At 62.3% G+C, this 51015-nt stretch carries 52 protein-coding genes (1 of these 52 cut by a window edge); 19 read left to right on the top strand and 33 right to left on the bottom strand.

From position 1 onward, the window contains the following. From era to IGW04_RS14340, 19 genes are all read right to left on the bottom strand, one after another. On the bottom strand, positions 1–808 hold the 5' portion of the coding sequence (era, locus tag IGW04_RS14250; RefSeq protein ID WP_194713741.1) for a GTPase Era. Its footprint begins 95 nt before the window's first position; only the first 808 of its 903 coding nucleotides appear in the window; it begins with the start codon at positions 806–808; its stop codon lies off the left edge, out of view. Next, positions 805–1695 carry a ribonuclease III gene (rnc, locus tag IGW04_RS14255; protein ID WP_228527103.1) on the bottom strand — a complete coding sequence of 297 codons (891 nt, stop codon included), beginning with the start codon at positions 1693–1695 and terminating at the stop codon, positions 805–807. Before rnc ends, era begins: the two co-directional genes overlap by 4 nt. Before the next feature lie 21 nt (positions 1696–1716). Next, the gene (locus tag IGW04_RS14260; protein WP_194713742.1) at positions 1717–2091 is read right to left on the bottom strand and encodes a DUF4845 domain-containing protein; all 375 of its coding nucleotides are present in this window, start codon (positions 2089–2091) and stop codon (positions 1717–1719) included. A 19-nt stretch (positions 2092–2110) separates the two neighbouring features. After that, positions 2111–3022, bottom strand: coding sequence for a signal peptidase I (gene lepB, locus IGW04_RS14265; protein WP_194713743.1), 912 nt, complete (start codon positions 3020–3022; stop codon positions 2111–2113). Further along, positions 3019–4812 (bottom strand): translation elongation factor 4, encoded by a 1794-nt coding sequence (lepA, locus tag IGW04_RS14270; protein WP_194713744.1) that lies wholly within the window; start codon positions 4810–4812, stop codon positions 3019–3021. The genes lepB and lepA overlap by 4 nt, the downstream gene beginning before the upstream one ends. Positions 4813–4944: 132 nt before the next feature. Beyond that, positions 4945–5196 carry a glutaredoxin family protein gene (locus IGW04_RS14275; protein WP_194713745.1) on the bottom strand — a complete coding sequence of 84 codons (252 nt, stop codon included), beginning with the start codon at positions 5194–5196 and terminating at the stop codon, positions 4945–4947. 98 nt (positions 5197–5294) lie between these two features. Then, entirely contained in the window at positions 5295–6758 is a 1464-nt protein-coding gene (locus tag IGW04_RS14280) for a DegQ family serine endoprotease (protein WP_228527097.1), read from the bottom strand. 43 nt (positions 6759–6801) lie between these two features. Further along, positions 6802–7809 (bottom strand): MucB/RseB C-terminal domain-containing protein, encoded by a 1008-nt coding sequence (locus IGW04_RS14285; RefSeq protein ID WP_194713747.1) that lies wholly within the window; start codon positions 7807–7809, stop codon positions 6802–6804. Between the two features lie 5 nt (positions 7810–7814). Continuing rightward, positions 7815–8384: a sigma-E factor negative regulatory protein gene (locus tag IGW04_RS14290; RefSeq protein ID WP_194713748.1), complete on the bottom strand. Its 570-nt coding sequence runs from the start codon at positions 8382–8384 to the stop codon at positions 7815–7817. Between the two features lie 61 nt (positions 8385–8445). Then, a complete protein-coding gene (gene rpoE / locus IGW04_RS14295; RefSeq protein ID WP_194713749.1) occupies positions 8446–9048 on the bottom strand; it encodes an RNA polymerase sigma factor RpoE in 603 nt (200 codons plus the stop codon). A gap of 84 nt (positions 9049–9132) precedes the next feature. Continuing rightward, a complete protein-coding gene (locus IGW04_RS14300) occupies positions 9133–9636 on the bottom strand; it encodes a hypothetical protein (protein ID WP_194713750.1) in 504 nt (167 codons plus the stop codon). Positions 9637–9681: 45 nt separating this feature from the next. After that, positions 9682–10929 (bottom strand): beta-ketoacyl-ACP synthase II, encoded by a 1248-nt coding sequence (gene fabF / locus IGW04_RS14305; protein WP_194713751.1) that lies wholly within the window; start codon positions 10927–10929, stop codon positions 9682–9684. Positions 10930–10962: 33 nt separating this feature from the next. After that, positions 10963–11202, bottom strand: a complete 240-nt coding sequence (gene acpP / locus IGW04_RS14310) for an acyl carrier protein (RefSeq protein ID WP_194713752.1) — start codon at positions 11200–11202, stop codon at positions 10963–10965. A 149-nt stretch (positions 11203–11351) separates the two neighbouring features. Then, complete coding sequence (gene fabG, locus IGW04_RS14315) at positions 11352–12110, bottom strand: 3-oxoacyl-ACP reductase FabG (RefSeq protein WP_194713753.1); 759 nt, start codon at positions 12108–12110, stop codon at positions 11352–11354. Then, the gene (fabD, locus tag IGW04_RS14320) at positions 12107–13039 is read right to left on the bottom strand and encodes an ACP S-malonyltransferase (RefSeq protein ID WP_194713754.1); all 933 of its coding nucleotides are present in this window, start codon (positions 13037–13039) and stop codon (positions 12107–12109) included. The genes fabG and fabD overlap by 4 nt, the downstream gene beginning before the upstream one ends. A gap of 25 nt (positions 13040–13064) precedes the next feature. Beyond that, positions 13065–14051 (bottom strand): beta-ketoacyl-ACP synthase III, encoded by a 987-nt coding sequence (locus tag IGW04_RS14325; protein ID WP_194713755.1) that lies wholly within the window; start codon positions 14049–14051, stop codon positions 13065–13067. Continuing rightward, complete coding sequence (plsX, locus tag IGW04_RS14330; protein WP_194713756.1) at positions 14048–15139, bottom strand: phosphate acyltransferase PlsX; 1092 nt, start codon at positions 15137–15139, stop codon at positions 14048–14050. The genes IGW04_RS14325 and plsX overlap by 4 nt, the downstream gene beginning before the upstream one ends. Before the next feature lie 144 nt (positions 15140–15283). Further along, positions 15284–15466, bottom strand: a complete 183-nt coding sequence (gene rpmF, locus IGW04_RS14335; RefSeq protein ID WP_194713757.1) for a 50S ribosomal protein L32 — start codon at positions 15464–15466, stop codon at positions 15284–15286. A gap of 133 nt (positions 15467–15599) precedes the next feature. Next, complete coding sequence (locus IGW04_RS14340) at positions 15600–16094, bottom strand: YceD family protein (RefSeq protein ID WP_194713758.1); 495 nt, start codon at positions 16092–16094, stop codon at positions 15600–15602. A gap of 104 nt (positions 16095–16198) precedes the next feature. On the opposite strand from IGW04_RS14340, the gene IGW04_RS14345 reads away from it, so the two are divergent. Both IGW04_RS14345 and IGW04_RS14350 read left to right on the top strand, forming a co-directional pair. After that, positions 16199–16813 (top strand): Maf-like protein, encoded by a 615-nt coding sequence (locus tag IGW04_RS14345; RefSeq protein ID WP_194713759.1) that lies wholly within the window; start codon positions 16199–16201, stop codon positions 16811–16813. A gap of 13 nt (positions 16814–16826) precedes the next feature. After that, a complete protein-coding gene (locus tag IGW04_RS14350) occupies positions 16827–17579 on the top strand; it encodes an SAM-dependent methyltransferase (protein WP_194713760.1) in 753 nt (250 codons plus the stop codon). Between the two features lie 25 nt (positions 17580–17604). Here IGW04_RS14350 and IGW04_RS14355 read toward each other — a convergent pair whose 3' ends face one another. The 4 genes from IGW04_RS14355 to IGW04_RS14370 all read right to left on the bottom strand — a co-directional run bounded on the left by IGW04_RS14355 (position 17605) and on the right by IGW04_RS14370 (position 20753). Further along, positions 17605–18606 carry a S49 family peptidase gene (locus tag IGW04_RS14355; RefSeq protein ID WP_194713761.1) on the bottom strand — a complete coding sequence of 334 codons (1002 nt, stop codon included), beginning with the start codon at positions 18604–18606 and terminating at the stop codon, positions 17605–17607. Positions 18607–18641: 35 nt separating this feature from the next. Further along, on the bottom strand, positions 18642–19019 hold the full coding sequence (locus IGW04_RS14360) for a Rieske (2Fe-2S) protein (RefSeq protein WP_194713762.1): 378 nt from the start codon (positions 19017–19019) through the stop codon (positions 18642–18644). Next, complete coding sequence (locus IGW04_RS14365; RefSeq protein WP_194713763.1) at positions 19019–19678, bottom strand: HAD-IA family hydrolase; 660 nt, start codon at positions 19676–19678, stop codon at positions 19019–19021. Before IGW04_RS14365 ends, IGW04_RS14360 begins: the two co-directional genes overlap by 1 nt. Before the next feature lie 64 nt (positions 19679–19742). After that, complete coding sequence (locus tag IGW04_RS14370) at positions 19743–20753, bottom strand: RluA family pseudouridine synthase (RefSeq protein ID WP_194713764.1); 1011 nt, start codon at positions 20751–20753, stop codon at positions 19743–19745. Between the two features lie 740 nt (positions 20754–21493). Here IGW04_RS14370 and IGW04_RS14375 point away from each other — a divergent pair. The 5 genes from IGW04_RS14375 (at position 21494) to IGW04_RS14395 (ending at position 29064) form a co-directional block, all read left to right on the top strand. Further along, positions 21494–24628, top strand: coding sequence for an Rne/Rng family ribonuclease (locus IGW04_RS14375; RefSeq protein ID WP_194713765.1), 3135 nt, complete (start codon positions 21494–21496; stop codon positions 24626–24628). 179 nt (positions 24629–24807) lie between these two features. Next, positions 24808–26145: a chromate efflux transporter gene (gene chrA, locus IGW04_RS14380; protein WP_194713766.1), complete on the top strand. Its 1338-nt coding sequence runs from the start codon at positions 24808–24810 to the stop codon at positions 26143–26145. Positions 26146–26213: 68 nt separating this feature from the next. Continuing rightward, on the top strand, positions 26214–27332 hold the full coding sequence (gene moaA / locus IGW04_RS14385) for a GTP 3',8-cyclase MoaA (RefSeq protein WP_194713767.1): 1119 nt from the start codon (positions 26214–26216) through the stop codon (positions 27330–27332). 3 nt (positions 27333–27335) lie between these two features. Continuing rightward, positions 27336–28655 (top strand): molybdopterin molybdotransferase MoeA, encoded by a 1320-nt coding sequence (moeA, locus tag IGW04_RS14390; protein ID WP_323744860.1) that lies wholly within the window; start codon positions 27336–27338, stop codon positions 28653–28655. A gap of 43 nt (positions 28656–28698) precedes the next feature. Continuing rightward, on the top strand, positions 28699–29064 hold the full coding sequence (locus IGW04_RS14395) for a hypothetical protein (protein ID WP_194713768.1): 366 nt from the start codon (positions 28699–28701) through the stop codon (positions 29062–29064). Positions 29065–29290: 226 nt separating this feature from the next. Here IGW04_RS14395 and IGW04_RS14400 read toward each other — a convergent pair whose 3' ends face one another. Both IGW04_RS14400 and IGW04_RS26130 read right to left on the bottom strand, forming a co-directional pair. After that, complete coding sequence (locus IGW04_RS14400; protein WP_194713769.1) at positions 29291–29839, bottom strand: DUF3455 domain-containing protein; 549 nt, start codon at positions 29837–29839, stop codon at positions 29291–29293. A gap of 89 nt (positions 29840–29928) precedes the next feature. Continuing rightward, positions 29929–31326 (bottom strand): methyl-accepting chemotaxis protein, encoded by a 1398-nt coding sequence (locus IGW04_RS26130; protein WP_323744861.1) that lies wholly within the window; start codon positions 31324–31326, stop codon positions 29929–29931. A 158-nt stretch (positions 31327–31484) separates the two neighbouring features. On the opposite strand from IGW04_RS26130, the gene IGW04_RS14410 reads away from it, so the two are divergent. Both IGW04_RS14410 and phaZ read left to right on the top strand, forming a co-directional pair. Further along, complete coding sequence (locus IGW04_RS14410) at positions 31485–32327, top strand: AraC family transcriptional regulator (protein WP_194713771.1); 843 nt, start codon at positions 31485–31487, stop codon at positions 32325–32327. Positions 32328–32397: 70 nt separating this feature from the next. Next, on the top strand, positions 32398–33588 hold the full coding sequence (phaZ, locus tag IGW04_RS14415; RefSeq protein WP_194713772.1) for a polyhydroxyalkanoate depolymerase: 1191 nt from the start codon (positions 32398–32400) through the stop codon (positions 33586–33588). A gap of 18 nt (positions 33589–33606) precedes the next feature. Here the strand turns inward: phaZ and IGW04_RS14420 are convergent, their stop codons facing one another. From IGW04_RS14420 to surE, 3 genes are all read right to left on the bottom strand, one after another. Continuing rightward, entirely contained in the window at positions 33607–35040 is a 1434-nt protein-coding gene (locus IGW04_RS14420; RefSeq protein WP_194713773.1) for an MATE family efflux transporter, read from the bottom strand. A 143-nt stretch (positions 35041–35183) separates the two neighbouring features. Beyond that, a complete protein-coding gene (locus tag IGW04_RS14425) occupies positions 35184–35894 on the bottom strand; it encodes a TVP38/TMEM64 family protein (RefSeq protein WP_194713774.1) in 711 nt (236 codons plus the stop codon). A 161-nt stretch (positions 35895–36055) separates the two neighbouring features. Continuing rightward, complete coding sequence (gene surE / locus IGW04_RS14430; RefSeq protein WP_228527098.1) at positions 36056–36874, bottom strand: 5'/3'-nucleotidase SurE; 819 nt, start codon at positions 36872–36874, stop codon at positions 36056–36058. A gap of 180 nt (positions 36875–37054) precedes the next feature. Here surE and IGW04_RS14435 point away from each other — a divergent pair, with 180 nt between their 5' ends. Next, the gene (locus IGW04_RS14435) at positions 37055–37432 is read left to right on the top strand and encodes a VanZ family protein (protein WP_194713776.1); all 378 of its coding nucleotides are present in this window, start codon (positions 37055–37057) and stop codon (positions 37430–37432) included. A 57-nt stretch (positions 37433–37489) separates the two neighbouring features. Here IGW04_RS14435 and IGW04_RS14440 read toward each other — a convergent pair whose 3' ends face one another. Together IGW04_RS14440 and IGW04_RS14445 are read right to left on the bottom strand one after the other, a co-directional pair. Further along, the gene (locus IGW04_RS14440) at positions 37490–37711 is read right to left on the bottom strand and encodes a hypothetical protein (protein ID WP_194713777.1); all 222 of its coding nucleotides are present in this window, start codon (positions 37709–37711) and stop codon (positions 37490–37492) included. Positions 37712–37794: 83 nt separating this feature from the next. Continuing rightward, positions 37795–38046, bottom strand: coding sequence for a dsRNA-binding motif domain-containing protein (locus IGW04_RS14445; RefSeq protein ID WP_194713778.1), 252 nt, complete (start codon positions 38044–38046; stop codon positions 37795–37797). 210 nt (positions 38047–38256) lie between these two features. Here IGW04_RS14445 and IGW04_RS14450 point away from each other — a divergent pair, with 210 nt between their 5' ends. After that, entirely contained in the window at positions 38257–39114 is an 858-nt protein-coding gene (locus IGW04_RS14450; protein ID WP_194713779.1) for an alpha/beta hydrolase, read from the top strand. Positions 39115–39150: 36 nt separating this feature from the next. On the opposite strand, the gene IGW04_RS14455 is transcribed toward IGW04_RS14450, so the two are convergent. The 3 genes from IGW04_RS14455 to IGW04_RS14465 all read right to left on the bottom strand — a co-directional run bounded on the left by IGW04_RS14455 (position 39151) and on the right by IGW04_RS14465 (position 42397). Beyond that, positions 39151–40287, bottom strand: a complete 1137-nt coding sequence (locus IGW04_RS14455; protein ID WP_407672123.1) for an ABC transporter substrate-binding protein — start codon at positions 40285–40287, stop codon at positions 39151–39153. Between the two features lie 67 nt (positions 40288–40354). Beyond that, the gene (locus IGW04_RS14460; protein WP_194713781.1) at positions 40355–41353 is read right to left on the bottom strand and encodes a fumarylacetoacetate hydrolase family protein; all 999 of its coding nucleotides are present in this window, start codon (positions 41351–41353) and stop codon (positions 40355–40357) included. A 102-nt stretch (positions 41354–41455) separates the two neighbouring features. Next, a complete protein-coding gene (locus IGW04_RS14465; RefSeq protein ID WP_194713782.1) occupies positions 41456–42397 on the bottom strand; it encodes a CysB family HTH-type transcriptional regulator in 942 nt (313 codons plus the stop codon). A gap of 126 nt (positions 42398–42523) precedes the next feature. On the opposite strand from IGW04_RS14465, the gene IGW04_RS14470 reads away from it, so the two are divergent. From IGW04_RS14470 to IGW04_RS14505, 8 genes are all read left to right on the top strand, one after another. Beyond that, a complete protein-coding gene (locus tag IGW04_RS14470; RefSeq protein ID WP_194713783.1) occupies positions 42524–43297 on the top strand; it encodes a sulfite exporter TauE/SafE family protein in 774 nt (257 codons plus the stop codon). Positions 43298–43322: 25 nt separating this feature from the next. Next, positions 43323–45017 (top strand): nitrite/sulfite reductase, encoded by a 1695-nt coding sequence (locus IGW04_RS14475; RefSeq protein WP_194713784.1) that lies wholly within the window; start codon positions 43323–43325, stop codon positions 45015–45017. After that, on the top strand, positions 45010–45537 hold the full coding sequence (locus tag IGW04_RS14480) for a DUF934 domain-containing protein (protein ID WP_194713785.1): 528 nt from the start codon (positions 45010–45012) through the stop codon (positions 45535–45537). The genes IGW04_RS14475 and IGW04_RS14480 overlap by 8 nt, the downstream gene beginning before the upstream one ends. Then, on the top strand, positions 45534–46253 hold the full coding sequence (locus IGW04_RS14485) for a phosphoadenylyl-sulfate reductase (RefSeq protein WP_194713786.1): 720 nt from the start codon (positions 45534–45536) through the stop codon (positions 46251–46253). The genes IGW04_RS14480 and IGW04_RS14485 overlap by 4 nt, the downstream gene beginning before the upstream one ends. Positions 46254–46289: 36 nt before the next feature. Then, positions 46290–47225, top strand: coding sequence for a sulfate adenylyltransferase subunit CysD (gene cysD, locus IGW04_RS14490; RefSeq protein WP_194713787.1), 936 nt, complete (start codon positions 46290–46292; stop codon positions 47223–47225). Beyond that, positions 47225–48568, top strand: a complete 1344-nt coding sequence (locus tag IGW04_RS14495; RefSeq protein ID WP_194713788.1) for a sulfate adenylyltransferase subunit 1 — start codon at positions 47225–47227, stop codon at positions 48566–48568. The genes cysD and IGW04_RS14495 overlap by 1 nt, the downstream gene beginning before the upstream one ends. 14 nt (positions 48569–48582) lie before the next feature. Further along, the gene (gene cobA / locus IGW04_RS14500) at positions 48583–49290 is read left to right on the top strand and encodes a uroporphyrinogen-III C-methyltransferase (RefSeq protein ID WP_194713789.1); all 708 of its coding nucleotides are present in this window, start codon (positions 48583–48585) and stop codon (positions 49288–49290) included. Between the two features lie 209 nt (positions 49291–49499). Continuing rightward, complete coding sequence (locus tag IGW04_RS14505) at positions 49500–50924, top strand: hypothetical protein (RefSeq protein WP_194713790.1); 1425 nt, start codon at positions 49500–49502, stop codon at positions 50922–50924. The last annotated feature ends 91 nt before the right edge of the window (positions 50925–51015 follow it).

The following is a 51015-nucleotide window of genomic DNA, read 5'->3' on the forward strand; positions in this document are numbered from 1 at the left end:
GTTTTTCCATATCGAGCCGGGACTGGGTGGAGATTTCCTTCAGCCTGGCGCCCTTCTGGCCGATCAGCATGGCCTTGTGGCTGTCGCGCTCGACCAGGATGGCGGCGAACACACGGCGCAGATTGCCTTCCTGCTCGAACTTCTCGATCAGCACCGTGCTGGTATAAGGCAGCTCCTCGCCGACGAAGCGGAACACCTTTTCCCGCACGATCTCCGCGGCCAGGAATTTCTCGCTGCGATCGGTGATGTCATCGGCATCGAAAATCGGCTCATTCTCGGGCAGGCGCTGCTCGATTTCATCCTGCAGGTATTGCAGCTGAAAACGCTGCTTGGCGGAGACCGGCACCACGGCGGCGAAGGCATGCAGGCTGGCCACTTTCTGGGCAAACGGCATCAGCGCCTTCTTGTCTTTCACATAATCCGACTTGTTGATCACCAGAATGCAGGGCACATTGGCCGGGATCAGGTCCAGCACCTGCTGGTCGGGCTGCCCCCAGGTGCCAGCCTCCACGACGAACAGGATCACATCCGACGCAGTCAGGGTATCGCTTACCGTGCGATTGAGTTTCTTGTTCAGCGCATTGGCATGCCGGGTCTGGAAACCGGGCGTATCGACATAGATGAACTGCGCCCGCTCGGATGTCTGGATCCCGGTGATGCGGTGGCGCGTGGTCTGCGCCTTGCGCGAGGTAATGCTGACCTTGGCGCCAATCAGCGCATTCATCAGGGTGGATTTGCCGACATTCGGCCGGCCCACGATGGCGATGTAACCGCAGCGAAACGCGGGTGTTGCAACAGATTCTGTCATGCGGTCTTGGTATGGGTAGGGGCCAATGGCTGGCCGGGTGCGCCTTCGTCGGTCGGCTGTGCAGCTTGCTTCTGGCCGACTTCGGCCCGAGATGGCGCTGTCTTTTCCGGCACGGCCTCGTCTATCGGCAATTCGGCTTGCACCGTGGCAATGCCGGCCAGCTTCAACTGGGAGGCGCGCGGCCTGCTCTTGCGCGCGCCGGCGGGAGATTTCGTCAGGGCCTTCTGTACGGCTTCCAGCGCCAGCTTGGCGGCAGCCTGCTCGCCAGCGCGCCGGCTTCCGCCAGTGCCGAATACCTGGATGTCCAGCTTGGGCACCAGGCATTCGATTTCGAACTCCTGGCTGTGCGCCGCGCCGTGCGTCGCCACCACGTTGTATTGCGGCAGCGCGATCTTTTTCCCCTGGAGAAATTCCTGCAACAGTGTCTTAGCATCCTTGCCCAGCGTCTTCGGGTCGACGGTATCGAGGATCGAGATATACAGCGTGCGTATCACCTTGCGCGCCGCTTCAAAGCCGGCGTCGAGGAACACGGCGCCAAACAGGGCTTCCAGCGTGTCGGCCAGGATGGACGGCCGCCGGAAGCCGCCGGACTTCAGTTCTCCCTCGCCCAGGCGCAGAAAATGCGACAGCTCGAGCTTTTGCGCGATTTCGTACAGGGATTGCTGCTTGACGAGATTGGCGCGCAGCCGGGAAAGGTCGCCTTCGTCGATTTTCGTGTACCGCTCGAAAAGCAGAGAAGCAACCACGCAGTTCAGTATCGAATCACCAAGAAACTCAAGCCGCTCATTATGCAGACTGCTATGGCTGCGATGCGTCAGTGCCTGCTGCAATAGCGCGGCGTCCTTGAACGTGTGGCCCAGCCTGTTCTGCAGTAATGTCAAATCCATCATGTTGGTGTGAGGTGCCTGCTATTCGGCCTTCCTGGACGCCGGATTGGATGAAGTGCTTCCTTCATAGTCCAGCACCAGGCTCGCCGGACCGGCCAGATGTATTACTTTCTGATAAGAGAAACTGACGTCGTTTTCCTTGCTGATGTCCAGGTCTTTGCCGCTGATGGAACGGATGTAAGCAATCTCGGCATGACGATCGAACGCCGACCGGATTTCCTGAGGCGTCGTTCCGGCCACTCTGGCTGCGGAGATAGCCTTCTTGACCGCCATGTATTCCGTCACCGATGGCACGATGCGCAAAGCCAGAACGCCAATAAAGCCGAGCACCGCGAGCAAAAAAATCAGGCCGGTCAGCGAGATGCCGTACTGGTTTTTCTTTGACCACACTTTCATTGATTCGCTCCCGCCGTGCCTAATGAAAACTGCCTATCCGCTTCAGATTGCCAAGGTTCATCCAGACAAAAAATGCCTTGCCCACGATGTATTCGTCCGGTACGAATCCCCAGTATCGACTATCCAGACTATTATCTCGATTATCGCCCATCATAAAATAATGTCCAGCAGGCACTGTGCACACGAATCCTTCCGAGTTGTAGCTGCACAGTTCCTTGCGCGGAAAGGCATCCGGATTCGGCACATAAGCGGGCGCCCTGTCGTCGTTCAGAATGCGGTGCGCCACCCCGGTCAGGTTTTCCTCGAACTGTTTCGAATACGTCAGGTGCTCTTCATCCAGATAATCAGGAAGCTGCTTGTAGGAAACGTCTTTGCCGTTGATGATGAGCTTTTTATTCCGGTACTCGACCCGGTCGCCGGGCACACCCACCACCCGCTTGATGTAATCGAGGGATATGTCTTTCGGATACTTAAAGACCATCACGTCGCCGCGCTGCGGCGTATTGATGTCGATGATCTTCTTGTTTACCACCGGCAGCCGGATGCCGTAAGTGAATTTATTCACAAGTATCAGATCGCCGATCTGCAGCGTCGGCACCATCGAACTCGAAGGAATCTTGAATGGCTCGAAAAGAAAGGAGCGCAAGATAAAAACGAGAGCAATGACCGGAAAAAAGCTGCCGGAATATTCCACCCAGGTCGGTTGCTTCAGCAAACGCTCGGCGATGGCGCTACGCCCATGCGTTTCCTGAGGCATGCCGTCGGCGGCAAGCCGTGCATTGCGGGCATCGAATTCGGCCAGGGCAGCGTCAGCACGCGCCCGGCGCTGCCTGGACAGATAAAACACATCCAGAAACCAGACGATGCCGGTCGCTACCGTCAGCACAAACAGAATCAGCGCAAAGTTTCCCAACAATGCTTGCAATGTCATTTCTCGTCCACTTGTAAAATTGCCAGGAAAGCTTCTTGCGGAATTTCGACGGATCCCACTTGCTTCATGCGTTTCTTGCCGGCTTTCTGCTTTTCGAGCAGCTTGCGCTTGCGGCTGATGTCGCCGCCATAGCATTTGGCCAGAACGTTCTTGCGCAAGGCCTTGACGTTTTCACGGGAAATAATGTTGGAGCCGATGGCTGCCTGAATTGCCACGTCAAACATCTGGCGCGGGATCAGCTCGCGCATTTTGGCTGCCACTGCGCGGCCACGATACTGACTGTTTGCACGGTGCACGATAATTGCCAGCGCATCCACCTTTTCGCTGTTGATCAGCATGTCGACCTTCACCACATCCGACGCGCGGTATTCCTTGAATTCGTAATCCATCGAGGCGTAGCCGCGGGAGGTCGATTTCAATCGGTCAAAGAAGTCCAGCACTATCTCCGCCATCGGCATTTCATAGGTCAGCTGCACCTGCTTGCCGTGGTAGCTCATATTGGTCTGCACGCCCCGCTTCTGCGTACAGAGGGTAATGACCGAACCTACATACTCCTGCGGCATGTATAGGTTCACGGTGACGATAGGTTCCCGGATTTCCTCGATCTTGGACGGTTCCGGCATCTTGGACGGATTGTCCACCATCAGCGTGGAGCCATCGCGCAGGATAACCTCATAGACCACCGTGGGCGCCGTGGTAATCAGGTCCATGCCAAACTCGCGTTCCAGGCGCTCCTGCACGATCTCCATGTGCAGCAGTCCGAGGAAGCCGCAGCGGAAACCGAAACCCAGTGCCTGCGACACTTCCGGCTCATACATCAGCGCGGCATCGTTGAGCTTGAGTTTCTCGAGCGAGTCGCGCAGCGCGTCGTACTGGTTTGCCTCGACCGGGAACAGGCCGGCAAACACCTGCGGCTGGACTTCCTTGAAACCAGGCAGCGGCGCCGGCGCCGGCTTGGTCGCCAGGGTCACGGTGTCACCGACCTTGGCCGCTTTCAATTCCTTGATGCCGGCGATGATGAAGCCTACCTGACCAGCCGACAGGGTTTCCCGTGCAACCGATTTGGGCGTGAAGACGCCGACGCTTTCCACCAGATGCTGGGCCCCGGTCGCCATCAGCAGGATCTTGTCCTTGGGACGCAGGGTGCCATTCATCACCCTGACCAGCATTACCACGCCGACATAGTTGTCGAACCAGGAGTCGACAATCAGCGCCTGAAGCGGCGCATCCGGGTCGCCCTTGGGCGGCGGCACTTTCGCAATCAATGATTCCAGCACATCCTCGACGCCCAGACCGCTCTTGGCGGAGCACAGCACGGCGTCGCTTGCATCAATCCCGATCACCTCTTCGATTTCGCCCTTGGCATTATCCGGATCGGCGGATGGCAGATCGATCTTGTTAAGAACCGGCACCACTTCCACACCGAGATCCAAAGCCGTATAACAATTTGCCACCGTCTGCGCTTCCACGCCCTGGGATGCATCCACGACCAGCAATGCGCCCTCACAGGCGGACAGGGAACGGCTGACTTCATAACTGAAGTCAACGTGGCCTGGCGTGTCGATCAGGTTGAGGTTGTAGATCTGGCCATCGCGCGCCTTGTACGACAGCGCCGCCGTCTGCGCCTTGATGGTGATGCCCCGCTCGCGCTCGAGATCCATCGAATCAAGGACTTGCGCTTCCATTTCACGGTCCGACAAGCCGCCGCAGAGCTGAATGATGCGGTCGGCCAGCGTGGATTTTCCGTGGTCGATATGCGCGATGATCGAGAAATTGCGTATGTTATTCATTAACAAGATGCCAATTACAAAAAAGGCGCTCTGAGGGGGAAGCTCTCCCCAGGCGAGCGCCTTGCTACAGTATGGTTATTCAGCGCCGCATTTTACCGGATTTCACACAGTGACGATGCGGAAACTTGGCGTTCAGGGAGAAAGGAGAGCGTTCAGCGCTTCCTGATCGAGGAAATAGTGGCAGATCCTGACCTCGGAACCATCAGGCTTTATGCCAATTAACACTGGCACCAGCTCATCGTACTGACGTACGAGATCGTCGTCCTCATCAACATCCATTACTCTGACATGAAACTGGCTTGCCTGCGGATGGGCACGTAGCGCCGCAAGCATGTCGTCGCATAGATGGCAATAGGACCGTGAATAGAGAATGAAATCGTTCAAGTGCGGTTGTGATCGAGGGCTGGATATGACGTTAGGAAGTAAGTGTTTCGCAAGAAAGCAGCAGGCTGCACCCGGTGTGCGGCCTGCTGTGCCGAAGCTTATTGCCCGTTTGGTTTGATGGTCACGAACTGGGAGGCTTCGCCGCGCCTGACGAGCAGGAGCACCGTCTTCTTGGGCTCGAGCTTGGAAACCAGCGCGTTGAACTGCTTTCCATCCTTGACGTCGGTGTTGTTGATCCGCAGAACGATGTCACCGGGACGCAAGCCTGCACGCGCCGCGGCACCTTCCGCGTTTTCGATCACTGCGCCGCCATCGATCTTCAACTCCCGCTTCTGCGCTTCGGTCAGGTCCGTCACCGCCAGTCCGAGGGTATTGACTGCCTGTTCAGGTTTGGGCTTTCTTGCCTCTTCCTTGGCTACCCTGTTATCCGGTTCCATCTCGCCGATATTGATGGTCAAGTCGCGCGCAGCACCCTTGCGCCAGACAGTCACGGTGGAGCGCGCACCAGGCTTGGTGTTGCCCACCATACGCGGGAGATCGCTGGATTTCTCGATGGCCGCGCCATTGAATTTGACGATGATATCGCCCGCCTCGATACCACCCTTCTCCGCCGGTCCGCCCTGCTCGACCCGCTGCACCAGCGCGCCATTCGCCTTGGGCAAGCCCAGTGAATCAGCCACATCCTTGGTGACTTCGCCAATCTGCACGCCTATGCGGCCACGCGTCACGCGTCCCGTGGTCTTGAGTTGCTCGGAAACGCGGATGGCTTCGTCGATCGGCACCGCGAATGAGATGCCCATATAACCGCCCGAGCGGCTGTAAATCTGCGAATTTATGCCAATGACTTCGCCCCGCATATTGATCAGCGGGCCTCCGGAGTTGCCAGGATTGACTGCAACGTCGGTCTGAATCAGCGGCAGATAATCGCCGGTATCCCTTGCCTTGGCGGAGATGATGCCGGCAGTGACGGTGTTGTCCAGCCCAAACGGCGAACCGATCGCGATTACCCACTCACCGACTCGCAGCTTGTTGGAGTCGCCAAAGTTCAGCCTGGGCAGATTGCTGCCTTCAATCTTGACCAGGGCGACATCGGTACGCTTGTCCGAACCGATGATTTTTGCCTTGTACTCGCGCTTGTCAGTCAGCGTCACATAGACCTCATCTGCCCCTTCGACCACATGCGCATTCGTCAGCACATAGCCGTCCGGCGAGATGATGAACCCGGAACCGACACCGCGCGGCACTTCCTCCTCCTGTTGCTGCTGTTGAGGCCCCTGGCGGCGGCCGCGTGGCGTCTCTGGCTGCTGCCGCGGGATGGGAACACCGAAAAAGCGGCGAAAGAACTCCTGCATTTCTGGATCGTCCATTCCCGGGGGAAGACCGCCATTTCCCTGGGCGCCCATCTTGGTCCGTTCCGTAGTCCGGATATTGACCACGGCTGGTCCGACTTTGTCGACCAGATCCGTAAAGTCAGGCAATGCCGCCGACGGCGTTGCAACTGCAGGCTGTGCAAAAACGGGAGACACGGGCGCGCTGAACGCGCCCACGGCGCCTAATATCATTACGGATAGAAGGCGCCTTATGGGATACGCTGATTTCATTTGGCTACTTGCTCGGTTTATATTCAATGGAATTCGCTACCTGCCGGATCGCGTTCGATGGCACTTCGCCAACAATGGTAAGCCAAAATTCGCCTTGCCGCTTGCCAAGAATATTCATCGCCCCTTGCTGAAGGGAGCCTTCAGTACGGCTTTGCGTTCCGGGCTCGATGAATACCGAAATGGCGGCAAGTCCATCAGAGAAAACGATCTGTGAAACCTCGCGCTGGCTGGGAGGCATCCCTGGCTGTACCGGGATATCGGACACCATGCGTCTGAGTTCGCGCGTCCTCAGGAAGCCAGGGGGCAGCCGCTTCACTGTCCAGTTAGACAGATCAACCTGGCTCATGACTGCATTCTCCACGCGCCAGCCCCGGGTATTGATAAAGCTCGGCTTTACCCGATTCCGATCGACATTGCCGATTGCCAATTGGGTGAAGGATATCTGTTCCACGACCGCGCCAGCGTCGTTGATCGTCTGCGCCCGCAACAGCAGCCCAGTAGACTTTTCAGCCCACAGCTTGTAACCATAGCGGAGATCATCCTTGGGTTCGAGGATCACGGACTGGCAGTCAAAACCGGCCACCCTGCCGGACTCGCCTTTGCGCACCGTGTAATGTTCGGCAAGCGTATCGGCATTGGCCGCAAGCAAGGCTGGAAATACATCGGGCGCAACGCGTTTCTCGACCAGCAGGGTTTTAGCATCGGGAACGTAGCAAATGATTTCATCATTGCTGCGTATGTACTCCCGGGGTTGCCCATCCAGGACCTCGAGTTTCTCGATCTCGTTCTTGCCCTCTACCAAGTGGGTAATACGGGAAGTGCGGACCTGGCTACCTTGCTGGTACACAAAGGTGCCGGAGTAATTCAGTTTTTGTGCTGCCGACTGTATGGTGCGCAATAAAGCCTGCGCGTCGCGGGATTCACCCGTCGGCGCAGGCTCTGCGTGCGAACTGAAGGCGATAAAACTGGAGACAGCTAGAACAAATTTAAACAGGGCCAGTGTTCGCCGCATAAAGATTATTTACCAGATTCGTTTGCGAACGTAGCCGAACGCGCATATTGAGCGGAACTGTACACAGAAGGAGAAAACCGCTGGTGCGCCATCAGATATTCATCAATTCCCTGTTCGCGGAGTACCTGGCCAGAGCGCGCTCCGGCGGTCAGTGCAGTACGTTCAACACCGCCATCCGCAACGACAGCCAGTGCAGGCGCTGCTGCAGGTTGCCCTTGAAAGGCGACAATGAGCTGTGGTGTGCCAACGAACGCCACTGCGGCGGCAGCCGCGGCAAGGACACCGGGCAGTGCGAAACGACGTGCCCCTGTCCTGCCAGGCTTGGTGGTACGTTTGGGCGCGAGCAAGGCGGGCTCGGCCGCGAGGCTGGCCGCCATTCGCGCAGAAAATCCCGCGCTCATCGGGACATCCATTTCATCTGAACGCAGGATGTCACCTATCCGGTGGTAGATATCCCAGGTTTCCTTCGCATCATGCTGATGCAGGTCTGCCAGCGCGATTTCCAGCTGTTCATCGCTGGTTTCGCCATCTGCGAAAACCGAAATCCGTTCCTGCGCCAAGCTTTTCGTATCCATAATTAACCTCGCCAAAACTGACAACCAATCCCTTGTAAACAACTCATTGTTCTGTTTATTCTTACCAGCGTTTATCCAGTGCGGTACCAAGCAGAGGTCGCAGCTTTTCGGCAATTGCTTCCCTGGCGCGAAAAATCCGACTTCTTACGGTGCCGATTGGGCATCCCATTGCTTCGGCGATTTCGTCGTAGCTCAATCCTTCGATCTCGCGCAAAGTAATCGCCATGCGCAATTCCTCAGGCAAGGCATCCATTGCAACGTTCACCGTTTCGGCGATTTGCTTGGTGGCCAGCATTGACTCAGGAGTATTGATGTCTCTTAGGTGCTCTCCATCGTCAAAAGTTTCGGCTTCTTCTGCATCAGCTTCCGTTGACGTCGGGGCGCGCCTGCCCTGAGTAACAAGATAATTCTTCGCGGTATTGATTCCAATTCGATACAACCAAGTATAAAACGCGGAATCGCCACGGAACTGCGGCAATGCACGATAGGCTTTAATAAAAGCTTCCTGAACAACATCTTCCGCTTCAGCCTGGTCGCGCACCAGCCTCGACACCAGCCGCATGAGCTTGCGTTGATATTTGGAGACCAATAGCTCGAACGCTCTTTTGTCGCCGCGCTGCACGCGCTCAACTAGCAGTTGATCAATGTCGCGTTCGGTTGTCAATCCGCAAATCCTTGATATTGTGCAGCATGTATGCGGCGATATGTTGACTCAGTGAAATTAAACAAGTTCAATTTTCTACCCGGGTTAATCATTTATTTTACGAAGGGCCGGCTGAGCAGCAATCCATTTGCACGAGACCAGCAACTGCGCAAAATCCGAGGCGGCCGGACTGTAGTTCATGACAGGAATTGAAAAAAGCCTGCCTTGAGCAGTCTTGAGACGCAACAACATCAGATGCGGCCAGAGAATAGAATCCGGACTCAGTTGAACCAGTTGGCCGGATGAACCGTCTAACGACATGCCTGTATTTTTGTATGGTATGGACACCCCGCTATATTGCGTCAACCGGATTTGTCCGATGCCGGAAATATCAATATGGAACGTTTTTCCGGGACGCCGCAGTAGAAATATCGCGCTTCCCAGCAAGATGGAGGCAACAAGCGAAATTTGAAAGCGGAAAATCGCGTTTAAATTCGAGTTGACGGAAAGAGTCAGAAAGAGTGCCACGGCGGCCAGCAAGACCATGCTGCGAACTGCAATGGTGAGCAGGCGGGAGGGAGAAACCATGACCGAGACCGCAATGGTCATGGTTGTTGGTAGAACCGCCTGGCTGGATAGCGGCGGTTCTGAATATCAGATCTTGCCGAAAACAAGTGTTCCGTTTGTGCCGCCGAAACCAAACGAATTTTTAACCGCAACATTGATCGGCATTTCCCGAGCGACATTGGCACAGTAATCGAGATCGCATGCGGGATCCTGATTAAAGATGTTGATTGTCGGCGGCGAAAGCTGCTTGTGCACGGCGAGCACGGTAAAGACCGATTCAAGCCCGCCGGCGCCGCCAAGCAAATGGCCCGTCATGGACTTGGTCGAGTTGACGACGACGCTTTTCGCATGATCACCCAGTGCACGCTTGATAGCGATTGTCTCGGCGACATCTCCCAGCGGCGTCGACGTGCCGTGCGCATTTACATAGTTGACCTGGTCCGCGTTGACACCCGCGTTTTTCATCGCAGCCAGCATGCAACGACGCGCACCATCGCCATCTTCCAGCGGCGCGGTCATGTGATGTGCATCGGCACTCATGCCAAAACCGAGTAATTCGGCATAGATGTGTGCACCACGGGCCTTGGCATGCTCATACTCTTCGAGCACCATCACGCCAGCGCCTTCGCCAAGCACGAATCCATCACGATCCTTGTCCCAGGGACGGGAGGCGGTCAATGGGTCGTCGTTCCGGGCCGACAAGGCTCTTGCAGAAGCGAAGCCACCCAGGCCCAACGGGGAAATCGTGGATTCGGCGCCGCCTGCAATCATCACGTCCGCATCGCCGTACTCGATAAGCCGGCCTGCGGCGCCGATGCAGTGCAAGCCTGTGGTACAGGCTGTAACGATCGCCAGATTCGGACCTTTCAAACCATACTTGATGGAGAGGTGGCCGGAAATCATGTTGATAATCGACGCTGGCACAAAGAACGGGCTGATGCGACGTGGCCCGCGGCTGGTCAATTCAGCATGGGTTTCCTCGATCATCGGCAAGCCACCTATGCCAGAGCCGACAATGACCCCGATGCGATCCGCGTTCGCCTCGGTCACCTCAAGGCCGCTGTCCTGCATGGCCTGCATGCCGGCGGCCATGCCATAGTGGATGAAGGTATCCATGTGACGCGCTTCCTTGGCAGGAATGTAGTCGTCAATCTTGAATCCCTTTACCTCGCCGGCAAAGCGTGTGCTGAAGGATGATGCATCGAAGCGCGTGATGGTTGCGATGCCTGAAGTGCCGGCAGTCAGGGCGCTCCACGCATCGTCGATCGAATTGCCGACGGGCGAAATGCATCCCAGACCAGTAATAACGACGCGGCGCTGTTGTGAGCGGCTCAAACGTATCTCCTGGAGTCTTTCAAACTGGTTCGATCAGGCCTTGACGTTCGCCTTGGCGTAGTCGATAGCTTGCTGGACCGTGGTGATTTTCTCGGCTTGCTCGTCAGGAATTTCCATTTCAAATTCGTCTTCCAGAGCCATGACCAGCTCAACGGTATCGAGCGAATCAGCGCCAAGGTCGTCAACGAAAGAAGATTCGGTCTTGATGTCTGCCTCGGCTACGCCAAGTTGTTCAGCGACGATCTTCTTGACGCGTGTTTCGATATCGGACATGTTGTGCCTCCAAAGGGTGGGGTTGCAGAAAGTGCGCGCATTTTATCAGGTTTGCGCGCGAAAAATTGATTTTCGGACTGCGATTCGGCGGTACCGGACGCGGCATGCAAAACGGCTTGCCATTGCGTGGCCGTCAGGCTGAATCGGATTCAGTTCATGTACATGCCGCCGTTGACATGCAACGTGGTGCCAGTGATATAGCCAGCTTGCGGAGAGGCCAGAAAAGCCACGGCAGCCGCGATGTCCGACGGCTGACCGAGCCGGGCCAGCGGGATCTGCTGAAGCAGCGAGGAAACCTGCTGCTCATCCAGTGCGCGCGTCATGTCTGTATCGATGAACCCGGGGGCCACGCAGTTGACCGTGATGTTGCGACTGCCGATTTCCCGTGCAAGGGCACGACTCATGCCGGCCACGCCAGCCTTGGCTGCCGCATAGTTCATCTGCCCTGGATTGCCGGCCGATCCGACCACCGAAGTGATGTTGATGATGCGGCCATGTTTGGCCTTCATCATCCCGCGCAGCACGGCCCGTGACAGCCGGGCCACCGAGGTGAGGTTGGTTGCGATGACGGCATCCCATTCCTCGTCCTTCATTCGCATGGCCAGCTGGTCCTGCGTGATGCCGGCGTTATTGACGAGAATTGACAGGCCGCCGTATTCCTTCTGGATGTCGGCGACAAGCGCAGTGCAGCGCTCGGCATCGTTTACATCCAGCACCATGCCACGACCACGGCCTTCGCCGAGCTCGTTCATATATTGGGAGATGGCGGCGCTACCGGCCTCTGAAGTCGCAGTGCCGATCACCTTTGCGCCCTGCCTTGCCAGTTCGAGCGCGATTGCGCGCCCGATACCGCGCGAAGCGCCCGTCACCAGAGCGATTTGGCCTTCCAGTTGTGCAGGATTGGTCATTGCTTAACGAGCTCCAGTATTCTTTCGAGGGATGCCTGGTCGACGATCGCGTCGCCTGTCAGGTCGCCGTTGATCCGCTTTGTGAGGCCCGACAGCACTTTGCCCGGGCCGCACTCGATCACATGGGTTACGCCTTGCGCCGCAAACTTCTGCACGGTCTCAACCCAGCGCACCGGGCTGGCAGCCTGGCGAACCAGCGCGTCCTTGATGGAGGCCGGATCGTTGACGATGGCGACATCGACGTTGTTGATCAGCGGCAGGGCCGGGGCGGCGAAGGCCAGCCCTGCGATATAGTCGCGCAGCCTGATGGAGGCGGGTTGCAGCAGCGACGAATGGAACGGGGCCGAGACCGGCAGAACCAGGGCGCGCTTGGCGCCGCGTGCCTTGGCAGCGTCACAGGCGCGCTCGACTGCGCCCTTGTGGCCGGCAATGACGACCTGCGCTGGCGCATTGAAGTTAACCGGTTCGACAACTTCGCCCTGTGCTGCATCGGTGCAGGCAGCGCGAACGTCCTCGTCTGACAGACCGAGAATGGCAGCCATGCCGCCCTGCCCGACCGGCACCGCTTCCTGCATGGCCTGCGCACGAAAACGTACCAGAGGCACGGCGTCGGCAAACCGGATCACGCCGGCTGCAACCAGCGCGGAATATTCGCCCAGGCTATGACCGGCTACCAGTGCCGGCATTGGGCCGCCAGCGGCGAGCCAGGCGCGCCAGGTTGCCACCGCGGCAGCCAGCATCACCGGCTGGGTATTGGTGGTGAGATCCAGTTCTTCCTTCGGGCCTTCGGCGATCAGCTTGGCAAGGTCCACCTTGATGGTTTCGGATGCCTCGGACACGGTGTCCTTGACAACCGGGTTATCGCCGAAACCATTGAGCATGCCGATGGCTTGCGATCCCTGCCCTGGAAATACAAATGCGAATTTCATCGTATCTTCTTGTCTTTTTCGTCTGTCACATGCGGACCAGCGCCGCACCCCAGGTAAAGCCGCCGCCGACGCCTTCCATCAGCACGGTCTGGCCCGGCTTGATCCGGCCATCGCGCATGGCCTGGTCGAGCGCCAGCGGGATCGATGCGGCCGAGGTGTTGCCGTGCTGATCGACGGTCACCACCATTTTTTCCATGGGCAGGCCCAACTTCTTGGCCGTGCCCTGCATGATGCGAATATTTGCCTGATGGGGAATGAGCCAGTCGACCTCGGAAGCCGATACGCCAGCGGCGTCCATCGCCTCGTGCGCGACCTTCTCCAGCACCGACACCGCGAGCTTGAAGACCGCCTGGCCATCCATGTGGAGGAAGGCGCTGCCGGCGATCGCGCCAGCGTTGACGTTGCCGGGGACGCACAGTATGCCGGCCTGGCTGCCGTCGGCATGCAGGCGGGTAGCCAGTATGCCGGGCTCATTGGAGGCGGACATCAGCACTGCGCCGGCACCATCGCCGAACAGTACGCAAGTGGTGCGGTCCTTGAAATCCAGAATGCGGGAAAACACTTCGGTACCGATCACCAGCACTTTTTTGTGCATGCCGGTCCGGATGAAGCTGTCGGCCATCGATAATGCGTAGACAAAGCCGCTGCACACTGCCTGAATATCCACTGCGGCACAGTGGTTGGTGATGCCGAGCTTGTTCTGCACCACGCATGCGGTGCTGGGAAAACCGCCGAAATAATCCGGGGTCGAAGTCGCAAGCAGTATCAGGTCGACTTCGTTGGCGCTGCAGCCTGCCATGTCGAGCGCCTTCTGCGCGGCGTTCACTGCCAGATCGCTGGACTTCATGTCGGCATCCGCATAATGACGGGCCGAGATGCCGCTGCGCGATACGATCCACTCGTCGGAGGTCTCGATGCCCTGCTCCGCCAGTTGTGCGGACAGTTCATGGTTGCTTACCCGACGTGGCGGCAGGTAGCTACCCGTACCGATGATTTTGCTGTAAAGGGTCATGCGGTTTTATCTTCGGTGAGTCGCGGAGCAGGCTGGGCGTCTTCGGTCTGTGCCGACTGACCTGCCTGAGGCATCAGTTCCGCGATGGCTTTGGAAATCCGGGCAAGTACATCATGGTGCACCGCCTCGTACGCGCGTTTGATTGCAAATTCATAGCCGTAGGCGTTTTCACCGCCATGGCTCTTGAATACCAGGCCGCGCAAGCCCAGCAGACTGGCGCCATTGTAACGGGACGGATTCATGCGGCGTGAAAAAGCGCGAATCGCCCCGCTGGCGATCAGCGCGCCGAGCATGTTCAGCGGATTGCGCTTGAACTCGGCAGTCAGCGCGTTCTTGACGAAACGTCCAACGCCCTCCGATGCCTTCAGCACCACGTTGCCGACAAAGCCGTCGCAGACGACGATATCGGTCGTACCCTCGAAAATGTCATTGCCTTCGACGTTGCCGTGGAAATTCAGGATGCCGCGGGCATGGTCTTCGCGCAGCAGCTGCGCTGTCCGCTTCACAAGATCGTTGCCCTTGATATCCTCTTCACCGATATTGAGCAGACCGACCGTAGGCTTGGGCTTGCCTTCCATGGCCGACACCAGGGCCGAGCCCATCAGAGCAAACTGGTGCAGGTGCTGGGGCTCGCAGTCGACGTTCGCGCCCAGATCCAGCATGTAGGTCGGGCCGTCCTTCTGGTTAGGGAGAATGGTGCAGATCGCTGGCCTGTCAACGCCGGGCAGGGTCTTGAGCAGGTAACGGGAAACCGCCATCAGCGCGCCCGTGTTGCCGGCCGAGACGCAAGCCTGGGCGCGACCTTCCTTGACCAGGCTGATCGCAACCCGCATCGAGGAGTCTTTCTTGCGGCGCATCGCAACTTCCAGCGTATCGTCCATCGTGACCACTTCGGTGGCATTGACGATCGTGATACGGGGATGGTTTGCCGCCTTGTGCTTTTTCAGCTCGGCTTCGATGACATCGGTTTTGCCAACCAATATCAGCGCAGCGCCGGACTCTGCGGCGAGAAAGGATACTGCAGCGGGAACAGTGACCGACGGACCGTGGTCGCCACCCATGCAGTCTATGGAAAGTGTAATTGTCATTATTGTTTCAGTGCCTGGCCCAACCGCATTATCGGCCAGAATCGGCATGAGTCAAAATGACAGAAAATGTTGCTTGAGCATATAAAAAGCGGCGCCAAGTCGTATAACTCGTTACGCCGCGTTCAGCTTGGCACAATGGTGTGATTACTCGTCGTTCTTGGTCTTCAGCACTTTGCGGCCACGGTAGAAACCGTTCGGGCTGATGTGGTGACGACGATGGGTTTCGCCGGTGGTCGGCTCTACCGCGATCGGAGGCGCAACCAGGAAATCATGCGCGCGATGCATGCCACGCTTGGACGGGGACTTCTTATTTTGTTGAACTGCCATGATAACTCCTAAAACTGAGATCTGAAATTTTAACACATCCGACTGATGATTCGACTGCCGGAACCGGGAACATCCCTGCCAGCACGAGACCGGCAGTATTTGAAACACCCTGCATCCAGCCAGGGTCGAATCACTACTTCAAATTCTTGAGCACCGCGAACGGCGATTCCGCCTTCTTGCTGCTGACCGCTGCGAAATCCGCCGGGTCCGGGCAGACATCATGCTTCGGAGACAAGGGCAGCGCCAGCAAGGCCTCATCCTCGATCATTGCCGCCATGTCCATGGTCCGGGAGCCGGCAACGACGTCGATGCTGTCGTCATCCAACTGCTCTTCGAGCGCATCAGCACTGGCTTCGTCCTGGGCGAGAATCAGCACCGAGGATGAATCGATCGCAAATTCGAAAGGCTGCAGGCAACGCTGGCAACGCAGATGCACCGGCCCGGAAACCTGCAAGATCAGCCTGGGATGCCCCTTCCCGTCCGAGCCGCCCTGCACCTTCCAGTGAAGACTGCCCTGCGCATCGGTCAGTTCGGCTGTCAGCCGGGGCATGTCCGCAAGCGCCGTCTCGCCGGCGCGCTCAAGTTTTTGACGACAAAAATCAAAGGCGTCGATGACGAAGGCGTCCATAGGTTTAGGCATAGCCGGAAAACCTGCGATAATAACAGGCTTTTCCTTTAATCGTCAAAGCCTTAGACGAGTTTTTGATCAATTCAACGCTATATCAACGCGCCATGCCAGAAAACCCCGCTCCCCGACTGATACTCGGATCCAGTTCTCCGTATCGGAAGGAACTGCTGCAGCGCCTGCACATTCCGTTTGAAGTGATATCGCCGGACATTGATGAGACGCCGGAGCCTGGCGAATCACCGGAAGCGACCGCGATGCGGTTGTGCCAGCAGAAGGCCGTGGCGATCGCGGCGCAAGCGCCGGGATGCCTGGTCATAGGCTGCGACCAGGTCGCCACGCTGGATGGGATTCAGATAGGCAAGCCAGGAACACATGAGAACGCCCTGGCGCAATTGCGGCTGATGCGCGGCCGGGAGGTGGTATTTCATACCGCACTGTGCCTGCTGGATGGCCGGCCTGCCGCGCGGACGCCGCTCCAGATTGAAAATGTGCAGACCTTCGTCGCTTTTCGCGACCTGCCGGATGCGGAACTGGATGCTTACCTGCGCATCGAGCAGCCTTATGACTGCGCCGGCAGCGCCCGCAACGAAGGGCTGGGCATTGCGCTGCTTGAAAGCGTGCGCGGCGTCGACCCCACCGCCCTCACCGGCCTGCCGCTGATTGCCCTGACGTCCATGCTGCGCCGCGCAGGCATTGCCTTCTTCACCGCCCACACCTGATCACACCCATTCCATGACCGGCACTCTCTACCTGCTACCCAATATGCTCGGCCCGGCGGACGTCGCATCCGGCTGCGCGCTTTCCGATGTGATTCCCGAGGAAGTGCAGGCCATCACGGCAAGGCTGGACTACTTCATCGCCGAGAATGCGAAAACCACCCGGGCATTCCTGAGGACCGTGGCGCAAGCCTACCCGCTTGCCAGGCCGATGCAGGAAATCCGCATCAGCGAACTCAATGTCAACACCCAGACAGCGGCGCTTCCAGGCTTGCTGCAGCCATTGCTGGATGGCCAGGATGCCGGCCTGATTTCCGAAGCGGGCGTGCCGGCGGTAGCTGATCCGGGCGCCAACCTGGTGCGGCTTGCACATGAAAGGAATATCCGCGTCAGGCCGCTGGTCGGGCCTTCGTCGCTGCTGCTGGCGGTGATGGCCGGCGGTCTGAACGGGCAGAGTTTTGCCTTCAATGGCTACCTGCCGACCGATGCCGCGCAGCGCCAGAAGCGAGTGCGCGAACTGGAAGACCGGTCCCGGCGCGAGCGACAGACTCAGTTATTCATTGAAACGCCTTACCGCAATGCCGCGCTGCTGGAAGCCCTGGCGGCGGCATGCCAACCCGGCACACTGATTTCCGTCGCCACCGACCTCACGCTGGTGACGGAAAGCATCCGGACGCAGTCGGCTGCGCGCTGGAAACGGGATGTGGACGCCGGGAAGCTGCCCGATTTCCATAAGAAACCGACTGTTTTTTCCCTGCTGGCCCAATAATGACGATGCCGTCGGACGGCGTCCTCTAGCGCAGCGCTGGCCGGGCGCCTGCATTGCCAACCAGGGAAGCGCCGGCGCCGGCGCCCACCGCGGCGCCGAATTTCTTCAGCACCCGCTCGGGCAGTCCTTCATGCTTGGTGTAATCGACGATATCGTCCGTTTTCAATTCATTGCGGGCCACCGTATTGACGGTGCCGAAACCGTCGGCAAGGCCCAGTTCCACCGCGCGCGCGCCGCTCCAGAACAGCCCGGTAAACATTTCCGGCGTTTCTTTGAGGCGCTTGCCGCGGCCCTGGCGGACGACGTCGATGAACTGCTGGTGGATTTCATTGACCATGCCGCGGGCATATTCGACCTGCTTGGGCTGCACCGGGCTGAACGGGTCCATGAAACCCTTGTTCTCGCCCGCCGTCAGCAGCCGGCGCTCGATTCCCAGCTTGTCCATCAGGCCGGTAAAGCCGAAGCCATCCATCAATACGCCGATGGAGCCGACGATGCTGGCCTTGTTGACATAGATGCGGTCGGCCGCTGCGGCAATGTAGTAGCCGCCGGAGGCGCACATTTCGTCCACCACGACATACAGCGGTTTTTGCGGGTAGGCCTTGCGCAGGCGCTGAATCTCATCGTTGATGATGCCCGCCTGAACGGGGCTGCCGCCGGGGCTGTTGATGCGCAGGATCACGCCGACTGCAGCCTCGTCGGAAAAGGCGCGGTTCAGAGCAGGCACCACGGAATCGGCCGAGCCGCTTCCGCCACCGCTTTCGATGGTGCCGTCGATTTCGATCAGGGCACTGTGCTTGCCCACGGCCTCCATGTCGGCGCCGGTATAGTCGAATGCCAGCGCCAGGCCTAGCAGGATCAGGCCAGCGAACAGGAAGCGGAAAAAAATATTCCAGCGGCGCCGGGCGCGCTGCTCGGCCAATGTCGCAAAGGCCAGCTTTTCCAGGGTTTCACGTTCCCAGGCGACGCTGCGCAGCGGCGCTTCGGCCGGCGTGGAGGAGGCAATCGAATTATTCTGGTTATCCATGCTCAATGTTATCGCTCGTTGCTTGGTTGCTTGCCTCAGGCCCGGGCCGGACGGATGTAGTCATCCGGCTGCCAGTAGATCTTTCCGTCGCGTTCGACGACGCAGATCGGGCGAAGACTGCCGCCGCGGCAAGGGCCGCCCGCGCAGCGCCCGGTTTCAGGGTCGTAGAGTGCGCCGTGGGTGGAGCACATCAGATACAGGCCGCTCGACTCAAAGAACTGGCCTTCGTTCCAGTCGAGCTCGATCGGCACATGTGCGCAGCGGTTCAGGAAGCCGCGCACGCTGCCGCCGTAGCGCACCACAAACCCGGTGCGATCCTCGAAGCCAGCGGTCACCGGAAAGCGCATACCCTTGCCACCTTCTTCAAGATCCGCCGCTTCGCAAATGAAGATGTCAGTGTCGGCGTCGCTCATCAGGCGTGCTCGTTGAGCCAGGCATGCAGATGCCGCACGGAATCCGCGGTGAAGAGCGGATTGAGGGGCATGAGCTCTTCGGGCGTATGGGCGCCATAGTGCACACCGATGCCGCCTGCGCCGGCGTTGATGGCCATCTGCAGGTCATGGGTGGTATCGCCGATCATGACCGTGCGCCTGAGGTCCTGGCCGAGTTCGCGGGTCAGTTCCTGCAGCATGGCCGGATGCGGCTTGGAGAAGGTTTCATCTGCGCAGCGGGTGGCATCGAACACCGACAGGAGCTTGGCGGTATTGAGCGCGCGGTTCAGCCCCACCCTGCTCTTGCCGGTGGCCACGGCCAGGAAATAGCCTTGCTGGGACAAGTCGGCAAGCATTTCCGGAACGCCGTCGAACAGCGTCAGCTCCTGGTCCTGGGCAAGGTAATGGTAGCGATAGCGCTCCACCATGCGCGGGTAGTATTTTGGATCGAGATCCGGCAGCACCGCTTCCATCGCGTCCTGCAGGCCGAGGCCTATCACGTAGGACGCCGCGCGATGGTCCGGCACCGGCAGACCGAGGTCGCGCGCGGCGGCCTGGATGCACTTGACGATGGTGCCGGTGCTGTCCATCAAAGTGCCGTCCCAGTCAAATACGATCAGATCAAATTGTTTTCTTGGCATGATGTGGCCGTCCAGGCCCTTTCGCTTTCTGATAACGATATTCTAGATAGTTGCAGATTGTGCGTCATCCCGCGGCTTGCTGCTCCAGCGCCTTGAGCAGGCGCTGGCATTCCGGCGGCAATCCCGCCTTCAGAGTGACCGGCTTGCCACTGTCGGGATGGACGAAGGTCAGCTGGTGCGCGTGCAGGAACATGCGCTTGAAGGCCGCCCTCTGGCCTTCCGACCGCTGCATTTCGCGATTCAGCGCGAAGTCGCCGTATTTGTCATCGCCGACGATCGGAAATCCACTGGATGCCAGATGCACCCTGATCTGGTGGGTACGGCCGGTTTTCAGTTCCGCCTCGAGCAAGGCGTAAGGTCCATATTTTTTCACAAGGTTGAAAATCGTGTGCGACGCCATGCCGTCCGATTGCACCCTGACCCGCCGCTCGCCGTCCGGCGTGCTGTACTTGTGCAGCGCCAGCCGGATGTGCTGGCGCGGATTGGTCCAGTCGCCCTTCACCAGCGTGAAGTAGCGCTTGTCGAGGCTGCCTTCCCGGATCTGCTCGTGCAGATTGGTCAGCGCGGAGCGCTTCTTGGCCAGCATCAGGATGCCCGATGTGTCGCGGTCCAGCCGGTGCACCAGTTCGAGGAACTTGGCATCCGGACGGGAGGAACGCAATTGCTCGATCACGCCATAACTGACGCCCGAGCCCCCATGAACCGCCACTCCCGCCGGCTTGTCGATGACCAGCAGGTGGCTGTCTTCCAGCAGTATGGTGAACTCGGCGCCCGGCGCGCCGGACGGCGCGCGTTCGCTGGTGCGCACCGGCGGCAGGCGCAGCACATCGCCCTCGCATAGCCGGTAGGTCTGGTCGACGCGGCCCTTGTTGACGCGCACCTCGCCCGAGCGCAGCACCCGGTAGACATGGCTTTTTGGCACGCCCTTGAAGATGCGCAGCAGAAAATTGTCGATACGCTGACCGGCTTCTTCTTCCGAAATCGTGACCAGTTGGACTTGGCTGAGGACTTGTGGTTGCGCTGTTGCGGCCGGGATTCTTTCGCTGTTCCCTGAAAAGCTCGCTAAGTCCTTCATTTTGAATATATAATCGACCGGCCGTAGCCAGGAGGCTGCGGCGTAAGTGTAAGAATAAAAAGCACATTCTACACAGGGGCGTCTCCATCGGCCTCGCCTTATTGCAAATTCGATGGAAAAGATGTGTATGCAGCATTTGTTGCGCGAGCCAGGGTTGCCACCGTTGTTGCAATCGGGCGGCGCGCGGGAATGTTGGATCGGATGTCTGGATGTTCAGGATTTTTCCGGCGAGAGCGCCTGTTGTGCGGGCTCGCTGGTGGATGTGGTAGTACCCGGGTTGCCGAAACTGTTGAACCATGACGTTCCGTTTGGCTTGACCGAGCTGTCTCGTATCGATGTTGCCGTGTTTCGCGCGCCTGCCCCCTGCATGTGCGTCCGGCATGCTTTCAGTACGCACTCGGCACCCGGATAAAACCGCGTCAGCGCCCGTACGGCTTCAGCGCATGCGCTGCGACGCCGCACATCAAGGCAATTCCCTTCGGACACTCCGCCCTGCAGCGTGTTTGGATTGAATGGACTCAACGAGGCCGAGGTCGATTTCCCTCGGACCAAGGCGTGCCAACGCGCCGTACCGGAAGTACGGCGAGGATGCATGATGCAGTGCCGACGGCAATGCAGCCGGCTTCGTGAGGCCAGTCAGACCAGAGACGCTCCAGCATGCGCCCCATAAATGCCAGCCGCATACGGCGACACGGGTTGCCAGCGGCATTGAAGATGACCTGAAGGTCACGGAGTGAATCATGAAACGCATGCTATTTAACGCCACGCAGCAGGAAGAACTGCGCGTGGCGATTGTCGATGGGCAAAAGCTCATCGACATCGACATCGAAACCAGCGGACGCGAGCAACGCAAGTCCAACATCTACAAAGGCGTCATCACCCGCATCGAACCCTCCCTCGAAGCCTGTTTCGTCAACTACGGCGAAGAGCGTCATGGCTTCCTTCCCTTCAAGGAAGTTGCCCGCAGTTATTTCAAGGAAGGCGTGGACGTGCGCACCGCCAGCATTCGCGATGCCTTGCGCGAGGGCCAGGAAATCGTGGTGCAGGTGGAAAAGGAAGAGCGCGGCAACAAGGGCGCGGCGCTGACCTCCTTCATTTCGCTGGCTGGCCGCTATCTGGTGCTGATGCCCAACAATCCGCGCGGCGGCGGCGTGTCGCGCCGGGTGGAAGGCGAAGACCGCCAGGAACTGCGCGAGACCATGGACAAGCTGGACCTGCCCAGCGGCATGTCGGTCATTGCCCGCACCGCCGGCATCGGCCGCAACGTCGATGAACTGCAGTGGGACCTGAACTACCTGATGCAACTCTGGCGAGCCATCGAGGGCGCCGGACAGTCCGCTTCCGGCGCTTTCCTGATCTACCAGGAATCCTCGCTGGTGATCCGCGCGATCCGCGACTACTTCCAGCCCGACATCGGTGAAATCCTGATCGACACCGACGACATCTACGACCAGGCCCAGCAGTTCATGAGCCATGTGATGCCGGACATGGTGCACCGGGTCAAGCGCTACCGCGACGATGTGCCGCTGTTCTCGCGCTTCCAGATCGAACACCAGATCGAAACCGCCTATTCCCGCACCGTGCCGCTGCCATCGGGCGGCGCCATCGTGATCGACCATACCGAAGCGCTGGTATCGGTCGACGTCAACTCCGCCCGCGCCACCCGCGGCAGCGACATCGAGACCACCGCGCTCAATACCAACCTCGAAGCGGCCGATGAAGTGGCCCGCCAGTTGCGCCTGCGCGACCTCGGCGGCCTGATCGTGATCGACTTCATCGACATGGAAAACTCGAAGAACCAGCGTGAAGTCGAGACCCGGCTGAAGGATGCGCTGCACTTCGACCGCGCCCGCGTGCAGATGGGCAAGATTTCCCGTTTCGGCCTGATGGAGCTGTCGCGCCAGCGCCTGCGTCCCTCGCTGTCCGAAGGCAGCCATGTGACCTGCCCGCGCTGCAACGGCACCGGCCATATCCGCGATACCGAGTCGTCCGCCCTGCAGGTGCTGCGCATCATCCAGGAAGAGGCGATGAAGGAAAACTCGGCCGCGATCCATGTGCAGGCGCCGGTCGATGTCGCCGCTTTCCTGTTGAATGAAAAGCGCGGCGAGATCCTGAAGATCGAGACCCGGCACCGCGTCAGCGTGATCCTGATCCCGAACAAGCATCTGGAAACGCCGCACTACAAGCTGGAACGCCTGAAGCATGACGATCCGCGCCTGGAAGACATGCAGGCCAGCTACAGCATGGCCGACGCGGCGGAAACCGACATCGGCTACGACAAGCGGCAGAAGGAAGAAGCAAAGCCGCGCCAGGAGGCGATGGTCAAGAGCATCACGCCGGACCAGCCGGCGCCTATCGTCGAACGCAAGGCGCCCGAACCGGCGCCGGTTCCAGTGGCGCCTGCGCCCCAGGTCGAGGAAGGCTTCCTGAGCCGACTTTTCGGCCTGTTCCGCAAGAAGCCAGTGGCCCCGGCCCCGGTCCCGGCGCCAGTCGCCGCGGCCAAGCCGGAAGTGGCGCGCGAGCGTGCCGAGCGCAACCAGCGCGGCAATGGCCAGCGTGGCCGTGCCCGTGGCGGACGCGGTGGCCGTGATCGCGATGAGCGCGACACCGGCAAGGTCGAAGGCCGTGAAGACGTGCTGGCCAAGCCAGCCGCCGGCGCCACGCCGGCAGCGGCGCCGGCCGGCCAGTCCGTGCGCCCGCCGCGTCCTCCGCGCGAGGCCAGGGAACCGCGTGAAAACGCCGAGGGTCGTCGCGAGCCGCGTGAGGCCCGCGAGCCCAGGGAACCGCGCGAGGCTGGCGAAGGCAAGCGGGAGCGCGCACCGCGCGCACCGCGCGAGGAGCGCAAGCCAGTCGCACCCGTGGCGGCAGCCAGCGAGGAAGCATTGCCACTGACCGCGGCGGCAGTCGCGCCGGAGATTCCGCCGGCTGCGATTGCGGCGCTGGCGGCCGAGACCGGCGCCGAGCAGGAAGGCCTGGAAAACCAGATGACCGAGAGCGGCGAGGAAGGCGATGACCAGCCGCGTCGCCGTCGCCGTCGTGGCGGCCGCAACCGCAATCGCCGTGAACGTGAAAATGGCGAGATCGGCGAAAACGGCGAGGAACTGGAAGCAGGCGCCGCCATCGCCGGCGAAGCCGCCGCGATTGCTGAAGAGCAGGCTGCCAGCCAGGCAGCCCCGGACGACGCCGTGCTCGCGGTAAGCACGGTGGACGAGACTGTCAGCCATACCACGGTGGAAGTGGTGCCCGCTGAAGCGAGCGCCCAGCCGGAGCAGGCAGCGCCTGTCGCCGCCGAAACGGCGCCGGCCACGCCGGCGGAGACCAGCGAAGCCGTGGCCGAAACCGAGGCGAACGCAATCGCGCCCGCAGCGGTGGATGCCGAGGCGGCCACGCTGGCCGAAGCGGCGCCAGCGCAGCCGGAAGCGCCTGCGGCCATCGAGCCGGCAGCGCACGGCGCGGTGGAAACCGAAGCTGCGCCGGCAACGGCCGAACAGCAGTCCCCGCTTGCGCAGCAAGCCGAGACGGTTGAAGCCCATCCGGTCGAACAGGCAGAAAGCGCACCGGTCGCCGATGTGCAGCCGGCAGCAGCGCCGGTCGCAGCGGAAGCGGCGGAAGCTCCGCCTGCGCCTGTTGCCGCCCAGCCGCAGCCGGTCGCCAGCGTGGCTCCCGCCAAGGCGGGCGCAGGCATGCCGCTGCAGGAGCTCGATGCCATGCTCAGCGCCGCTGGCCTGACCCTGGCAAGCACCGACCCGGACAAGCTGCGTGCGGCCCAGGAAGCGGCAGCCCGCGTCCAGCCGGCGCCGCGCGTGCCGCGCGAACGCAAGCCGCTGCCTCCGGTGTCGAACGAGCCGCTGATCCAGGTAGAAACCAATCGCTGACCCCCTTGCCTGCCGCGCCCGACGGGCGCGGCAGGCAGCCGGTGCAGCGTACGGCCCGGACTGGAAAACGCTGCGGGTCATGCGCACCAAACCGGTCCGGGCTGGCATTCGACAGCGGTGGAACACAACCCAAGGGAGCTTTTGCTCCCTTTTTTCTGCGCCGTGAAAGGCAAGGACAGATGGACAAGACAACTGCGCCGCCTCCGGTGGGCTTCGCTGAAGCATTCGCCTACTGGCTCAAGCTGGGCTTCATCAGCTTTGGCGGCCCGGCCGGGCAGATTGCACTGATGCACACCGAACTGGTGGAACGACGGCGCTGGATTTCCGAGCAGCGCTTCCTGCATGCGCTCAACTACTGCATGCTGCTGCCGGGACCGGAAGCCACCCAGCTGGCGATCTACATCGGCTGGCTGATGCATCGCACCTGGGGCGGCATCATCGCCGGGGTGCTGTTCGTGCTGCCTTCGCTGTTGATCCTGATTCTGCTGTCATGGATTTACCTGGCCTTTGGCAATCTGCCGGTGGTGGCCGGCGTGCTGTATGGCATCAAGCCGGCGGTGGTGGCGATCGTGCTCGCCGCCGCGTGGCGCATCGGCAGCCGGTCCCTGAAGAATGGCTGGCTGGTCGGCATCGCAGTGGCTGCCCTGGTGGCCATCGCGGTGCTGCGCCTGCCCTTTCCGGTCATCGTGCTTTCGGCGGCGCTGGCAGGCATGGTCGGCGGCCGGGTGCTGCCGGCAAAGTTCCAGCCTGGCGGCGGGCATGGCTCGGGTGCTCAGGCCAGCTACGGGCCGGCAATCATCGACGATACGACGCCGCCGCCGGCACATGCGCGCTACAGCGGCCCGCATCTGGCAAAGCTGCTTGCGGCCGGCATCGGCATCGGCATCCTGGCCTGGCTTGCGCTGGCGCTGCTGTACGGCCGCCAGGCGCCGCTGGCCCAGATGGGCTGGTTCTTCACCAAGGCCGCGATGCTGACCTTCGGCGGCGCCTATGCGGTGCTGCCTTATGTCTACCAGGGCGGCGTGGAAACCTATCACTGGCTGACCGCGACGCAAATGATCGATGGCCTGGCGCTGGGTGAGACCACGCCCGGTCCGCTGATCATGATCGTTGCCTTCGTCGGCTTCGTCGGTGGCTGGACCAAGGCGCTGTTCGGCCCGGAACACCTGCTGCTGGCCGGCGCCGCGGCGGCCTGCGTGACGACCTTCTTCACCTTCCTGCCTTCCTTCATCTTCATCCTGGCCGGCGGGCCGCTGGTGGAATCGACGCGCGGCGACATCCGCCTCACCGCGCCGCTGACCGCAATTTCTGCCGCCGTGGTCGGCGTGGTGATCAGCCTGGCGCTGTTCTTCGCCTGGCATGTATTCCGGCTCGACCTGCCGCCGCTGCGCTGGGACTGGGCGGCAATCGCAATCAGCGCGCTTGCCCTGCTGGCGCTGGTGCGGTACAAGGCCGATACCATCAAGCTGATCCTTGCATGTGCGGTAGCAGGCCTCGTGGTATCGTACCTGCGTTAAGGGTCGGGCCATACGACCGGCCGCCCATGTCAATAGAGTGCAACCGAGCTGAACCTGAACCGCCTGCCATGTCATCCAGAATCATTCCCGTCGCCGACTACCGCAGCCTGCCATCGGCGCCGCGCATCCCCGCCAGCCTGGAGCAGCCCAGCGGCCTGCTGAGCGACAGCCTGGCGCGTCCGCTGCGCGACCTGCGCATCTCGGTCACCGATCGCTGCAACTTCCGCTGCGTCTACTGCATGCCCAAGGAAGTGTTCGACAAGGACTACGCCTTCCTGCCGCACAGCGCGCTGCTGTCCTTCGAGGAGATCACCCGGGTGGCCAGCCTGTTCGTCGCCCACGGCGTGGAAAAGATCAGGCTGACCGGCGGCGAACCGCTGCTGCGCAAGAACCTGGAAAACCTGGTGGCCATGCTGCGCGCGCTGAAGACGCCTGACGGCCGCGAACTCGACCTGACCCTGACCACCAACGGCTCGCTGCTGGCGCGCAAGGCGCAGGCACTGAAGGATGCCGGGCTGAACCGGGTCACGGTATCGCTCGACGCGCTCGACGATGCCGTGTTCCGGCGCATGAACGATGTCGATTTCTCGGTCTCGGACGTGCTGCACGGCATCGAGGCGGCCCATCGTGTCGGGCTTGGCCCGGTCAAGGTCAACATGGTGGTCAAGGGCGGCATGAACGACCAGGAAATCGTGCCGATGGCGCGCCACTTCAAGGGCAGTCCGACCATACTGCGCTTCATCGAATACATGGACGTGGGCGCCTCCAACGGCTGGAAGATGGACGAAGTGATTCCCTCGGCCGAGGTGGTGCGCCGCATTTCCGAAGTGATGCCGCTGCAGCCGGTCGACCCGAACTACAGCGGCGAGACGGCGGCGCGCTGGCGCTATGCGGACGGCGGCGGCGAGGTGGGCATGATCTCCAGCGTGACCCAGGCCTTCTGCCATGACTGCACGCGGGCCCGGCTGTCGACCGAGGGCAAGCTCTATACCTGCCTGTTCGCCACCAGCGGCCACGACCTGCGCGCCCTGCTGCGCGCCGGGCACAGCGACCAGGAGATCTCCAGCGCGGTGGCGCAGGTCTGGCGCGCCCGCGGCGACCGTTACTCCGAGCTGCGCACCGGCAGCACCGAAGGGCTGGCGCAAGGCCAGCGCAAGAAAGTTGAAATGTCCTATATAGGCGGATAAAAAGTGTCGATCAACCAAACACCACCCCCTGATCACTCTACCCACCCTACCCTCGACCAGGTCGTCAGCTGCCTGTCCGGCTATGATCCCGATGCCCTGCCGGTGGCGCAGGCCCAGCAGATCATCCGCAGTTTCGTGCTGCCGCTGCATGCGGTCGAGAAGGTCGCCATCCGCAGCGCCCTCGACCGGGTGCTGGCGGCCGACATCGTCTCGCCGATCAATGTGCCGGCCCATGACAATTCCGCGATGGATGGCTATGCCTTCGCCAGCGCCGAGCTGGCGGGCGACGCGCCGCTGTCGCTCAGGGTGGTGGGCACCTCCTATGCCGGCCGCGCCCACGACGGCCCGGTCGGTCCGGGCGAATGCGTGCGCATCATGACCGGCGCGGTGATGCCCGAGGGTTGCGACACCGTGGTGCCGCAGGAATTCACCAGCCAGTCCGACACCGCCAGCGTGATGCTGCCGCCCAATGTGGTGCGCGCGGGGGACAACCGCCGGCTGGCCGGGGAAGATTTGACGGCCGGCCAGCCCGCGCTGGCAAAAGGCAAGATCCTGCGGCCGGCCGACCTAGGCCTGCTGGCCTCGCTCGGCGTGGCCGAGGTGCCGGTGCAGCGCCGGCTGCGGGTCGCCTTCTTTTCCACCGGCGATGAATTGCGCTCGATCGGCGAGCCGCTCGACGAAGGCTGCGTCTACGACAGCAACCGCTATACGCTCTACGGCATGCTCAAGCGCCTGGGCTGCGACATCATCGACATGGGCGTGGTGGCCGACGATCCGGCCGCGCTGGAAGCCGCATTCCGCTCGGCCTGCGAGAATGCCGACGCCATCATCACCTCCGGCGGCGTGTCGGTCGGCGCGGCCGACTACACCAAGCAGATGATGGCCCAGCTGGGCGATGTGACCTTCTGGAAGATCGGCATGCGTCCCGGCCGGCCGATGGCCTTCGGGAAGATCCATTCCGCCGGGCACAGCGCCTATCTGTTCGGCCTGCCCGGCAATCCGGTGGCGGTGATGGTGACCTTCTACTTCTTTGCGCGCGAGGCGCTGCTCCACATGATGGGCGCGCAGGTGCCGCCGCTGCCGCTGTTCGCGGTCCGCTCGCAGGGTGCGATCCGCAAGAAGCCGGGCCGTACCGAATACCAGCGCGGCATCCTGTCGGTGGCTGCCGATGGCAGCCGCGAGGTGCGCATCACCGGCGCCCAGGGCTCCGGCATCCTGCGTTCGATGTCCGAGGCCAACTGCATGGTGGTGCTGGGCCATGAACAGGGCAATGTGCAGGCGGGCGACATGGTCGAGGTGCTGCCGTTCGAGGGACTGCTGTAGGCGGCCGGAACCTTATGCCGGTTGGCGGCTCAGAATTGGCATGATGAAAAAAATCCTGCCGGCCCTGCTGTGGGCAGGCTTCTGCACCGCCGCATTGGCACAGGCCGATGCGTCTGCTCAGCCGGATCAGTCCAGTCAGTTGAATCAGCCTGATGCCGAGCGGGCCGTCCCCGCGCCGCAAAACCGGCACCAGGCCGACGAACGTGAACGGCAAGGCAGCTTCCCAAGGTTGCCGCCACCGTCGCCTGAACGGGCTGAAACAGGCGCAATCAATCCCGCCACCGGGCAATACTATCCCCCTGCCGGCAATGGCGACGTGATCAACCCGGCAACCGGCGAACGCTACCTCGGCATTCCGGGCGGCTATGTCAACCCCAACACCGGCGAACTGATGCCGCGTATCAGGTAATCGTCCTCCGGGGCAAAACCCGCTTGCCCTTATACGATAAACCTCATACTTTCCAGCTGACTTATTTGTGCGATATCAAGACATTCGTTCGTCAATAATTCGCCATTCAGGCGTATATTGAAGGCGTCGATTGAAATCGACATCCGTTTTTAGGCATCGTGCCTAAATCCCCTGCGACCCGCTCCAGCCTTGGCTGCGCGGGTCGCATCACATTGGGCAACTGGAATCAGGCTGGCTTGTAGAACACGTAATCCGCCTGGTACTTCACGGTTTTCTTCATGCCGGCCATGGCTTCGCCGCAGGCATCCATGGGCGCGACGCCCCCCATGGTGTTAAGGCGCTGGATATAGCTCACGCCGCTCATGGCGCCATTGCCGGTTGCGGGGCCGGCCTGCACCAGTTGCAGCGGGATCGCGCCGGCATTCGGCGACGGCGCCACCGCCAGCTGCTTTCCGCCGACCTTGCTGCCGTCGGCCGCTTCCCAGGTCGGGCCGCCGTAGTACTTGCCGACCATCTTCCGGTTCATGTCGTAGAGCATCGCATCCGGGCCGGTGAAGACCCATTCCCACTGGCCGGGCATGCCAGCCCTGGCCCGGCATTCATAGGTCAGCTCGCCCATGCCGGTCGTCATCATCGCCACCTTGTGGCCGGCCGGAACGGTGACCGCTGCGGGCGCGACAGGCGTTTTCATGTCGCTCATCATTGCCGGGGTGGAACAGGCGGCAAGCGTCCATGCCGCCATGCCTGCCGCTGCCGCTTTCAATGCGTGTTTCATTCATGCCTCCGTGGAAAAAAGGGAAATTGCGCAACTGCCCTCTTTCTACGGCGCGCCGGGCGAAACGGATTCAAACCGTCATCAATCTTTCATGCCAGACGGAAGGCGGCCACCGCCTGGCCCAGCAGTTGCACCTGCTGCTGCATGCTGGCCGCGGCCGCCTCGGCCTGCTGCACCAGTGCGGCATTGTCGCGGGTGCCGCGGTCCATCTCGGCGATGGCGTCATTGACGCCGGCAATACCGGTGGCCTGTCCATGGCTGGCGGCCACGATGCGGGCCATGATGGCGGCCACTTCCTGCACCGCCCTGACGATGTCCTCCATGGTGCGCCCGGCCTGCCCGGCGAGGGTGTCGCCGGCATCGACCGCGGCGACCGAATCGTGAATCAGGGTTGCGATTTCGCGGGCGGCGGCGGCCGAGCGCTGCGCCAGGCCGCGCACTTCCGAGGCCACCACCGCGAAGCCGCGGCCCTGCTCTCCGGCTCGGGCTGCTTCCACCGCCGCGTTCAGCGCCAGGATGTTGGTCTGGAAGGCAATGCCGTCGATTACGGCGATGATGTCGACGATGCGCCGCGAACGGGCGCGGATTGCTTCCATCGAATCGATCATCTGCTCCACCACCCGGCCGCCACGCTCTGCCACATCGGCGGCGCCGGCGGCCAGGTTGCTGGCCTGGCGGGCGTCGGCATCGTTGTCCTTCACGGCCACGGTCAGCTGCGCCATCGCCTCCGCTGTCTGGCGCAGCCCGTCGGACTGGCTGCCAGTGCGGCGCGACAGGTCGGCATTGCCATTGGCAATCGCATGCGAGGCTTGGGCAATCGCCTCGGTGCCGGCATGCACGACCGCCACGGCATCGCGCAGCGTGGTCATCATGCCTTCCAGCACCCGTCCGCCGTCGCTCAGCGCGGCGGTGGGTGTCGCCGCCAGGGTGATACGGCCGTCGCCGGAGGCATTGACCTGATCCAGCCGCGCGTTCAATTCCACCGCCTGTACCGCTTCACGATTGAGCAGCAGCGACAGATAGGACAGCACCACCGTCTCGGCCACGACATAGGCGGCATGCGCAAGCACCCGACCCAGGCCGGTTTCGGTAAAGCAAAGCACGCCAAAGCCCCACTCCTGCAGGTAGTTGAAGCTCAGGTGATGCACGGCAATGACCGCGGCGCCGACCACGATCACCGACCAGTCGCGGTAGCAGAGGAGAAAGGCCAGCAGCACGAAGATGCCGAAATGGAGCTCGGCCGTGCCGGCGGACTGGTGGATATGCAGGGCTGAAAATACCATCAGCGCCGTCGCCACCGCATACCGGCTGGCGCGGGAGCCGGGCACCAGAAGGATGGCGGCGGTGGGGCCGATCGCGGCCGGCAGTCCGATCGCCAGCGCCCAGCCCAGCGTATCGTGCCAGGCTGCCAGTGCCAGCGCCATGACGAACATGGCCCAGATCACGGGCAGCATCAGACGGTCAGCCTGGCTGTATATCTTGCGCATCCGTAATGCCTGTTCATTCATGAATGAAATGTCCTTCAGATAGATTAAATTTCCTTGAAGAAATGCCGAAAACAGGGTTGGAGGATAGCGGACAAGTCTCGACGCGCCATATCCTCCCATCCCGAATTCATACTCTTTCGTCTCAGCACACAGCCATCATGGACAGACTTTCCGAATTCCTGGACAGAAATGTGTTCAACGCAACCGTTTTCTTCGACGGCCAGTTCTGCGGCGACAATCATTTCTCCGGCGCCAGCGCTCTGGGGCAGTTGCACGTGGTGCGCAGCGGCAAGGTGGTGGTGCATCATCGGGACCGGCCATCTCTCCATATCGATGAACCGGCCGTGCTGTTCTATCCGCGCGGACTGCAACATCATCTGGTGGTGCCGCCGGGGAGCGAGGTCAACCTGGTTTGCGCCAACCTGGCCCTTGAAAGCGAGGAGGCCCATGCGCCAACGCTGATGCTTCCGGACTGCCTGCATGTCCGCCTGGCCGACGCGCCCCTGCTGCACTGCACCCTGGAGCTGCTGGACAGTGAGGCGCGGGGCCAGCTCGGCGGCCGCCGGCTGATGCTGAACCGGCTGTGCGAAGTGCTGGTGGTGCAGCTGCTGCGGCATGCCCATTCGACAGGACAGCTCGAGCAGGATGCGCTGGCTGGCCTGTCCGACCCCGGCCTGGCGCGCGTGCTGGAAGCAGTGCAGCGCCAGCCGGCGCAGCCATGGCCTCTGGATGCGCTGGCGCGGATGGCTGGCATGTCGCGCAGCAAGTTCGCCAGCCATTTCCACAAGCAGGTCGGCATGCCGCCGGCGGAATACATCGCGCAACGCCGCATGAAACTGGCGCGGCAGCTGCTGCGCCAGCGCCTGCCGGTGGAGCAGGTGGCGATCCGGGTCGGCTACCAGACCCAGCCGGCCTTTTCCCGCGCTTTCATTACCCGGTTCGGCGTCTCGCCTTCGGCATGGATGCGTTCCAGACCGGATCAGCCAGGCATCGCGGCATAGGAGAATCGCCGGGACCGGAACCCAATCGCATGCAGCCGGTCAGTACTGTTCCCCCCTTGAGGAGCAATGCATGCCCTATCAGACCGAGCAGCCTGGAACCGGCCAGACAGCATTGAACTGGCTGACGCATCCGCCGGGACTGCGAACGCTCGCGGCGCTGCTGGAAACCACCTGCGGCGAGACGCTGCGGCAGCCACGGCCGCAATTCGGCCTGGCCGGCCTCAGCCTGGAAACGCCAGGCGGCAGCGTCACGGTGCAGGAAGAACTGGTGCTCGAGGCACCGTTCGGGCGGCTGCTGCGCTTTGGCGCCGGCACGCCGGACGCACCGCCGCTGCTGCTGGTGGCGCCGATGTCAGGGCATGCCGCCGCGCAGTTGCGCGACACCGTGCTGGGCCTGCTGCCGGACTATCAGGTGCATGTGACCGACTGGGCCGACGCCCGCGACGTGCCGCTGTCGGCCGGCGGCTTCGGCCTGGACGACTACATCGACTATGTGCTGCGCTTCATGCGCGCCATCGGGCCTGGCGCGCACATGGTGGCGATCTGCCAGTCCTGCGTGCCGGCGCTGGCGGCGGCGGCCCTGCTGGCCGAAGACAGCGATCCGGGCCAGCCGCGCAGTCTGACGCTGATGGCAGGCCCGGTCGACGCCAGCATCCATCCCAGTCCGGTGAACCGCTTCGCCACCGGAGCGCCGCTGGCCTGGTTCGAGGAAGAGCTGATCAGCGTCGTACCGGCGTCGCTGCCGGGCGCCGGCCGCCGCGTCTATGGCGGCGCCATGCAACTGGTGGCATCGGTCGGCATGGAACAGCGGCGGCGCCTGGCATCGGTCGCCGCCGGTCTTGGCGATCCGCTGGTCTTCTGGCGGGCGATGCTGGACCTGGGCAGCGCCATGCCGCCGCAACAGCCGGTGCTGGACCTGGCCGCCGAATTCTATCTGGACAATCTCCACGAGGTTTTCCAACGCTGCGCGCTGGCCCGAGGCATGTTGCGGCATCGCGGCCGCCCGGTGCGACCGGAAAGCATACGCCACGGCACGCTGCTGACGGTGGAAGCGGCTTCGGACGAGATCTGCGGCGCCGGCCAGACCCGGGCCGCGCATGCGCTGTGCACCGGCCTGCCGGCGGCGGCCAGGCGGCATCTCGACGTCGAGGGCGCCACCCACCGGGATGTTTTTTCCGGGCCGCACTGGCGCGAGCAGGTACTGCCCGAGCTGCGCCGCATGCTGGCCTGCCCTCCCGAAGCGCGCCGGATGGCCGTGTAGCGCCGGCGGCGCGCCCGCTCAGGAAACCATGCCGCGCCGCGGGAAGGGCCATTGCAGCGCGCCCTGCCAGGCGCCGGCCGCAACCGTCGCCGCATTCAGCACGCCATACACCACCAGCGCCAGCGCCTGCGCCGCGAACACCAGCGCCAGGCCGCCCCAGCGCAGCGCCAGCCAGCCGCCGACGGCGCCCACCGCCAGCCGCGCCAGGTTGGACAGCACGGGCCACTTGAGCCGGCCCGCGCCCTGGGAAGCGAAATACAGCGTCAGCCCCAGGCCGAAGAAACCGTAGAACGGTCCAACGGTGCGAAGGTAAAGGCTGCCGGCTTCCAGCATTGCGGGATCGGTATCGAACAGCCGCAGCCATGCCAGTGGAAAGGCTGCGGCCAGCAGACCGATCGCCTCGGTCAGGCCAAAGGCAATTGCCGCGCCCAGCCATGCCGCCTGCAGCGCGCGCTGGCGCTGGCCGCCGCCGATGCAGGTGCCGACCATGGCCACCAGCGGTCCGCCGAGGCCGAACACGAGCGGCACCAGCAGGTATTCCAGCCGGGACGCGGTGCCGTAGCCGGCGATCGATGCGCTGCCGAAGCCGCCGACCAGCGATGTCGTCACCGCGATGGCGACATTGGTCGCCACGGTCGACACCGCGCCGGCCAGCCCGACGCGCAGGATGTCCCAGAACAGGGCGCGCCGGAAACGCAGGCCGCGCAGCCGTGGCCGCAGCAGGCTGCGCGACGACATCAGGTAAGCCACCAGCGCGATGGTGCCCAGCAGGTAATACAGCAGCAGCGCAATGGCGCCGCCGGCAATGCCCAGCGCCGGCACCGGCCCCCAGCCGAAGATCAGCAGCGGCGACAGCGGCACCAGCAGCACCGTGCCGGCACAGGTCACGAGCGCCGGCACGGCCATGTTGCCGGTGCCGCGCACCACGGCCGCCAGCGCGTTGAACAGCCAGATCAGGGTGGCGCCGGCAAACACGCAGGAAGAATAGGTCAGCGCAGCGTCCAGCGCCGCGCCGCTGCCGCCCATTGCGCCATACAGCCAGCGCCCGCCCAAGAGCACCGCCAGCGTGAAGGTCAGGCCGAATCCGACAGCGATGGCGGCGCCATGCAGCACCAGCGCATTGGCGTCATCGTGCCGACGCCCGCCGATGGCGCGCGCAATGGACGACGCAATGCCGCCGCCCATGGCGCCGCCGGACATCATCTGCATCAGCATCACGGCGGGAAACACCAGGGCCATGCCGGCCAGCGCGTCGGTGCCGAGCTTGCCGACGAACCAGGTTTCGATCAGCCCGGCCGCCGCCTGCGCGGCCATCACCGCGACATTCGGCGCGCCCAGGCGCAGCAGGGTCGGCACGATGGGCGCTTCCAGCAGCATGCGGGTGCGCGGATCGACGGCAGCCGACGCGGGTGGCGACGCAGCGGTTGCAATAGGGTCGGGCGATGGATTCATGACGGCTCCAATGCGATGTCAGGGTGCCGCCACTATACTCTTTTTTATGATACCCATCATGTAAAAAAGCTGAAAGCATGCCTTGATGGATTATCGATAACGCAAGCAGCAAGACAGGTAAAGGACCAGGAGAATCAGGAGGATCAGGACTCGCTTGCCGACTGTCGGGCAACCTGCAAAATGGTGCGCACCCTGCGGGTGATGGTCCAGCAGACAATGCCGGTCACCGCCAGCCCGAGGGCAAACAGCAGCAGCTTGAGCGGATGCCAGAGATCGGCGATGCCGTCCATGCTGATCGCATAGCCGGCGGTGGCCAGCGAGACATTGACCGTGGTGCCCGGGACGATGCCCAGCAGCGTGGCTGGCAGGTAATGCCGGAACGGGATGCTGGTGATGCCGAAGAAATAATTTTGCAGATTGAATGGCAGCACCGGACTGAGCCTGACCAGGGCGACGATGCGCCAGCCGCCCTCGCTGACGGCACGCTCGAAGGCGCGCCATATCAGGCGGCGCCGGGTAATGGCCTGCACCTGGCTACGCAGCAGATGCCGCGCGATCAGGAAGGAAATCGACGCGCCGGTGGCGGCGGCAACCAGTGCCAGCGGCAATCCCCACATGCCGTAGGCAAGGCCGGCCAAGAGCGCCAGCATGGAGCCCGGCACCAGCACCACCACCGCCACGATGTAGAAGAGAAGGAATACTGCCGGCCCCCAGAGGCCCAGGCTGTCTATCCATTCCTGGACGCGCCTGAGCGCAGCGACGGGGGAAGCAAACAGCAGCCAGAAGATGAGTGCCGCACAAAGCAGCAGCAACAGGATCGCGCGTCCTATGGTGCGTGGTCGTCGCCCGTCCATGATGCTTCATCCTGCTGCCTTTGTTCGATGAACGACTGATTGTCGCTCAAACGCCGGCACGTGGATGATTTAGTCCGTGAATTTTTATGCATCGCTTACCAGGCGACAAGGCCGGCAACCATGCCGCATGCCTATCTTGCCGCCGTCATTGCGACGGTCCCTTACCGCTGCGACAGCGCAATGCGCAGATGGGCCAGTGCGTCCTCATTGGTGCGTTCGAAGCGCAGCGGCGTGACCGCAATGCCGCCGGCCCGCACCACCGCGGTTTCGGTGTCGGGCGCGTTCTCCACGGCTTCGCGGTGGAACTGCAGCCAGTGATAGGTCAGGCCGCGCGGATCGGTGCGCGGCACTACATTGATGCCCTTGACCAGTCCCACGCCCTGCCGCGTCAGCGTCAGCGGCCCAACCTCGGCCGGCGCCACATTCGGGAAGTTCACGTTCAGGCAGGCATGAATGTCCCAGCCGGCCGCGTACAGGCGGCGGATCACGTCCGGCGCCACCTGGCGCGCCGTGTCCCAGCGCACGGCGGCCGGGTCGCTGAAGATCTGGCTCAGGGCAATCGACGCAATGCCGAACAGCATGCCCGTCATCGCCGCTCCCACCGTGCCTGAAAACACGGTTTCCACACCGAGGTTGGCGCCACGGTTGACGCCCGACAGGATCAGCTCGGGCGGACTGTCCTGCATCAGGTGCCGCACCGCCATGACGACGCAGTCGCCGGGCGTGCCGGAAATGCCGAAGCGGCGTTCCCCGCGCCGGCTGTAGCGCAGCGGCTGGTGCAGGCTGATCGAATGGGAGGTGCCGCTCTGGTCATGCTCAGGCGCCACCACCCAGACTTCGGACGCCAGCGTGGCAGCCACCTGTTCGAGCACGGCCAGGCCGGGCGCGTCGATGCCGTCATCATTGGTCAGCAGGATACGGTTGACAATGTGGCCATCGGTTCGGGACGCCCCGGGAGAAAATTCGGGAAGGGAAGACAAGATGAGTGCCTCGCGGAAAATGACCATGCATGGACAAGGGCGGCGCCAGCCAGGAGCCTGCGCCCATGTCCAAGTCTAGCGCTCCTGCTCTGCTGCAACTTGCGCATTCCGTGCCCGAACCGGCAAAATCCGCCCTCTGCGGACATTGTCCGCCCTTCCCATCCGCCTGAACTGCCGACTATGGATCTCTACACCCTGCTCAGACGCCTGCCGCGCGCCTGCTATGCCGTCACCGCGCTGACGCTCTACCTGCTGCTGCTCTGGATGGGTGGCCAGGAAACCACCGTCGCCCATCTGCCCGGCCGCGATGACTTCAGCAAGGTCTACCATGTGGTGTTCTACGGCGGCTGGTGCGCGCTGGTGTGGCTGTCGATGCGGCGTCCCAGCCTGCTCGTGGCGGTGGGCCTGACCATGCTGGCCGGCGCCGGCGATGAATTCCATCAGTATTTTCTGCCGTTCCGCGAAGCCCGGCTGACCGACATCCTGCTCGACACGGTCGCAGCGACCTTCAGCGCGCTGCTGATGTCTGCCCTGGCGCGGCGCACAGCCTCCTCATAGGAACGGGTAGGCCGCAGCGCCAGCAGCAATGCGGGCGCGCCGAAAGTGCACAGCGCATCAGCGCAGCCGTGACAGGCCCCAACCGGTCTTCTTCCTGACCACTTCATGCATGCCGTTCTCGCGCCGCCATTCGGCGCCGCACAGCCTGCATACAAAATATTCGCCGCCGCTGGTGCGGGCCTTCGCCGACTGCATATAGCCACGACGGCCCAGACTCATCAGGGCGGCATGCTCGTGTCCGCCTTGCTGCAGCGCGCTGCATGCAGTACACATCGTCATGTCGTCATTCTCCCAATACAATCACGGTCCGATTGCCGCAACGCACAAGAGTTCACGCAAACAGCGCCATCCTTGTGACGGATTCAGCCGGGCGAAGCGCGGTGATGGCCTTGCTCCAGCATGTCGATGGCGATCCGGCGCGCTGCCTGCTCGGCTTCCTGCTCGGTGGAAAAACTGGTCTCGACCGCCACCCGCTGGGAAGGCACCACTGGCTGGCGGTGCATCGGATTGTGGGATGGGCCATAGATTTCCACCCACGCGGTCCAGCCCTCGCTTTCCGCGAGATGCACGCCGGAGTACTCAATCTCATAATCGCCAATCTGCTCGGTCGGCATCACGGCTCCCATTGCATCCGTCAGGAAGGTTCATGTTAAGACGCCTTGGGGTTTTTGCATCCCCAGAATGCAGGGCAGGCGACCAATATCAAAGGTGCAGCGGCTAACGCCTCGCCATCCATCGACGGGACGAACCGGCATGGGCTGGCCTTCAGCCGCGCAAACGCGGGTGCTATCATCCCGTCTCTTCATTCTCATGCCGCCACTGCGATGCAAGATCCCTCCGCCTATTACAACGCCCAGTTCAACGCCCGCGCCGCCGTGCCGGACCATGCCCGCATCTTTACCCGCTGGCAAAAGGACTCGGCCCATGTGCGCCGCAGCCATGCCGGCCTGCTCGACCTTGCCTATAGCGAAAGCGCCGGCGAACGCCTGGACCTGTTCCCGGCAAGCAAGCGCGGTGCGCCGCTGCTGGTGTTCATCCATGGCGGCTGGTGGCGCTCGCTGGACAAGTCCGACTTCTCCTTCATCGTCCCTGGCTATGTACGGGCCGGCTTCAATGTCGCGCTGACCAACTACACCCTGGCGCCGGCGGCCTCGCTGGAGGAAATCACCCGTCAGCAGTTGGGGGCGCTGGCCTGGCTGTACCGCAATGCCGAGCAGTACGACATCGACCCCGGCCGCATCGTGGTGGCCGGGCACTCCGCCGGCGGCCACCTGGCGGCGATGATGCTGGCGGCCCAATGGCCGCGCTTCGCCGACGACCTGCCGGCCAACCTGGTGCGCGGCGGCGTGCTGCTGTCGGGCCTGTACGACCTGACCCCGGTGCAGCATGCCGATTATGTGAACGTGGATCTGAAACTGAAGACGGAACACATCGGCCCGCTGTCGCCGGCCTTCATGCCGCAGGCGGCCGACGCCCCTTTCGTGACCGCCGTGGGCGGGCTGGAATCGGAGGAATTCAAGCGCCAGAACGCGCTGATCGGGTCTGCCTGGAAGGACAGCCTGATGGCGGATGTGGCGCTGCCCGATCGCAATCACCTGACCATTTGCGACGCCCTTGCCGCGCCGGACGACCCGCTGTTCGACGCCACGGTGAAGCTGCTGGAAAGCCTGCGCGCCGCCTGATCCCGTTGACGACCGGAGGCGGCAGGCCCTGCGTGCTCAGCCGCCGTAAGCGTAGGTGAAGCGTCCGCCCTGGATGCGGCCCATCACCCGCGAGCGCTGGTCCAGGCCCACATGGTCGCGGGCATTCATGTTGATCACGCCCTGCGGCACGGTCAGCTCGCGGGTGTTTTCCAGCGCGGCGCGCAGCGCGGCGCGGAATTCGGAGGTGCCCGGTTTGGCGCTCTTGAGGGCCTGGGGCACGGCATTGGCGATGAGCATCCAGGCGCCCCAGGCGTCCGCCGCGAACTGGGTCACGGTGCCTTCGCCATAGGCGGCTTCATAACGGCGGGTGAAATCCATCGCCACCTTTTTCACCGGATTGTTTTCCGGCAGCTGCTTGGCCACCACCGCCGGGCCGGTCGGGAAGAAGGTGCCTTCCACGTCCTTGCCGCCCACCTTCAAAAATTCCAGCGTCGCGATGCCATGGGTCTGGTAGATGCGGCCCTTGTAGCCGCGCTCCACCAGCGTCTTCTGCGGCAGCACCGCCGGTGTCGCCGATCCGGCCACCAGCACGGCATCCGGCTTCGCAGCCATGATCTTCAACACCTGGCCGGTGACGCTGGTATCGGTGCGGGCGAAACGCTCGTTGGCCACGATCTGCAGCTTGCGCAGCTCGGCCAGCTTGGAGAACTCGCGCCACCAGCCTTCGCCATAGGCATCGGCGAAGCCGATGAAGGCCACCGTCTTCACGCCGTTGTCAGCCATGTGCTGGGTCAGGATGGTGGTCATGTGGGTATCGTTCTGCGGCATCTTGAAGGCCCAGGCGCGGCGCGCGTCCTGCGGCTCCACGATCGAGGCCGACGCCGCCAGCGCCACCATCGGCGTCTGCGACTCGGCCAGCGCGTCCAGCATCGCCAGCGCATTCGGCGTTGTGTTGGGGCCGACCACGATGTCGACCTTTTCCTCGGTGGTCAGCTTGCGAAGGTTGCGCACCGCGTTGGTGGTGTCGGATGCATCGTCCAGGATGATGTATTCCACCTTCTGGCCCGCCACTTCCTTGGGCCACAGCAGCATCGCATTGCGGGTCGGCGCGCCGATGGCGGCCGCCGGGCCGGTGGTGGAAATCGTGACGCCCACCTTGATCTGCGCATGGGCGGATTGCGCCGCCAGCATGGACAGCGACATGCAGGACATGCCGGCGAACCAGCGGAAGAGTTTGGATTGCATGGTTGTTCCTGTTGTTGTTGTGTCGAATGAGTATTCAGCGGCTGACCGGCGGCTCGCCCTGCACCACCTTCTGGTCGATGGCGCCGAAGAGGGACCTGCCGTCGGCATCGCGCATGTCGAGGCGGATGTTGTCGCCGAAGCGCATGAAGGGCGTGGTCGGCTCGCCGCCCTCGATCATTTCAAGCGCACGCTTTTCGGCGATGCAGGTATAGCCGCGCCGCGCATCCTTGTTCGACACGGTGCCGGAGCCGATGATGCTGCCGGCGCGGACATTGCGCGTTTTAGCCAGGTGGGCGACGAGCTGCGGGAAGCCAAACACCATGTCGTCGCCGGCATTGGGCTGGCCGACCAGGTTGTTGTTCCAGGTCGCCCGCAGCGGCAGGTGGACGCGGCCATCGCGCCAGGCCGTGCCGAGTTCATCGGGCGTGACAGCCACCGGCGAGAACGCAGTGGCCGGCTTGGACTGCAGGAAGCCAAAACCCTTGGCCAGTTCGGCCGGGATCAGGTTGCGCAGCGACACATCGTTGACCAGCATCAGCAGCCGGATATGGCCGGCGGCCTGCTCGGGCGTGGCGCCCATGGCCACGTCGTCGGTGACCACCGCCACCTCGCCCTCGAAGTCGATGCCCCAGTCTTCCGACATGACCACGATGTCGTCGGTCGGGCCGATGAAGTCGTCCGAGCCGCCCTGGTACATCAGCGGGTCATGCCAGAAGGATTCGGGCATCTGCGCCGCGCGCGCCCGGCGCACCAGTTCCACATGGTTCACATAGGACGAGCCATCGGCCCACTGGTAAGCCCGCGGCAGCGGCGCCATGCAGTTGCGGGCATCGAAATCGAAGGCGCGCGGCGCGCGGCCGGCATTGAGCTGCTCGTACAGTTCGATCAGCTGCGGCGCCATGAACTGCCAGTCGTCGAGCGCGCGCTGCAGCGTGGGCGCAATGGCGTCGGCAATGGCAACGGTCTTGAGGTCGCGCGAAACGACCGCCAGCTGGCCGTCGCGGGTGCCGTCCTTCAGGGTGGCTAGCTTCATGTAAAAGGGTGTTGAATGGGGTTCAAAAGAAGCCCGGCATTATAACGGCAAGCCTCCAGCCGGCAGGCCTTGCCGCAAGGCCGCCGGCAACGCCGGGCCGCATCACAATTCATACATCGCGTGCTCGCCGCTGATCACCTGGTCGATCAGCTTGCGGTTGACCGTCGGCGTCATCAGCTCGATGAAGGTATAGACATAGCTGCGCAGGTAGGCGCCCTGCTTCATCGCCACCCGCGACACATTGCTGCCGAACAGGTGCCCGGCCGAGATTGCGCGCAGGTTGCGGTCGCGCTCGGGGTCGAAGGCCATGCCGGCGATGATGCCCACGCCCATGCCCAGCTCGACATAGGTCTTGATCACGTCGGCATCGATCGCTTCCAGCAGGATGTCGGGCTTCAGCGAGCGCAGCGCGAAGGCATGGTCGATCTTGTTGCGGCCGGCGAACGCGGCATCATAGGTGATCAGCGGATAGCTGGCGATTTCCTCCAGCGTCAGCGGCTTGGCGCGCAGCAGCGGATGCTCGGGAGGCACCACCACCAGGTGCTCCCACTGGTAGCACGGCAGCGAAATCAGGCCGTCGACGTCGGCGATCGCCTCGGTGGCAATCGCCAGGTCGGCCTGGTCGTTCAACACCATCTCGGCAACCTGGCGCGGGTTGCCCTGCAGCAGTGACAGCCTGACCTTGGGATACTTCAGGGCGAACTGCTGCACCACCCGCGGCAGTGAATAGCGGGCCTGGGTATGGGTGGTGGCGATGGTGAAGCTGCCGCTGTCCTGCGCCGCGAACTCCTTGCCGATGCGCTTCAGGCTTTCAATCTCCTGCATGATCATTTCCACCGACTTCAGCACCGCCCTGCCCGGCTCGGTAAGCCCGCGGATGCGCTTGCCATGCCGCGTGAAGATGTCCACGCCCAGTTCTTCCTCCAGTTCGATGATGGCCTTGGAGACGCCGGGCTGGGAAGTAAACAGGGCCTTGGCCGCCTCGGTCAGGTTGAAATTCTGGCGGACCGCCTCGCGTACGAAGCGCAATTGATGAAGATTCATGGGAGCTGGAAGTCAGGGTGGATGCCGGAATGCATATTACGCATATGCATATAAGCAAATAAATACTATGTCGTTGTGCATAAGCGCGAAGTTTATTACGATTCCGACTCGTTTGTGCGGGGGCTTATGACTTTAACGTATGTAGGATCGGGATTCGCGGTGGGACTGCTGGTCGGCCTGACAGGCGTCGGCGGCGGCTCGCTGATGACGCCCCTGCTGACCTTGCTGTTCGGCATCAACCCGGCGGTCGCCGTCGGCACCGACCTGGCCTTCGCATCCGCCACCAAGACCGCCGGCACGTTCGCCCATCGCTACCACGGCAATATCCACTGGGACATCGTCAAGCGCCTGTGCCTGGGCGCGCTGCCGGCCGCGCTGCTGGCCACCCTGGCGCTGAAACATTTCGGCACGCTGAATGAGGAAATTGGCCAGTTCATCCGTTATTCCATTGCCGTGTCGGTATTACTGACCGTAGTGGCGATATTGTTCCGTAGCCGCATGCAGAACTGGATGAACGCGCATCCGGGCCGGCAATTGCAGGGCAATGCGCTGGTGGCGGCAACCATTGTGTCAGGTGCGGTACTCGGTACATTGGTTACAATATCGTCCATTGGCGCCGGAGCTGTCGGCGCCACTCTGCTGGTTCTGCTGTATCCGCGCTTGAAGCCCGCCGAAATCGCCGGCACCGATATCGCCTACGCCGTACCACTGACCGCCATCGCCGCCATCGGCCACTGGTGGCTCGGGTCCATCAACTGGGAACTGCTCGTCATGCTGCTCTTGGGTTCGGTGCCCGGGATCACCCTGGGTTCGCTGGCTGCGCGGGCGGTGCCTGAACGTGCGCTGCGCGGCCTGCTGGCCGTGACGCTGACCGGGGTAGCAGCCAAACTGGTGCTCTGAACGACGCCCTCATTAAGGATAGACCATGTATCGCTACGACCAATACGACTTCCAGATCGTCAAGGAACGCATCGCGCAATACCGTGACCAGGTGCGGCGTCGCCTGTCCGGCGAGCTGGCCGAAGAGGAATTCCGCCCGCTGCGCCTGCAGAACGGCCTCTACCTGCAACGCCACGCCTACATGCTGCGCGTGGCCGTGCCCTACGGCCTGCTGGCCTCGAAGCAGATGCGCATGTTTGCCGAGATCGCCAGGAAGCATGACCGCAACTACGGCCATTTCACCACCCGCCAGAACATCCAGTACAACTGGATCAACCTGGAGGAAACCCCGGAAATCCTGGAAAAGCTGGCATCGGTCGAGATGCATGCGATCCAGACCTCGGGCAACTGCATCCGCAACATCACCACCGACGAATACTGCGGCGTGGCCGCCGACGAGATCGTCGACCCGCGCCCCTATGCGGAAATCATGCGCCAGTGGAGCACCTTCCATCCGGAATTCGCCTACCTGCCGCGCAAGTTCAAGATCGCCTTCAACGGCTCCGTCGAGGACCGCGCCGCCACCGCCGTGCATGACCTGGCCTTCACCGTGGTGAAGAACGAGGCCGGCGAAGTGGGCTTTCGGGTGATGGTCGGCGGCGGCATGGGCCGCACGCCCATCCTGGGCAGCGTGATCCGCGAATTCCTGCCGCGCGACCACCTGCTGACCTATACCGAAGCCATCATGCGGGTCTACAACCAGTACGGCCGCCGCGACAACATTTACAAGGCCCGCATCAAGATCCTGGTCAAGGCCATCGGCGCCGAGGAATTCGCGCGCCAGGTCGAACAGGAATGGACCGACATCAAGGATGGCCCGAGCACCCTGACCGACCAGGAATTCAACCGCGTGGCGACCTACTTTGCGCCGCCCGCCTATGAATCGCTGGAAGACGGCGGCGCCGCGCTGGCCGCGCAGCAGGAAGAGAACAAGGCCTTCGCCAGCTGGGTCAACCGCAACGTCAAGCCGCACCGGGTGCCGGGCTATGCGATCGTCACCCTGTCGCTGAAGAAGACCGGCATTCCGCCGGGCGACATCTCGGCCGAGCAGATGGACTTCGTGGCCGACCTGGCCGACCGCTACAGCTTCGGCGAACTTCGCGCAACGCACGAGCAGAACCTGGTGCTGGCCGACGTGAAGCAGGGCGAGCTGTTCGCGCTGTGGCAGGAAGCCAAGGCGCATGGCCTGGCCACGCCCAACCTGGGCCTCCTGACCGACATCATCTGCTGCCCGGGCGGCGACTTCTGCGCGCTGGCCAACGCGAAGTCGATCCCGATCGCGCAGGCCATCGCCGAGCGCTTCGACAACCTCGACTTCCAGCATGACATCGGCGACATCGAGCTCAACATCTCGGGCTGCATCAATGCCTGCGGCCACCACCATGTCGGCAACATCGGCATCCTGGGCGTGGACAAGGACGGCGCCGAGTGGTACCAGGTGTCGCTCGGCGGCGCCCAGGGCAACGAGAGCGCGATCGGCAAGATCATCGGGCCGTCGTTCTCGGCGCACCAGATGCCGATCGTGATCGAGCGCATCCTCGAGGTCTATGTGCGTGAGCGCACCGAGGACGAGCGCTTCATCGACACCGTGCGCCGCATCGGCGTGGCCCCATTCAAGGAATACGTGTACGCGACCCCGATCAAGGCGCAGCACAATGCAGGAGAAGACGCATATGCGTGACATCATCAAGGACCGCCAGATCGTTGCCGACGACTGGCAGGTCGTCAAGCTCGCCGAAGGCGAGACCGCTGAATCGGTCGCGATTCCCGAAGGCCGCGTGATCGTGCCGCTGGCCGTCTGGCAGGCGCGCCGCGATGCGCTCAAGGCGCGCGGCGACGTGGCCGTCTGGCTGGCCAGCGACGAGCGGCCGGAAGCGCTGAAGGATGACGTGGCAACGCTGCCGCTGATCGCGGTGGACTTTCCCAAGTTCGCCGATGGTCGCGGCTATTCCATTGCCTACAACCTGCGCGCCCGCCTTGGCTTTGCCGGCGAGCTGCGCGCCATCGGCGATGTGCTGCGCGACCAGCTTTTCTACATGCAGCGCGTGGGCTTCAATGCCTTCGCCACGCGGCCTGACCGCAGCATCGAGGATGCATTGAAGGGCCTGACCGATTTCTCCGAAGCCTACCAGGCGTCGTGGGACCAGAAGATGCCCCTGTTCCGCCGCGCCGACCGCACAGCCGAGGCAGCGCAGAAATGATCTCCGCCGACTACGACGGCCTGGTCGCGGCCACCCGTGCGACCCTGGCGCGCATCGCCGCCGACTTCACGCCCGCGGTGTTCGCGTCCAGCCTCGCGGCGGAAGACATGGTGCTGACCGACCTGATCCTGCGCGCCAAGCTGCCGATCGGCATCTTCACGCTGGAGACCGGCCGGCTGCATGCCGAAACCCTGGGCATGCTGGACCGCATCCGCGAAGCCTATGGCTATGAAGTCGCGGCCTACAGGCCGGACACGGCGGCGGTCGAGGCCTATGTGCAGCAAAACGGCCTGAACGCCTTCTACGACAGCGTGGACATGCGCAAGGAATGCTGCCGCATCCGCAAGGTCGATCCGCTGAACCGGGCCCTGGCCGGCAACAAGGCCTGGATCACCGGCCAGCGCCGCGCGCAGTCGGCCACCCGTTCCGACCTGCATGTGCAGGAAGAGGACGTGGCGCACGGCATGGTGAAATTCAATCCGCTGGCCGACTGGTCGGAAGAGGATGTATGGCACTACATCCGCAGCAACGACGTGCCGTACAACCCGCTGCATGACCGCGGCTATCCGTCGATCGGCTGCGAGCCCTGCACCCGCGCCATCGCGCCCGGCGAGGATGTGCGCGCCGGCCGCTGGTGGTGGGAAAACCCGGAGTCCAAGGAGTGCGGACTGCACGTGGTCGACGGCAAGCTCATCCGCATCAAGCAAATCGCATAACACCGCACAACGTTACACAACCGTAGGACCACCATCATGAACACAGCAGTCGAACATTTCCTGACCGACGCCGCGGCCAACCGCCACCTGGACTGGCTGGAGTCCGAAGCCATCCACATCATGCGCGAAGTCGCGGCAGAGTGCAGCAACCCGGCGCTGCTGTTCTCGGGCGGCAAGGACTCGGTCGTGCTGCTGCGCATCGCCGAGAAGGCGTTCCGCCCCGGCCGCTTCCCGTTCCCGCTGGTGCATATCGACACCGGCCACAACTTCGAGGAAGTCATCACCTTCCGCGACAAGCGGGTGGCCGAACTGGGCGAGCGCCTGATCGTCGGCTCCGTGGAAGACTCGATCAAGCGCGGCACCGTGCGCCTGCGCAACCCGCAGACCGACTCGCGCAATGCGGCGCAGGCGGTGACGCTGCTGGAAACCATCGAGAAATACAAGTTCGACGCCTGCATCGGCGGCGCCCGCCGCGACGAGGAAAAGGCGCGCGCCAAGGAGCGCATCTTTTCCTTCCGCGACGAGTTCGGCCAGTGGAATCCCAAGGCCCAGCGGCCGGAGCTGTGGGACCTGTATAACACCCGCGTCCATCCCGGCGAGAACATGCGGGTGTTTCCGATCTCGAACTGGACCGAGCTCGACGTCTGGCAATACATCGCCCGCGAGAAGCTGGAGCTGCCGCCGATCTACTTCGCGCACGAGCGCCAGGTGATCCCGCGCAACGGCCTGCTGGTGCCGCTGACCGACCTGACCCCGCCGCGTGAAGGCGAGCAGGTGGAGAGCCGCATCGTGCGCTTCCGCACCGTGGGCGACATCTCCTGCACCTGCCCGGTCGCCTCCGACGCCGCCACGGTGGACGCGATCATCGCCGAGACCGCCGTGACCCAGGTCACCGAGCGCGGCGCCACCCGCATGGACGACCAGACCTCGGAAGCCTCGATGGAAAAACGCAAGAAAGAAGGATATTTCTGATGAACGCCCCGGCAGCACAAACAGCACAATCAGCGCAAGCCGCGCAAAGCCCATCGCAGCAGACCGAGCGCGGCCTGTTGCGCTTCATTACCGCCGGCTCGGTGGACGATGGCAAGAGCACCCTGATCGGCCGCCTGCTGTTCGACAGCAAGGGCATCTTCGCCGACCAGCTCGACGCGGTATCGCGCTCGCGCCACAAGCGCACCGTGGGCGACACCATCGACCTGTCCCTCTTGACCGACGGCCTGGAAGCCGAGCGCGAACAGGGCATCACGATCGACGTGGCCTACCGCTACTTCGCCACGCCCAAGCGCAAGTTCATCATCGCCGACACCCCGGGCCACGAGCAGTACACCCGCAACATGGTGACCGGCGCTTCCACCGCGGACGCGGTGATCATCCTGATCGACGTCTCCAAGGTGAAGCTCAATGACGACGGCAGCGTCGACCTGCTGATCCAGACCAAGCGCCATTCCACCATTGCCCACCTGCTGCAGATCGAGCATGTGGTGGTGGCGGTCAACAAGATGGACCTGGTGGACTATGACCAGACCGTGTACGACCGCATCGTCGCCGCCTACCAGGCCTTTGCGCAGCAGTTGGGCCTGAAGGACATCCGTCCGATCCCGCTGTCGGCGCTGGCCGGCGACAACGTGGTGACCCGCGGCGAGAAGCTGTCCTGGTACCAGGGCCCGACCCTGATCGAGCTGCTGGAATCGCTGACCGTGTATGACGAGTCGCATGACGATCCGCTGCGCTTCCCGGTGCAGCTGGTGGCGCGGCATGACGGCCACCAGGCCAACGACTTCCGCGGCTACATGGGCCGCATCGAGGCCGGCAAGGTCAGCGTCGGCGACAAGCTGGTGGTGCAGCCGGGCGGCCAGAGCGCGACCGTGAAGGACATCGTCACGCTGGACGGCTCGCTCAAGAGCGCGGCCGTGGGCCAGTCGGTCACGCTGCTGCTGAACGAGTACCTCGACATCAGCCGCGGCGACATGCTGGCATCGGCCGAGCGGCCGCCCGCGCTGCTCAAGACCGTGGAAGCGGACATCTGCTGGCTGTCCGAGGAACCGCTGGACCTGCGCCGCAAGTACTGGCTCAAGCACACCACCCGCCAGGTGCCGGCGCGGGTGACGAAGATCGACAGCCTGCTCGACATCAACACCCAGGAGCGCCATGCCGGCGACGCGGTTGGCCTGAATGGTATCGCCCGGGTATCGCTGAACGTGGCGCAGCCGCTGGCGGCAGACAGCTACGACCATATCCGCGCCACCGGCGCCTTCATCCTGATCGATGAAGTGAGCCACCAGACCGTGGCGGCCGGCATGATACGGCTGGCCTGACTTCAAGCGACTGCATGGCCGACAGCAAGGGCAAGGTCTACCTGATCGGCGCCGGCCCCGGCGCCGCCGACCTGATCACGGTGCGCGGCGCGCGTATCCTGGCCCAGGCCGACGCCGTGCTGCATGATGCGCTGGTGACAGCCGACATGCTGGCGCTGTGCCCGCAGGCCGAGCTGATCCCGGTCGGCAAACGCTCCGGCCAGCGCTCCACTGCGCAGGCCCTGATCAATCAACTGCTGGTGGATGCCGCCGGCCGGCACAGGCTGGTGGTGCGCCTCAAGGGCGGCGACCCGATGCTGTTCGGCCGAGCCGACGAGGAATTGCGGGCGCTGGAAGACGCCGGCATCGCCTACGAAATCATCCCCGGCATCACTGCCGCGCTGGCGGCGGCGGCATCCGCCCGCCGCCCCCTGACCCGCCGCGGCATCGCCCGCAGCGTCGCCCTGTTCACCTCGGCCACCGCGCCCGGCGAACCCGACATCGTCACCCTTCCCCACTGCGACACCCTGGTCCAATACATGGGCGGCCGCGAAGCCATGGTCACCGCCCGCAAGCTGCTGGAACGCGGCCAGTCGCCGGATACGCCGGTGGTGGTGGTGGAGAATTGCAGCCTGGCTGACGAGCATGTGTTCCAGCTGCGGCTGGCGGAACTGGAAGCCGGGCTGGCGGTGTGCAGCGGGCCGGTGCTGGTGCTGATTGGCGAGGCGCTGGCGGCGCGCTGACGGGTTGTGAGCGCAAATCTGACGTCTTCGCTCAGATTTCATCGGCAACGCAGTATTTTCCTCATTACCTTCCATTTCCGCCGAAGATCCTGGGTTGATATCCCGGAAGCGCGTCAGTTTGAACGTCCGGTTCTGGAACCCATCTATGTAAAATCGTTTCCCAGCAGAGGAGTTTCTTAATAAAAAATTAACGAATACGAAGAAGCGCCATGAAAAAAGTATCCGGCTCCAATTTTTACCAAATCAATTCTGCATCTTTGGAAAAAATAAAAATTGCCGCGACGGGCGCAGGTACGGCAAACGCTACCAGAAATCCCTTTGACTCGGCCCGAAGGGTAGATCACCAGATTCTCAAGCCCGGCGAAGCGGAATTATGGCAGATCAAGGAATTCCTCCAGCATGAACAAGGCATTGCGACTAACGCATTCGGCATACTTCATGCCGAAGAAATAAAAGAAAAAGGCCATGACGGATCGATAAGCAAAAAGATCAGGCTATACGTCCGTTCAAGCCCAGATGGCCGAGACGATGGTTTTTTTGCCAAATTCAAGTATGAAAACCAACAGCGGCGGGCAGCTGAAGTGCTTGCTTCGTTAGCCAAAGCCTATCAATCCGCTGCCACTTCGCCACAAGCCGGCCATCCTAAAGATGATGCATTGCAAAGACTCATTACCCAATCTGCATCGTTGGATATAGAAACCATAGCAAGCTGCATACAGGATGTCGCATTCGGGATCGAGGCAGAAAAGCTGAAGCAAAGTACCGCTGCAACGGAAGAGCACAACCGTATGCGAGAGCACTTGAAAGGCAAGCTACCGGGAAGGGCTAATGATGAGGGAAGGATTAATGCAAACGAAGCAGCGCAAAATCTAAAGGAATTTGGGTTTAAGGCCGCCGAGGTCCGGGCTTTCCATAAGCTTGTCAACAACATCATGGATGGAAAAGGCAGGACCGACGATGAGGATGAATATGCAATCCGAAAATTCCAGGACCACTGGCTCAGAGGATGTGAACGGCGCACCGATACCGGGAAAAGTTTCAGAGCGCTTATATGCAGCAATCCGGAATATCAACGATGGAATACGATTGTCCATTGTCTTGCAAGATGCGCAAAGTCAAAATTTGACTTCGACGCTTATTATCATAAAGATTACATCATGTTGCCCAGCATTAAGGACATGGACTGGTCGAAAGCGCGGCGCGACGAAGGCATCACGTATGATCTGATGAAAATAATGCATGAGGAAGCCGGCAAGAACAATACATTCGAATGCGAAAATTCCGCACGTTCCGGCCAGAAGCTTTTTGCTGCAAAGAGATGTCGTATAAGTCCCCAACAAAACACATTGGAACTCCAGCAGAAGGCCTATCTAGCCAGGATGTACAAAAGCATCACCGACGGCCATGTGGAGTCCGGCAGTGCCTGGGTTCTGACGCCTTTGTTCAACTACACGGAAAACACGATAGACCAATGCATTGCCATCATGCTCCGGCCGTTCAAGAGTGCATTCGAAGCAGGGAAGACTTCCCTCGAAGTCGACATTTTTTCAGCAGATCATAGAATTACCGATAAGTTTGACAAGGCATGGGAAAAACTAAGAGCATCTAACAAAATGGAATTTTCGTTGTCATAGCAACTCGTCGATAATTATCGTGGCGAGGCAATATGGCACGCGAACTGGTTGATGATGAATTGTGGCAAACAGTCCGACCCCTACTGCCAGT

This window comes from Noviherbaspirillum soli, assembly GCF_015352955.1.
GTDB lineage: Bacteria > Pseudomonadota > Gammaproteobacteria > Burkholderiales > Burkholderiaceae_D > Noviherbaspirillum_A > Noviherbaspirillum_A soli.

What these genes read in the sequence shown, in the direction of transcription:
- rnc (WP_228527103.1), bottom strand. Translation starts at nt 1,695, where the DNA reads ATGGATTTGACATTACTGCAGAACAGGCTGGGCCACACGTTCAAGGAC.
- IGW04_RS14260 (WP_194713742.1), bottom strand. Translation starts at nt 2,091, where the DNA reads ATGAAAGTGTGGTCAAAGAAAAACCAGTACGGCATCTCGCTGACCGGC.
- lepB (WP_194713743.1), bottom strand. Translation starts at nt 3,022, where the DNA reads ATGACATTGCAAGCATTGTTGGGAAACTTTGCGCTGATTCTGTTTGTG.
- lepA (WP_194713744.1), bottom strand. Translation starts at nt 4,812, where the DNA reads ATGAATAACATACGCAATTTCTCGATCATCGCGCATATCGACCACGGA.
- IGW04_RS14280 (WP_228527097.1), bottom strand. Translation starts at nt 6,758, where the DNA reads ATGATATTAGGCGCCGTGGGCGCGTTCAGCGCGCCCGTGTCTCCCGTT.
- IGW04_RS14285 (WP_194713747.1), bottom strand. Translation starts at nt 7,809, where the DNA reads ATGCGGCGAACACTGGCCCTGTTTAAATTTGTTCTAGCTGTCTCCAGT.
- IGW04_RS14290 (WP_194713748.1), bottom strand. Translation starts at nt 8,384, where the DNA reads ATGGATACGAAAAGCTTGGCGCAGGAACGGATTTCGGTTTTCGCAGAT.
- IGW04_RS14300 (WP_194713750.1), bottom strand. Translation starts at nt 9,636, where the DNA reads ATGACCATTGCGGTCTCGGTCATGGTTTCTCCCTCCCGCCTGCTCACC.
- acpP (WP_194713752.1), bottom strand. Translation starts at nt 11,202, where the DNA reads ATGTCCGATATCGAAACACGCGTCAAGAAGATCGTCGCTGAACAACTT.
- fabG (WP_194713753.1), bottom strand. Translation starts at nt 12,110, where the DNA reads ATGACCAATCCTGCACAACTGGAAGGCCAAATCGCTCTGGTGACGGGC.
- fabD (WP_194713754.1), bottom strand. Translation starts at nt 13,039, where the DNA reads ATGAAATTCGCATTTGTATTTCCAGGGCAGGGATCGCAAGCCATCGGC.
- IGW04_RS14325 (WP_194713755.1), bottom strand. Translation starts at nt 14,051, where the DNA reads ATGACCCTTTACAGCAAAATCATCGGTACGGGTAGCTACCTGCCGCCA.
- plsX (WP_194713756.1), bottom strand. Translation starts at nt 15,139, where the DNA reads ATGACAATTACACTTTCCATAGACTGCATGGGTGGCGACCACGGTCCG.
- rpmF (WP_194713757.1), bottom strand. Translation starts at nt 15,466, where the DNA reads ATGGCAGTTCAACAAAATAAGAAGTCCCCGTCCAAGCGTGGCATGCAT.
- IGW04_RS14340 (WP_194713758.1), bottom strand. Translation starts at nt 16,094, where the DNA reads ATGGACGCCTTCGTCATCGACGCCTTTGATTTTTGTCGTCAAAAACTT.
- IGW04_RS14345 (WP_194713759.1), top strand. Translation starts at nt 16,199, where the DNA reads ATGCCAGAAAACCCCGCTCCCCGACTGATACTCGGATCCAGTTCTCCG.
- IGW04_RS14350 (WP_194713760.1), top strand. Translation starts at nt 16,827, where the DNA reads ATGACCGGCACTCTCTACCTGCTACCCAATATGCTCGGCCCGGCGGAC.
- IGW04_RS14355 (WP_194713761.1), bottom strand. Translation starts at nt 18,606, where the DNA reads ATGGATAACCAGAATAATTCGATTGCCTCCTCCACGCCGGCCGAAGCG.
- IGW04_RS14360 (WP_194713762.1), bottom strand. Translation starts at nt 19,019, where the DNA reads ATGAGCGACGCCGACACTGACATCTTCATTTGCGAAGCGGCGGATCTT.
- IGW04_RS14365 (WP_194713763.1), bottom strand. Translation starts at nt 19,678, where the DNA reads ATGCCAAGAAAACAATTTGATCTGATCGTATTTGACTGGGACGGCACT.
- IGW04_RS14370 (WP_194713764.1), bottom strand. Translation starts at nt 20,753, where the DNA reads ATGAAGGACTTAGCGAGCTTTTCAGGGAACAGCGAAAGAATCCCGGCC.
- IGW04_RS14375 (WP_194713765.1), top strand. Translation starts at nt 21,494, where the DNA reads ATGAAACGCATGCTATTTAACGCCACGCAGCAGGAAGAACTGCGCGTG.
- chrA (WP_194713766.1), top strand. Translation starts at nt 24,808, where the DNA reads ATGGACAAGACAACTGCGCCGCCTCCGGTGGGCTTCGCTGAAGCATTC.
- moaA (WP_194713767.1), top strand. Translation starts at nt 26,214, where the DNA reads ATGTCATCCAGAATCATTCCCGTCGCCGACTACCGCAGCCTGCCATCG.
- IGW04_RS14395 (WP_194713768.1), top strand. Translation starts at nt 28,699, where the DNA reads ATGAAAAAAATCCTGCCGGCCCTGCTGTGGGCAGGCTTCTGCACCGCC.
- IGW04_RS14400 (WP_194713769.1), bottom strand. Translation starts at nt 29,839, where the DNA reads ATGAAACACGCATTGAAAGCGGCAGCGGCAGGCATGGCGGCATGGACG.
- IGW04_RS26130 (WP_323744861.1), bottom strand. Translation starts at nt 31,326, where the DNA reads ATGCGCAAGATATACAGCCAGGCTGACCGTCTGATGCTGCCCGTGATC.
- IGW04_RS14410 (WP_194713771.1), top strand. Translation starts at nt 31,485, where the DNA reads ATGGACAGACTTTCCGAATTCCTGGACAGAAATGTGTTCAACGCAACC.
- phaZ (WP_194713772.1), top strand. Translation starts at nt 32,398, where the DNA reads ATGCCCTATCAGACCGAGCAGCCTGGAACCGGCCAGACAGCATTGAAC.
- IGW04_RS14420 (WP_194713773.1), bottom strand. Translation starts at nt 35,040, where the DNA reads ATGAATCCATCGCCCGACCCTATTGCAACCGCTGCGTCGCCACCCGCG.
- IGW04_RS14425 (WP_194713774.1), bottom strand. Translation starts at nt 35,894, where the DNA reads ATGGACGGGCGACGACCACGCACCATAGGACGCGCGATCCTGTTGCTG.
- IGW04_RS14435 (WP_194713776.1), top strand. Translation starts at nt 37,055, where the DNA reads ATGGATCTCTACACCCTGCTCAGACGCCTGCCGCGCGCCTGCTATGCC.
- IGW04_RS14440 (WP_194713777.1), bottom strand. Translation starts at nt 37,711, where the DNA reads ATGACGATGTGTACTGCATGCAGCGCGCTGCAGCAAGGCGGACACGAG.
- IGW04_RS14445 (WP_194713778.1), bottom strand. Translation starts at nt 38,046, where the DNA reads ATGCCGACCGAGCAGATTGGCGATTATGAGATTGAGTACTCCGGCGTG.
- IGW04_RS14450 (WP_194713779.1), top strand. Translation starts at nt 38,257, where the DNA reads ATGCAAGATCCCTCCGCCTATTACAACGCCCAGTTCAACGCCCGCGCC.
- IGW04_RS14455 (WP_407672123.1), bottom strand. Translation starts at nt 40,287, where the DNA reads ATGTCCTGCATGTCGCTGTCCATGCTGGCGGCGCAATCCGCCCATGCG.
- IGW04_RS14460 (WP_194713781.1), bottom strand. Translation starts at nt 41,353, where the DNA reads ATGAAGCTAGCCACCCTGAAGGACGGCACCCGCGACGGCCAGCTGGCG.
- IGW04_RS14465 (WP_194713782.1), bottom strand. Translation starts at nt 42,397, where the DNA reads ATGAATCTTCATCAATTGCGCTTCGTACGCGAGGCGGTCCGCCAGAAT.
- IGW04_RS14470 (WP_194713783.1), top strand. Translation starts at nt 42,524, where the DNA reads ATGACTTTAACGTATGTAGGATCGGGATTCGCGGTGGGACTGCTGGTC.
- IGW04_RS14475 (WP_194713784.1), top strand. Translation starts at nt 43,323, where the DNA reads ATGTATCGCTACGACCAATACGACTTCCAGATCGTCAAGGAACGCATC.
- IGW04_RS14480 (WP_194713785.1), top strand. Translation starts at nt 45,010, where the DNA reads ATGCGTGACATCATCAAGGACCGCCAGATCGTTGCCGACGACTGGCAG.
- IGW04_RS14485 (WP_194713786.1), top strand. Translation starts at nt 45,534, where the DNA reads ATGATCTCCGCCGACTACGACGGCCTGGTCGCGGCCACCCGTGCGACC.
- cysD (WP_194713787.1), top strand. Translation starts at nt 46,290, where the DNA reads ATGAACACAGCAGTCGAACATTTCCTGACCGACGCCGCGGCCAACCGC.
- IGW04_RS14495 (WP_194713788.1), top strand. Translation starts at nt 47,225, where the DNA reads ATGAACGCCCCGGCAGCACAAACAGCACAATCAGCGCAAGCCGCGCAA.
- cobA (WP_194713789.1), top strand. Translation starts at nt 48,583, where the DNA reads ATGGCCGACAGCAAGGGCAAGGTCTACCTGATCGGCGCCGGCCCCGGC.
- IGW04_RS14505 (WP_194713790.1), top strand. Translation starts at nt 49,500, where the DNA reads ATGAAAAAAGTATCCGGCTCCAATTTTTACCAAATCAATTCTGCATCT.